Annotated in this window: 47 protein-coding genes and 1 pseudogene (1 of these 48 running past the window's edge); 17 read left to right on the top strand and 31 right to left on the bottom strand. The window is 41.0% G+C overall.

What is annotated here, in order from left to right:
- Positions 1 to 655: the 3' portion of a methionine adenosyltransferase gene (gene metK / locus SANK73390_RS08810; RefSeq protein ID WP_462765512.1), read on the top strand. The gene continues 497 nt to the left of window position 1, outside the view; the window shows 655 of its 1,152 coding nt (coding positions 498-1,152); the start codon falls outside the window, past its left edge; it ends in the stop codon at positions 653 to 655.
- A 55-nt stretch (positions 656 to 710) separates the two neighbouring features.
- On the opposite strand, the gene SANK73390_RS08805 is transcribed toward metK, so the two are convergent.
- A complete protein-coding gene (locus SANK73390_RS08805) occupies positions 711 to 1,664 on the bottom strand; it encodes an AraC family transcriptional regulator (protein WP_462765510.1) in 954 nt (317 codons plus the stop codon).
- 475 nt (positions 1,665 to 2,139) lie between these two features.
- Here SANK73390_RS08805 and SANK73390_RS08800 point away from each other — a divergent pair, with 475 nt between their 5' ends.
- Positions 2,140 to 2,958 (top strand): sterol desaturase family protein, encoded by an 819-nt coding sequence (locus SANK73390_RS08800; protein ID WP_462765508.1) that lies wholly within the window; start codon positions 2,140 to 2,142, stop codon positions 2,956 to 2,958.
- Between the two features lie 35 nt (positions 2,959 to 2,993).
- Here SANK73390_RS08800 and SANK73390_RS08795 read toward each other — a convergent pair whose 3' ends face one another.
- From SANK73390_RS08795 to SANK73390_RS08780, 4 genes are all read right to left on the bottom strand, one after another.
- Positions 2,994 to 4,832 carry an FAD-binding oxidoreductase gene (locus SANK73390_RS08795; protein WP_462765506.1) on the bottom strand — a complete coding sequence of 613 codons (1,839 nt, stop codon included), beginning with the start codon at positions 4,830 to 4,832 and terminating at the stop codon, positions 2,994 to 2,996.
- Between the two features lie 112 nt (positions 4,833 to 4,944).
- Positions 4,945 to 5,859, bottom strand: a complete 915-nt coding sequence (locus SANK73390_RS08790) for a DMT family transporter (protein ID WP_462765504.1) — start codon at positions 5,857 to 5,859, stop codon at positions 4,945 to 4,947.
- A 125-nt stretch (positions 5,860 to 5,984) separates the two neighbouring features.
- A complete protein-coding gene (locus tag SANK73390_RS08785; protein ID WP_462765502.1) occupies positions 5,985 to 6,650 on the bottom strand; it encodes an START domain-containing protein in 666 nt (221 codons plus the stop codon).
- Complete coding sequence (locus SANK73390_RS08780; RefSeq protein ID WP_462765500.1) at positions 6,641 to 8,161, bottom strand: CYTH and CHAD domain-containing protein; 1,521 nt, start codon at positions 8,159 to 8,161, stop codon at positions 6,641 to 6,643. Before SANK73390_RS08780 ends, SANK73390_RS08785 begins: the two co-directional genes overlap by 10 nt.
- Positions 8,162 to 8,328: 167 nt before the next feature.
- On the opposite strand from SANK73390_RS08780, the gene SANK73390_RS08775 reads away from it, so the two are divergent.
- A complete protein-coding gene (locus tag SANK73390_RS08775) occupies positions 8,329 to 8,955 on the top strand; it encodes a TIGR04211 family SH3 domain-containing protein (protein ID WP_462765498.1) in 627 nt (208 codons plus the stop codon).
- A 39-nt stretch (positions 8,956 to 8,994) separates the two neighbouring features.
- Here the strand turns inward: SANK73390_RS08775 and SANK73390_RS08770 are convergent, their stop codons facing one another.
- Complete coding sequence (locus SANK73390_RS08770) at positions 8,995 to 9,480, bottom strand: winged helix-turn-helix transcriptional regulator (protein WP_261594411.1); 486 nt, start codon at positions 9,478 to 9,480, stop codon at positions 8,995 to 8,997.
- A 278-nt stretch (positions 9,481 to 9,758) separates the two neighbouring features.
- On the opposite strand from SANK73390_RS08770, the gene putA reads away from it, so the two are divergent.
- Positions 9,759 to 13,562 carry a bifunctional proline dehydrogenase/L-glutamate gamma-semialdehyde dehydrogenase PutA gene (gene putA / locus SANK73390_RS08765; RefSeq protein ID WP_462765496.1) on the top strand — a complete coding sequence of 1,268 codons (3,804 nt, stop codon included), beginning with the start codon at positions 9,759 to 9,761 and terminating at the stop codon, positions 13,560 to 13,562.
- A 196-nt stretch (positions 13,563 to 13,758) separates the two neighbouring features.
- On the top strand, positions 13,759 to 15,000 hold the full coding sequence (locus SANK73390_RS08760; protein WP_462765494.1) for an HD-GYP domain-containing protein: 1,242 nt from the start codon (positions 13,759 to 13,761) through the stop codon (positions 14,998 to 15,000).
- 3 nt (positions 15,001 to 15,003) lie between these two features.
- On the opposite strand, the gene SANK73390_RS08755 is transcribed toward SANK73390_RS08760, so the two are convergent.
- Positions 15,004 to 16,020 carry a general secretion pathway protein GspB gene (locus SANK73390_RS08755; RefSeq protein WP_462765492.1) on the bottom strand — a complete coding sequence of 339 codons (1,017 nt, stop codon included), beginning with the start codon at positions 16,018 to 16,020 and terminating at the stop codon, positions 15,004 to 15,006.
- Positions 16,021 to 16,029: 9 nt separating this feature from the next.
- A complete protein-coding gene (locus SANK73390_RS08750; protein ID WP_261594415.1) occupies positions 16,030 to 16,941 on the bottom strand; it encodes an ExeA family protein in 912 nt (303 codons plus the stop codon).
- A gap of 103 nt (positions 16,942 to 17,044) precedes the next feature.
- Between SANK73390_RS08750 and SANK73390_RS08745 the strand changes: the two genes are divergently transcribed.
- A complete protein-coding gene (locus SANK73390_RS08745; protein ID WP_462765489.1) occupies positions 17,045 to 18,151 on the top strand; it encodes a tRNA nucleotidyltransferase in 1,107 nt (368 codons plus the stop codon).
- 246 nt (positions 18,152 to 18,397) lie between these two features.
- Here SANK73390_RS08745 and SANK73390_RS08740 read toward each other — a convergent pair whose 3' ends face one another.
- Genes SANK73390_RS08740 through folB form a run of 3 tightly spaced genes read right to left on the bottom strand, consistent with a single transcriptional unit; the run spans position 18,398 to position 20,042 of the window.
- Positions 18,398 to 19,201, bottom strand: coding sequence for an undecaprenyl-diphosphate phosphatase (locus SANK73390_RS08740; protein WP_261595198.1), 804 nt, complete (start codon positions 19,199 to 19,201; stop codon positions 18,398 to 18,400).
- A complete protein-coding gene (gene folK / locus SANK73390_RS08735) occupies positions 19,198 to 19,686 on the bottom strand; it encodes a 2-amino-4-hydroxy-6-hydroxymethyldihydropteridine diphosphokinase (protein WP_261595199.1) in 489 nt (162 codons plus the stop codon). The genes SANK73390_RS08740 and folK overlap by 4 nt, the downstream gene beginning before the upstream one ends.
- A gap of 2 nt (positions 19,687 to 19,688) precedes the next feature.
- The gene (gene folB, locus SANK73390_RS08730; RefSeq protein ID WP_462765486.1) at positions 19,689 to 20,042 is read right to left on the bottom strand and encodes a dihydroneopterin aldolase; all 354 of its coding nucleotides are present in this window, start codon (positions 20,040 to 20,042) and stop codon (positions 19,689 to 19,691) included.
- A gap of 114 nt (positions 20,043 to 20,156) precedes the next feature.
- Here folB and plsY point away from each other — a divergent pair, with 114 nt between their 5' ends.
- The gene (plsY, locus tag SANK73390_RS08725) at positions 20,157 to 20,744 is read left to right on the top strand and encodes a glycerol-3-phosphate 1-O-acyltransferase PlsY (RefSeq protein WP_462765484.1); all 588 of its coding nucleotides are present in this window, start codon (positions 20,157 to 20,159) and stop codon (positions 20,742 to 20,744) included.
- On the opposite strand, the gene tsaD is transcribed toward plsY, so the two are convergent.
- The 3 genes from tsaD to SANK73390_RS08710 form a co-directional block, all read right to left on the bottom strand.
- The gene (gene tsaD / locus SANK73390_RS08720; protein WP_462765483.1) at positions 20,741 to 21,754 is read right to left on the bottom strand and encodes a tRNA (adenosine(37)-N6)-threonylcarbamoyltransferase complex transferase subunit TsaD; all 1,014 of its coding nucleotides are present in this window, start codon (positions 21,752 to 21,754) and stop codon (positions 20,741 to 20,743) included. The genes plsY and tsaD overlap by 4 nt on opposite strands.
- A gap of 89 nt (positions 21,755 to 21,843) precedes the next feature.
- Positions 21,844 to 22,434 carry a YjaG family protein gene (locus SANK73390_RS08715; protein WP_462765481.1) on the bottom strand — a complete coding sequence of 197 codons (591 nt, stop codon included), beginning with the start codon at positions 22,432 to 22,434 and terminating at the stop codon, positions 21,844 to 21,846.
- Complete coding sequence (locus SANK73390_RS08710) at positions 22,418 to 22,750, bottom strand: putative signal transducing protein (protein ID WP_462765480.1); 333 nt, start codon at positions 22,748 to 22,750, stop codon at positions 22,418 to 22,420. The genes SANK73390_RS08715 and SANK73390_RS08710 overlap by 17 nt, the downstream gene beginning before the upstream one ends.
- 38 nt (positions 22,751 to 22,788) lie before the next feature.
- Here SANK73390_RS08710 and SANK73390_RS08705 point away from each other — a divergent pair, with 38 nt between their 5' ends.
- From SANK73390_RS08705 to SANK73390_RS08695, 3 genes are all read left to right on the top strand, one after another.
- Positions 22,789 to 23,184 carry a DUF2721 domain-containing protein gene (locus SANK73390_RS08705; protein ID WP_462765478.1) on the top strand — a complete coding sequence of 132 codons (396 nt, stop codon included), beginning with the start codon at positions 22,789 to 22,791 and terminating at the stop codon, positions 23,182 to 23,184.
- A gap of 63 nt (positions 23,185 to 23,247) precedes the next feature.
- Positions 23,248 to 24,774: a DUF3369 domain-containing protein gene (locus SANK73390_RS08700; protein WP_261595206.1), complete on the top strand. Its 1,527-nt coding sequence runs from the start codon at positions 23,248 to 23,250 to the stop codon at positions 24,772 to 24,774.
- A 109-nt stretch (positions 24,775 to 24,883) separates the two neighbouring features.
- Entirely contained in the window at positions 24,884 to 25,783 is a 900-nt protein-coding gene (locus tag SANK73390_RS08695) for a LysR family transcriptional regulator (RefSeq protein WP_462765476.1), read from the top strand.
- A 94-nt stretch (positions 25,784 to 25,877) separates the two neighbouring features.
- Here the strand turns inward: SANK73390_RS08695 and ubiA are convergent, their stop codons facing one another.
- Together ubiA and SANK73390_RS08685 are read right to left on the bottom strand one after the other, a co-directional pair.
- On the bottom strand, positions 25,878 to 26,750 hold the full coding sequence (gene ubiA / locus SANK73390_RS08690) for a 4-hydroxybenzoate octaprenyltransferase (protein ID WP_462765474.1): 873 nt from the start codon (positions 26,748 to 26,750) through the stop codon (positions 25,878 to 25,880).
- On the bottom strand, positions 26,728 to 27,276 hold the full coding sequence (locus SANK73390_RS08685) for a chorismate--pyruvate lyase family protein (protein ID WP_462765472.1): 549 nt from the start codon (positions 27,274 to 27,276) through the stop codon (positions 26,728 to 26,730). The genes ubiA and SANK73390_RS08685 overlap by 23 nt, the downstream gene beginning before the upstream one ends.
- Before the next feature lie 174 nt (positions 27,277 to 27,450).
- Between SANK73390_RS08685 and SANK73390_RS08680 the strand changes: the two genes are divergently transcribed.
- Entirely contained in the window at positions 27,451 to 27,846 is a 396-nt protein-coding gene (locus tag SANK73390_RS08680; protein WP_261595210.1) for a flagellar basal body-associated protein FliL, read from the top strand.
- Here SANK73390_RS08680 and SANK73390_RS08675 read toward each other — a convergent pair.
- The 6 genes from SANK73390_RS08675 to SANK73390_RS08650 all read right to left on the bottom strand — a co-directional run bounded on the left by SANK73390_RS08675 (position 27,827) and on the right by SANK73390_RS08650 (position 33,078).
- Positions 27,827 to 28,654, bottom strand: coding sequence for a rhomboid family intramembrane serine protease (locus tag SANK73390_RS08675; RefSeq protein ID WP_462765470.1), 828 nt, complete (start codon positions 28,652 to 28,654; stop codon positions 27,827 to 27,829). The genes SANK73390_RS08680 and SANK73390_RS08675 overlap by 20 nt on opposite strands.
- A complete protein-coding gene (gene glpE / locus SANK73390_RS08670; RefSeq protein WP_462765468.1) occupies positions 28,651 to 28,968 on the bottom strand; it encodes a thiosulfate sulfurtransferase GlpE in 318 nt (105 codons plus the stop codon). The genes SANK73390_RS08675 and glpE overlap by 4 nt, the downstream gene beginning before the upstream one ends.
- 64 nt (positions 28,969 to 29,032) lie before the next feature.
- A complete protein-coding gene (gene tdh / locus SANK73390_RS08665) occupies positions 29,033 to 30,058 on the bottom strand; it encodes an L-threonine 3-dehydrogenase (protein ID WP_462765466.1) in 1,026 nt (341 codons plus the stop codon).
- 42 nt (positions 30,059 to 30,100) lie between these two features.
- Positions 30,101 to 31,297 carry a glycine C-acetyltransferase gene (locus tag SANK73390_RS08660; RefSeq protein WP_462765464.1) on the bottom strand — a complete coding sequence of 399 codons (1,197 nt, stop codon included), beginning with the start codon at positions 31,295 to 31,297 and terminating at the stop codon, positions 30,101 to 30,103.
- 183 nt (positions 31,298 to 31,480) lie between these two features.
- A complete protein-coding gene (gene gmhB, locus SANK73390_RS08655; RefSeq protein ID WP_462765462.1) occupies positions 31,481 to 32,035 on the bottom strand; it encodes a D-glycero-beta-D-manno-heptose 1,7-bisphosphate 7-phosphatase in 555 nt (184 codons plus the stop codon).
- Positions 32,032 to 33,078 carry a glycosyltransferase family 9 protein gene (locus SANK73390_RS08650; RefSeq protein WP_462765460.1) on the bottom strand — a complete coding sequence of 349 codons (1,047 nt, stop codon included), beginning with the start codon at positions 33,076 to 33,078 and terminating at the stop codon, positions 32,032 to 32,034. Before SANK73390_RS08650 ends, gmhB begins: the two co-directional genes overlap by 4 nt.
- Positions 33,079 to 33,201: 123 nt before the next feature.
- On the opposite strand from SANK73390_RS08650, the gene SANK73390_RS08645 reads away from it, so the two are divergent.
- Positions 33,202 to 33,930, top strand: coding sequence for a 3-deoxy-D-manno-octulosonic acid kinase (locus tag SANK73390_RS08645; protein WP_462765458.1), 729 nt, complete (start codon positions 33,202 to 33,204; stop codon positions 33,928 to 33,930).
- Here the strand turns inward: SANK73390_RS08645 and hldE are convergent.
- The 3 genes from hldE to SANK73390_RS08630 are packed head-to-tail and all read right to left on the bottom strand — an operon-like array spanning position 33,920 to position 37,473.
- Positions 33,920 to 35,377, bottom strand: coding sequence for a bifunctional D-glycero-beta-D-manno-heptose-7-phosphate kinase/D-glycero-beta-D-manno-heptose 1-phosphate adenylyltransferase HldE (gene hldE / locus SANK73390_RS08640; RefSeq protein WP_462765456.1), 1,458 nt, complete (start codon positions 35,375 to 35,377; stop codon positions 33,920 to 33,922). The two genes, SANK73390_RS08645 and hldE, sit on opposite strands and share 11 nt — an antisense overlap.
- Complete coding sequence (locus tag SANK73390_RS08635; RefSeq protein ID WP_261595219.1) at positions 35,377 to 35,967, bottom strand: SIS domain-containing protein; 591 nt, start codon at positions 35,965 to 35,967, stop codon at positions 35,377 to 35,379. Before SANK73390_RS08635 ends, hldE begins: the two co-directional genes overlap by 1 nt.
- Before the next feature lie 54 nt (positions 35,968 to 36,021).
- Positions 36,022 to 37,473, bottom strand: coding sequence for a capsule assembly Wzi family protein (locus tag SANK73390_RS08630; protein WP_462765454.1), 1,452 nt, complete (start codon positions 37,471 to 37,473; stop codon positions 36,022 to 36,024).
- A 187-nt stretch (positions 37,474 to 37,660) separates the two neighbouring features.
- Here SANK73390_RS08630 and waaA point away from each other — a divergent pair, with 187 nt between their 5' ends.
- Positions 37,661 to 38,935, top strand: coding sequence for a lipid IV(A) 3-deoxy-D-manno-octulosonic acid transferase (waaA, locus tag SANK73390_RS08625; protein ID WP_462765452.1), 1,275 nt, complete (start codon positions 37,661 to 37,663; stop codon positions 38,933 to 38,935).
- Positions 38,932 to 39,492 (top strand): DUF1415 domain-containing protein, encoded by a 561-nt coding sequence (locus SANK73390_RS08620; protein WP_462765450.1) that lies wholly within the window; start codon positions 38,932 to 38,934, stop codon positions 39,490 to 39,492. The genes waaA and SANK73390_RS08620 overlap by 4 nt, the downstream gene beginning before the upstream one ends.
- 73 nt (positions 39,493 to 39,565) lie before the next feature.
- Here SANK73390_RS08620 and SANK73390_RS08615 read toward each other — a convergent pair whose 3' ends face one another.
- The 3 genes from SANK73390_RS08615 to SANK73390_RS08605 are packed head-to-tail and all read right to left on the bottom strand — an operon-like array spanning position 39,566 to position 42,614.
- Positions 39,566 to 39,886, bottom strand: coding sequence for a YdbL family probable chaperone protein (locus SANK73390_RS08615; RefSeq protein WP_462765448.1), 321 nt, complete (start codon positions 39,884 to 39,886; stop codon positions 39,566 to 39,568).
- An 11-nt stretch (positions 39,887 to 39,897) separates the two neighbouring features.
- A complete protein-coding gene (locus SANK73390_RS08610) occupies positions 39,898 to 40,077 on the bottom strand; it encodes a YnbE family lipoprotein (RefSeq protein WP_261595224.1) in 180 nt (59 codons plus the stop codon).
- A complete protein-coding gene (locus SANK73390_RS08605) occupies positions 40,074 to 42,614 on the bottom strand; it encodes an intermembrane phospholipid transport YdbH family protein (RefSeq protein ID WP_462765446.1) in 2,541 nt (846 codons plus the stop codon). Before SANK73390_RS08605 ends, SANK73390_RS08610 begins: the two co-directional genes overlap by 4 nt.
- Before the next feature lie 226 nt (positions 42,615 to 42,840).
- On the opposite strand from SANK73390_RS08605, the gene SANK73390_RS08600 reads away from it, so the two are divergent.
- Complete coding sequence (locus tag SANK73390_RS08600; RefSeq protein WP_261595226.1) at positions 42,841 to 43,512, top strand: hypothetical protein; 672 nt, start codon at positions 42,841 to 42,843, stop codon at positions 43,510 to 43,512.
- 124 nt (positions 43,513 to 43,636) lie between these two features.
- On the opposite strand, the gene purL is transcribed toward SANK73390_RS08600, so the two are convergent.
- Positions 43,637 to 47,521: a phosphoribosylformylglycinamidine synthase gene (gene purL, locus SANK73390_RS08595; RefSeq protein WP_462765444.1), complete on the bottom strand. Its 3,885-nt coding sequence runs from the start codon at positions 47,519 to 47,521 to the stop codon at positions 43,637 to 43,639.
- A 228-nt stretch (positions 47,522 to 47,749) separates the two neighbouring features.
- On the opposite strand from purL, the gene mltF reads away from it, so the two are divergent.
- Positions 47,750 to 49,117 (top strand): membrane-bound lytic murein transglycosylase MltF, encoded by a 1,368-nt coding sequence (mltF, locus tag SANK73390_RS08590; protein WP_462765442.1) that lies wholly within the window; start codon positions 47,750 to 47,752, stop codon positions 49,115 to 49,117.
- A gap of 264 nt (positions 49,118 to 49,381) precedes the next feature.
- Here the strand turns inward: mltF and tadA are convergent.
- Positions 49,382 to 49,861 (bottom strand): annotated as a pseudogene (gene tadA, locus SANK73390_RS08585) (tRNA adenosine(34) deaminase TadA); the annotation flags it as partial.
- Positions 49,862 to 50,135: 274 nt separating this feature from the next.
- Here tadA and SANK73390_RS08580 point away from each other — a divergent pair.
- The gene (locus tag SANK73390_RS08580; protein WP_462765440.1) at positions 50,136 to 51,440 is read left to right on the top strand and encodes an inosine/guanosine kinase; all 1,305 of its coding nucleotides are present in this window, start codon (positions 50,136 to 50,138) and stop codon (positions 51,438 to 51,440) included.
- A gap of 188 nt (positions 51,441 to 51,628) precedes the next feature.
- Here SANK73390_RS08580 and SANK73390_RS08575 read toward each other — a convergent pair.
- The coding region (locus SANK73390_RS08575; protein ID WP_462765438.1) for an Ig-like domain-containing protein at positions 51,629 to 57,671 on the bottom strand (6,043 nt) is incomplete at its 5' end.

Below are 57,671 nucleotides of genomic sequence, written 5' to 3'. Positions count from 1 at the left end.
ATCGCAGGTAACTTTTGCCTACGAAAATGGTAAAGCGGTGGGTATCGATGCTGTTGTATTATCAACTCAACACTGTGATTCAATTTCTCAAGATGATTTGGTTGAAGCAGTAATGGAAACCATTATCAAGCCGGTTCTTCCTGCTGAGCTTATCACTCAAGCAACCAAGTTTTTCATTAACCCGACTGGCCGCTTTGTTATCGGTGGTCCAATGGGTGACTGTGGCCTAACTGGCCGTAAAATTATTGTTGACACCTACGGTGGCATGGCTCGACACGGTGGTGGGGCATTCTCTGGTAAAGATCCATCTAAAGTAGACCGTTCAGCGGCATATGCAGCACGTTATGTTGCTAAAAATATCGTTGCAGCTGGGCTTGCAGATAAGTGTGAAATACAAGTTTCTTATGCAATCGGTGTTGCTGAGCCAACATCTATCAGCGTTGAAACATTTGGCACAGGTAAATTAGAGGAAGCACGCTTAATTGAAATCATCCGTGAGCACTTTGACTTACGCCCATATGGCATTTTAACTATGCTTGACCTTGAGCGTCCTATTTATCAACCAACGGCTGCATACGGCCACTTTGGTCGCGATGAATTCCCATGGGAAAAAACAGACAAAGCTGACGCATTAAAAGCATCTGCTGGCTTGTAAACGTCAAGCTCTGAAATAAAACAGGTGCATTAAGCGCCTTTTTTATTTCCTATTATTACTGACTGTTTGTTGTTCTAACATATTCACTTGGCGACATACCATACCAACGTTTTACAGCCCGGTTAAGTGATGCCTGCTCTGCATAACCCAATCTTTCACTTAGAGCTTGTTTGCTTAGTACATGGCAAAATTGCGTAAAGCGCCTTTTGCGCTCTTGCTCTATTAATTGCGAAAAACTTAAATTATGAGATTTTAATTGTCGTTGCAATGTACGGGGTGACGTTGCTAAGACTTTAGCTAGGCGCAATAAAGACATATCATGCAAATCGCAACTATGTAATATGGGTTGTAATTGCCCTAACCAGTTCGAGGGGCTCTCATACGTACGCTGAAGATCTTGAATCGCGGGATATAAGTTAGCACTTACAAATTCATTTTTCGTTAATATAGGATGATTTAGCAACTCAGCGTCAAAGTAAATCCCATTACCAGTTGCTTTACCTTTTACCTCACAACTAAACCATGTTGTTAATCGCTGTAGTTCAGGCTCGCTGACATTCACATTAAGCTCGATACAGTCCGCACAAAGCGGTTTACCAGTAATATGCCTAACCATAGCAATCCACGCCGTCATATTACGTAAAATAGCATGCTGGTTATTTTCATAAGGTTGCCAAGTAATACAAGCGATATTGTTCGCGATACTAAATTGACAACCCCCAATATCAGCCACTGTTTTGTCAAAAGCCAGTAAAGCGTCTAATGCTTCTTGCAAAGTACTTGAAGATTCAACTAAATATCCAAGCAGACCATATTGAGCACTGGTGATTTGCTTACCCAGCTCGAACCCCCAAAGAGGGTCTTTTTTTGCTTCTGCACCACGTTCAAGAGCAGAAAAGTATTGCTGCATCGGGATCCGGGTTAAGTGTAAACACTCTGATGGCAAATAATCGGCCAACACTTGGCAATACTGACGACAAACATCAAACATAATGGCGTGAAAAGACAAAAATATGACTCATAAAGTCAAGTATGCCTCGCTATACAACGATATGCTAGCACTACTATTTACTCATTAGCATTGTTTATGCGCTTACTTGATATCCTAATTTTACTGCCAAAATCGAGTCATTTTACCTTAGAGGCTCTCACCGACTGCTCAGTACTAACGCGCATATTTAAGGGGGAATTTACTCCGCTGCCTGCAGAAAATGGCTTACCACGAAGGCATGTCACCCTACACGGTCACAACTTTGTTGAAGTGATTACACATCAAAGTCCTCAGCGTTTATGCTATCAAATACAAGGCCAAGGGCCCGTTAAACAACACCATGGTGAAATTTCACTTATTTACACCTGCGCAAATTTACAGATCAGATATCAAATTTTTGGTTTCAGTAACACTTGGCTGCCAACTTGGCTGCTTAAATTAGTCATATTTGTCGACTTCAACCTTGCAGCCAGACGACTAAGGAAGCTGTACCATGAATGCTGAGTTTATCTTACTCGCATTAAGTCCATTATTTGCTGTCGCTATCTTGATTGAATATCGCAAAGCCAAAGACCGCTATACGTTTAAAGAGTTTGTACTTAATGCTGGCCTAGCGTTCTCGCATCAAACAACTGATTTACTCGCGTTATTACTACTATTGCCCTTATTTGAGTGGCTATATAATAATTACGCGATATTTAACTTTGAGTTAAACGTATGGAGCATCATTTTAGCGTTTATTCTTCAAGACTTTTTATACTATTGGTTTCATCGTGCCAGCCATTACTGTAATTGGCTTTGGTGTGCACATATCGTGCATCACAGTTCGTTAAATATGAACTTCTCTACGGCTATGCGACAAAGCTTATTTTACCCTTTAGTGGGCATGTGGCTATTTTGGCTACCTTTAGTGGTTTTAGGCTACCCACCCAAACTGGTATTTACGATTGTTGCACTTAACCTTGCTTATCAATTTTTTGTTCATACAGAGCTAGCACCACAGCTTAAATACTTTGGTATGCTATTTAACACGCCTGAACACCATTGTTTACACCATGCTACAAACGAGCCCTACATTGATAAGAATTTTGCTGGCATACTCATTATTTGGGATAAACTCTTTGGCACCTTCGCTGAACCGGTGCCATCGGAGCAGCCAATATATGGTGTTACCGAGCGAACTTATACCATCTCGTTTTATGACGTATTGATCACACCATGGGAAGTTTTGTATAAAAACTTAAAAGCGCAGCCTACATGGTATAAAAAGCTAACAATACTACTCGGTAAACCAACTAAACTGAAACAATAATAGCCGCATAATTTTTACTATGCGGCCATGACAATTTAGATAATGGTTTTTCTGGTACGAAGATGATTATAATCATCCTTGATATAGGTTTTTTTTATCTTAACCAATCGATTATAGCTTTGCTGGAAATAAACAGGAGTCGGAATCGAGGCATCTTTAAAGCTAATAAATGCGCCATATGCCCCTTGTATTTCAGCACTTCGACTAGCCGATATCCAATCCATCGCTCGGTTAGTATCTACATACACTGGATTATTTTGTAACTCTAACTTATTTTTTATCTCTTCATTCCACCAAGTTTGATATTGAATGGTATACAGACTCTTCTGATAAGGAAATGAGACACCCAACGCGGTTTCACTTTCTTTTAAGTTATGGTAATAATCACCAACAATAGCGCCTAAGGTCACATAGCTAAACAGTCCTAAACTCGCACTTTCTTGTTGAATAAGAGGAGATGTTAAGGTATCTAACAATTGCTCATAACCGGCCTCGCTTAAGCCATCTTCTTCAACTAACTTAGAAGTGATTTTATGTGGTGCGGGTGCATCATAGTCAGGCTTAAATGCCTGTTTTTGCATCTGTAAAAGGGAGTGTAATGGCACATTTTGATCTGCAATGCTTTCTCTTGCCCAATTACTGAGTAAAGCGTGGTCATAATGATATTTTTGGCCTGACGCCATGCCTGCTGCTTGCTTAACCTTTCCACCCACTTTTGTGCAGGTAATTGTTGGCTTAGGGGTATTTTTACCGATATTACCAAACGTATCATCAATGTACTGCTTCATGCCTTTTTCAGTACCTTGCCAATACCCATACATTGTGCAGGGGTGATATAATTTTTGGTAATCCTCTTTAGTATTTTTATCTTCTTTAGCAATCGCATTAACTTTCAAGTTTGTACCCAACAAATCGGCAGTACATTTTGACTCTATCGATGCCTCCCACGCCTTTAACACTTCAATCGTTGGACGTTGCTTTTGCGGCACATATTCATCTGAGGCATTTTTTTCTAATTGATTCCAACTTACTTCAAAACGGTGTATTTCATCAGGCAGTTCAAACGTTTTTACTCTTAATTCAGTAATAATCCCCCAACTCATACCGCCGCCACCTCTAAGCGCCCATAAAATTTCACTTTCGGGTGTCTCTTTACCATTATTTTCACTGCGATTATCGTATACTTCAAGCACTTCGCCATTACCAAGCACCACAGTAGCACCAACCAAGTATTCACAACACATTCCGTATTTACGAGTCCATGGTCCCCAACCACCGCCTTGAATAAACCCAGTGAGTCCCACGGTTGCACAAGTACCATGCGCTATCATACGACCTTGTTCAGCAAGTTTTGGCGTAAGCTGGTAAAAGCGATATCCGGCACCAATGCAGGCGACCTCTGAAGAGTCATCGTAACTAAAATGCTTAATACGGCTGGTATCAATTAAAATAGTATGGTTACCGCTGCACTCCCCTTCATGATCATGGCCACCAGAGCGCACCCGAATAGGCAAATTATATTTTATGGCAAGTTTATAAATTAACTGTACTTCTAACGTTGACTCGCATAATGCAATGGTAAACGGCTGCTGACCAAATCGCGTATTAAATATCATCGCTTCAGTTTGATAATTATTGAGCCCCGGAACATCGCTTAAACCATTACTCGTTTGGCTCAATAATCGTGCTTTGCAAAAACCACTTTCTAATGCGGCTTGATAGAACAATTTAAAATTATTGAATGTATCTGCAAATACAGCCTGCACTTCTCGGCGTTGATTATGCGGGTCTGGCGTATTCTGTGAAGCTCTTTGAGTCAATTGTTCTGTTAAACCAACGACCACATCACTTATTTGTGCTTGTTCACTTTGCATACTTATGTTTCCTTATATGATATCTATAATTGCATGTAAGCTTCCTAAGTATTATCGCTTTTCACTAAATATCATATTACAAAGCGTTACAACGCTTGGCTAACAAAAGTCATTACACTCGCTTGCTATTGATTAAGTACACAGCAGCAAGAGCAAGTAGTCCACCAAAACCAACAGGCAAAGAGAGGGGTTCAGAAAAGTACCATGCTGATAAGCCCATAGCCGATGCTGGTACCACAAAAATGAATGAGCTTGAACGACTAGCGCCTAGTTGCTGATTAGCCAAAAAGTACACACTGGTAGCAACACTCACCACCACCACAGATAAAAATAACATATGCTGCCAGTAAAAGGCTGAATACTGGCTCATCGTACTCAAAGGCGAGTGCTCATAGGCAATTCCATAGCTCACTACACTTGCACAGGCATACATCAAAGTGCTAAATAGCAAAAAATCTGCAAATCGCGTACCCTGCTGACTGACTAGCGCTAAAAATGCCCACGTCAACGCCGCCATAATAAAAAATGCATTACCTGTTGCTAGCAATTGATCATAATCAAAACGCCAAACTTCAATCATGAACAAGCCACCCGTTAAACCTAGAGCAAGGCCCACGGCTTGCAAAAATGCTATTTTTTGCCTAAAAATCAACGTGGTCAATAAAAATGTAAACACTGGGTTGGTAGTTGTGACCAACATGCCGCCTTTTCCAGGCAAACCATCATGCAAACCTAAAAAAAACAGCTGATTGTAAAGCGCTAAAAGAATGCCTGCAGGTATTGACCACAATAAAGCCTTACGAGAAAAGCGCAGCTTAACGAGCTTAAAGCGATGGACTAACCAAAGAATTGGCAGCATGCCAATCGTTGCGATTGCTAATCGATAAAATACAGTAACAGACGCAGGGGCCAAATCGGCAATCAGTTTGCCCGAAATCCAACTCGCCCCCCAAAGCAGCATAGCTAAAATAAGCATAAGAATTAATGGAGATTCATTGGTACTTTCGGCTTGGGCATAGGTGGTCATAACGGTCCTTGATTATCACAACGAATAGACACCATTAGTAATGGTGTGGCGCGGTTAAGCGTAAAAGAGAGCTGCAATATAACCAAATTATTGCAGCTAGACAAATTGTTTTACCTCATTTCATATTAACTAAAATCACCACAATCCCCAGCGATAAAATAGCTCGCAGAATCATGATATTTTGGGTTTTGAAGCACAGCTTTTAGCGCTTTAAAGCTGCTACGAATATTTTTCAAGGCAGTACTATTAACTAACCAATGAGGTAGTGAGCCATTTGGGTTTGCATAAATTTGGTGTTTCACCTTCAGCTCCGTTGGCGTTTGCATTAGCAACCAAAAACCCTTAACTGGAGATATACGTAACGCGTTACTTTTTGGAACGTGGTATCTTTGTGTACTCACAATATCTAACCGATATTGCATTTCACTCAGTTGCGATAAGCAAGAATGGGTGAGCATATCTCTATCACGAACAGGCCAAGGTGAATCAAAATAAGTGTAAACTATTGCTTGTGCCGATGTAGGGCGGGCAATAGCTTCGACAGAGCGACTACGACTAAGCCATTTTGGCGCATTATCGGTATCATCCAGAACATTAAGCAATGCATTCACGGTTACTCCGTGAAAGCGTGCATTTACTTCTATATAGTTAATACCACTTTCATGCGTTAAAAACGAAATCTCTAAATCAGAAGTTTTGTGCCATGTTTGCCACTGTGATGCAAAACATGGCGATAAACTTAGTGCTGTTAGCGCAATAACAAAAAACCTGAACGCAACATTTAACGCCAATAGGGGAAGCCTTTAAAAGAAACGCTACGACTTTGCTCCATCGCGCCAACTAAAAAGTCAGCTTTTTTCTCAAGCCACCTTTGAATCTCAGCCAAAGCCTCGGTATTTTGTCCTTGGCATAATTGCGTCAAATAAGAAAGCGTACCTAGTTCATAAATACCATAAACAATATCAACCCAGGGTGTTCTAAACTCTTGTCTTGACTCTTTATCGTAAAGCTCACCAAGACAGTTACCGTTTAGTAAGGTATTTTCAAGTCTAGATCGTAAATGCAAGTAATGTTCTTTTGTGAGTACTTTGCCTTCGGGTAATAACTCGTGTAGCTCCTCCCAATCTCTATCAAACATAGAACGAGCAACATCACTCAAAGGCATTTGAGCAGCATTTAATGACCCTTGATCCCAATTTTGTCGCCAGCCTTTATCAACCAACCAGCGTGTTAATGCCAAAATAAGTCGGTTATAACGAGCACAATGGAACAAATCTTCTATATCGGTTGATGTAGGCTGAACATCTTTCAAATCATCTATGACATGCGCAAGTTCAGGTGCATTATTTATTTTTTTATAATAAGCGTGGCGTTTTGAGGTATATGTTTTCAAATGAATAGCATTTTCAACCCACTCTAACTCACTCAGTAACCACTTTAATTCACCACGTAAATGCTCAGTTGAAGATTTATCAACTATCCCAGAAAATAATCTGAAGCTATGACGAATAAGAGTGATACCATCAATAACGCGTTTAAGTGTTTTCAAGCTAGGCTTATCAAAATAGCATTGCTCGTGTTTTTGTACGAATTGGATACCATAATTGATGGCCGCGGCAAAAGCTTGCTCTTGTGTCACGTCTGATTGTAATGGCACAAAACCAATAACTTTATTCGGTTTTAGCGGTTTGTCATCTGCAAGTCGGTACCCTCTTGCGGCCTTAGAATATAAGCCTAAGCGCATACCTGACAAATTGATAAGATGATCGGCTAACAAAAACAAATCACTGCGCTGCCCTTCTACCAGCTCAATCTCTAATTCAGAAATCGCTTCAACTTGGCCCTGTGCAACAACTTCGCCTTTATCTAAAACGACTTCAATTTTACTACCTTGCTCTGTTTCAATTAACCAAGTACGGCGAATGAAATTGGTACTGAAGATCGGGAATAGGTTGTCGTTAATTGCATCTACTTGCATGCCATGAGGCCAAATGCTTGGGTCAAATGCTAATAAGTTCGGCCGACCTGACTCAAGTGGTAGATTAAATTCTGGACGTTGATGCAGCCCACCAACAACCTCTCCCGCTAACTTTATAGTTTGTTCGCATATATCGTCACAGCACCTTGTACGCAAACCAATATCTAGTGCACGGAGTTCTCGACTGGGAGTATCAAAATAGGCATTTTTTAGGTTTTTAGCAGGTTTATTAATGACTGTTTTTGCAAACTGCGTAATGAGTCCTGGGATCAGAGGAAATTCATTGTCTGAAAGTAAAAACTTCAGTTCTATTTCAGTGTCCATTTGGGTAAGTTATTACCTATATAGTTATCGAACGCTCAAAATATACAATGATAAGTCGCTTTGCAAATTTTTTACTATTAAGAGCAGCTAAGTTTCACCACCGACTTGCTATTGTGATGTTAAATCCATACTATTTCTACAAACTATCAAAAACTTGGGTCACCCTAATGTTAAACAGAATTGTTTTGCCAACCCTGCTTGTTTTATGCTCACATTTTAGTGTTGCACAAACAGATGATGAACAGGTTTTAGCGCAAGCAGCCGCGTCAACTGAACAATCCGCCAATATAGGCTATATTGTTGATAATCTTTTCATCTATATGCATTCTGGCCCAGGTAAAAACTATCGAATTTTAGGCTCAGTGGATGCTGGAACCCCAGTAACAATCACCTCTGAAATACAAGAAGAGTTCATTCAAATCCTTGATGACAAAGGCAGAGAAACATGGGTAGAAGCCAAATTTGTATCTACTCAACCGGGTCTAAAACAACAACTTCAACAAGCGAATGAAACACTAAAAAACAGCCAAATTGAAGTCGATACACTGCGTGATGAACTCCCATTACTACAACAAGCAAACAATGATTTACTCGCGGACAATCAACGCTTGCAACAAAGCATTGATGAATTACAAACGAGTCTCAATGAACAACGTCAAGCCAGCACGACCAAAAAACAAAAAGAGCAACATCTTATGCTCACCTACGGTGGTGCTATTGCACTTGCTGGGTTATTGTTTGGAGTAATACTGACATTATTGCTGTCACGTCGTAAGCGTTATGATGGTTGGTAATATTACGAGTAAAAAAGGTCGCAAATGCGGCCTTTTTTACTAGAGGTTTAACACCTCAACTCCCATATCTGATTTAATATGCTCTATTACCATATAAGTATGATTTGTACCAACACCGGGGATCTCAACAATCTGCCCTAACACCTCCCGATACTGACGCATATCTTGCACGCGAATTTTCAATAAATAATCAAACCCCCCTGCGACCATATCGCATGACACCACATTTGGCAGCGACAAAATATGTTGCTTAAAAGTATCAAATACCGACTCTGTAGAGCTTTTCAGGGTGATTTCAATATGAGCTACAAGGTGTTGACCAAGTTTCATAGGATTAAGGCGCGCAGTATAGCCCTCAATGTATCCTTCAGATTCTAACTTTTTGACTCTGTCTAAGCAGGGACTAGGACTTAAATTTACCGCTTTAGCTAAATTTACATTCGAGATCCGGCCTTGCTTTTGTAAGACATCCAAAATAGCTAAATCAATGCGATCAAGTACGCGTGTTTTGATTGAAGTAGTCATTCAGCATTTTATTCTGTGAGAATTAATAATCTCCCGCTAATTTACCGTAATCAGAAAAAATAAGACAGCATATACTGGTGTAATTTGGATAGAATGCTCGCGAAAATTGATAAAAAACGCGATGCGTGATGATGGTATTTTGTACACCTAAATCATTGTGATATGGTGGGCTCAACACGCAGTATTAAACTTGTCGTAATTAAATCTCTGCATTAAATGCTATAGGTGCGGGCACTAATTACATGTACTTTTGACTCTACTTTACTTGAAGGTTGCTTATGCTTTATAACGGCGATTTGACAACTAACTGTCCTATCAGACAAAAAATCCGTGACTTCTACCGAATTGATGAAAATGAAGTTATCGATCATATTTTGCCGCTTGCTGAGGTAGGCGTTACAGCTCGAAGTCGGGCATGGGAACGTGCGCGTCAATTGGTTTTAAATATTCGTAAAGACCAAGACAGCCAAAATGGCGTAGACGCCTTATTAAACGAGTTCTCGCTTTCCACAGAAGAAGGCGTTGTACTGATGTGCTTGGCCGAAGCATTATTACGTGTGCCAGATAAAGCAACACAAGACAATCTAATCCGCGATAAGTTAGCCAACGGTGACTGGAGCTCGCATTTGGGCAGCAGTGATTCATTATTCGTTAATGCCTCTAGTTGGGGTTTGTTAGTTACCGGTAAAATGGTGAACTACACAGATAAAAATAAAGACCAACAATTTGGGGTTTTGAAAAAAACCATTGGTCGTTTAGGCGAGCCGGTGATCCGCAAGTCTGTCAATTTTGCAATGAAGATCATGGGTAAACAATTCGTGATGGGCCAAAATATTGATGAGGCTATCGAGCGTGCAGCCGACAAAGAACAAAAAGGCTATGTATATTCGTATGACATGCTAGGTGAAGGCGCTCGGACCATGGCCGATGCAGAGCGTTATTATAATAGTTATATGACTGCTATCCATGCGATAGGTAAAGCAGCTAATGGTCGTGGCCCGATTAAAAGCCCTGGCATTTCAGTTAAATTATCTGCAATTCACCCACGCTACGAATTTAGCCACAGTGAACGCGTGATGGAAGAAATTGTTCCTAAGCTCAAAGAACTCGCTTTGGCGGCTAAAAAATACGACATCGGTTTCACAGTTGATGCTGAGGAGGCCGACCGTTTAGATATCTCTTTGGATGTGATTGAAGCAGTATTCTCTGATGAAGAGTTTGGTGATTGGCAAGGTTTTGGTTTAGCAGTTCAAGCTTATCAAAAACGCGCTATTTTTGTTGTTGAGTGGGTCGCGGATCTTGCCCGTCGCGTTGGCCGTCGTTTAATGGTGCGTCTAGTTAAAGGCGCTTACTGGGATACAGAAATTAAAACCACACAACAAGATGGTTTAAACCACTTCCCTGTATTTACTCGCAAAGCAACCACAGACGTGTCTTATAAAGCCTGTGCAATTAAGCTACTTGAAGCGCGAGATGTACTCTTCCCACAGTTTGCAACACACAACGCCTATACAGCAGCGACTATTTTAGAAGTCGCAAAAGGTGATAACAAAGGTTTTGAATTTCAACGTTTACACGGCATGGGAGAAACCCTGTTTGATCAAATTGTTGAAAACAATAAAGTACAATGCCGTGTATATGCGCCTGTTGGCCAACACGAAGACCTACTTGCTTATTTAGTTCGTCGCTTATTAGAAAACGGTGCCAATTCTTCATTTGTTAACGCTATTGTTGATACCTCAAAACCTGTTGAGTCACTATTACCCGACCCAGTTGAAACGCTGCAAGGGTTACGTAACAAGTTTAATAAACAAATTAAATTACCAATTGAGCTATACGGTGACGAGCGCCATAACTCTAAAGGGATGGACTTAACCGATATTAACGTGCTAACACCATTTAAAGAGAACTTAGACTCGTGGTTTGATGAACACTTAATTGCACAAAGCGCAGTACAAGAAGGTCACCTTGCAGTGCGCAACCCCGCCAATCACAAAGAAGTGATAGGCCAAGTACGTATCCATCAAAGTGATGAAATGCAGGCGATGCTTGCTAACGCAGACCAAGCGTTTGAGAGCTGGTCGCAAACCCCTGTTACTGACAGAGCTAATTTACTGCGTCGTATTGCAGATATACTTGAGCGACATCACGATGAACTCGTCGCTATTTGTATTAAAGAAGCAGGTAAAGTAGCACAAGATGGCATTGATGAAGTACGTGAAGCCGTCGACTTTTGTCGCTACTACGCAGCACGTGCCGAAGAGCTTTCTCAAGATGAGCGCTTTGAAGCTCGTGGTGTGATTTTATGTATCAGTCCATGGAACTTCCCTTTGGCTATCTTCTTAGGTCAAGTTGCTGCAGCTATCGTAACGGGTAATACTGTTATTGCCAAACCAGCAGAACAAACTAGCTACATTGCATTGCGTTGTATTGAGTTAATGCATACAGTTGGTTTGCCAAAAAATGTAGTACAACCTGTTATAGCCCGTGGTAGTGAAGTTGGTCAGCATATTGTACCTGATGAGCGTATCCAAGCAGTTATGTTCACAGGCTCTACTGAAACAGGTACTCTTATTTCACAAGTTTTAGCAGAACGTAACGACATTCAAGTACCATTGATTGCTGAAACCGGTGGTCAAAATTGCATGATAGTAGACTCAACAGCATTGCCTGAACAGGTTGTGGACGACGTTATTTCTTCAGGCTTCCAAAGTGCTGGGCAACGATGCTCAGCAATGCGAGTATTATTCTTACAAGATGATGTAGCTGATGGCATTATTCAGATGCTTAAAGGCGCATTACAAGAGCTACATGTTGGCGACCCTGCTTTACTCTCCACAGACGTTGGCCCTGTTATTGACGAAAAAGCTCTTAATACGCTCAATGCACACGTTGAGTATATGAAAAGCAATGGTAAGTTATTGTTTGAATCAAAAATACCTGACAATAACAAAAATGGTGCCTACTTCTTTGCTCCACGTTTATATGAAATTGCAGACTTATCAGTGCTTAAACGTGAAGTCTTTGGCCCAATCGTGCATATCGTACGTTATAAAGCCAGTGACTTAGATAACGTCATTGATCAAATCAACTGCACAGGTTATGGCCTAACGATGGGTGTTCATTCTCGTATTGAAGAGCGCTGCCATTACGTCTCTAAAATGTCTAGAGCAGGTAATGTTTACGTTAACCGCAACATGATTGGCGCAATTGTAGGTGTTCAGCCTTTTGGTGGTCGTGGCTTATCAGGGACTGGTCCAAAAGCAGGTGGTCCAAACTACCTGTATCGTTTGGTGAAAGAAAAAGCATCACCTGAAAACGTACAAATGACTAACCTAACGTCAGATCAGCTAGAAACTCATGATTTTCCAGGTGCTGCAGAGCAAGTTGATTTGTTAATGAGTAACTCTATGCGTGATGAAAAAATTTGGCGCAATACGCTGCTTAATGACCGAGTGTCGGCAGTACGTCAATTGCTAGCCAAAATAGCGACGGTTGAGATCATTGACGAGCTTGCAGATGACTTAGCAAAAACATTGGCTGATGCCCGTGCGCAGTTAAATAGACTAGAAAAACGTATGCGTACCTTCACAACGCTTCCAGGCCCAACAGGTGAGTCTAATACACTGCACTTAGAACCACGAGGCTGTGTCGTATGTTATGCCGACAAGACTACGTCATTTAACTTCTGGGCTATTTCTATTATTACTGCGCTCGCAGCAGGCAATACGGTGATCACTGTCGCATCAGAGCTATTCTATGAAGAAGCTCAAGCGTTTAGAAATAAGTTTATCTCTACCGGCATTGCTGAGGGGGTTTTCCAAGTAGCTAAACCAAATCAATTACAAGCCATATTGGCCCACCCTCACTTATCAGGTGCGGTTGTCGCAGCACGCTCATCACGCCTAGGCTATTTTAGCCAACAGCTTGCAGCACGCTCTGGCGCAATTTTACCTGTTATAAGTGCTGAGTATTACGATACTTTGATAAATCGACTGATAACTGAAAAAACCATCAGTATTGATACAACTGCATCAGGTGGTAATACATCGTTAATGACACTAGTAGAAGATGAAGATTAAAAACCTCTAAATAAGTCATAAACCTATTGAAAAGCCAGCAAAATGCTGGCTTTTTTATTTGCATTAAATAAATGACTAGATATTACGATAGATAAATGGCTTATACGCACTGATACCATTATTTATTACACACTTTCTTTTATTTAAACAGTTCTTTGCTAATCTTAAATTTACCCATCATCACGAAGAAAGCACTTTGGAAACCATAGATATCAGTGAACTAAAACCCGGAATGTTTGTCGTTGGCGTCACTAAGCAAACTGGCCATATTAAAATCAAAAATCAAGGCTGGGTGAAAACACAAGGTAGCATCCAAAACTTGAGAAATTCAGGTGTAAGAGCAGTAGAAATCGATCCGGATAAAACCTTAAAAGCAAGCTCAGAAGATAAACAACCCGATGAGACAAAACCTGCTGCCAACACGCAAGTCACTGATGAGTCTCAAGCTGATATTAATATACAGAACCCAAAACCTGACCCTTGGCATAAATCTACCTCAATCGAAAATGAGTTAGATAAAGCCAACGCGCTATACCAGCAAGCTAAAACTTTACAGCAAAAAACATTCTTCGATTTAAAGGCAGGAAAGCAGCTTGATTTAACCCCATTTCAAGACACTGCGAGCGCTTTAATTGACTCAATATTTAGAAACCAAGATGCGCTTGCCTGTATCGCACAAATAAAAGAAAAAGACGCATATTTACTCGAGCATTCAATTAATGTCGCCATCATAAGTAGTATTTTTGCCAAACATTTATCACTAGAAAGAGAAATTATTGAGCAAATAACCACAGGGGCATTACTTCATGATATTGGTAAAATTCAAATCCCTGATAAAATTTTACATAAACCAAGTGCGCTAACGCCCGATGAATATGAACAAATTAAACAACATGCTCGCTACAGCCATGACATAGTCAAAAATGCGAAACTCGGGAAAATTGCCTGCGAAATAGCAGCTTTTCATCACGAACGTTTAGATGGCAGTGGCTATCCATTTGGCAAAGTAGCCGCTGAACTACCTCAATATGTGCGTATGGTTGCCATCGTAGACAGCTATGATGCAATAACCGCCGACAGAGTCTATAAAGTTGGAAAGACACCCGTTGCAGCATTTAAAATTTTGCGTGAACAGGTCCCCGATAAGTATGATGAATCATTGCTCAATGCATTTATCCATTGCTTAGGGGTTTACCCTGTAGGTACATTAGTTAAGTTAAAAAGCCAACGAGTTGGGGTTATCAGCCAAAGCAACCCCGACAACCCACTCAAGCCCGTGGTAAAAATATTTTACCACGCTAAAAATATGCTCAACACCGAAGTAAAAGATATTGATTTATCTAGTAAACGTATTGATGACGAAATTGAAGCCGCCATCAAACCTGAAGAGTTTAATCTTCACTTACTGAAATTTTTTAAACACTCCATGCTGCCATAGTGTTTATGGCAGCCAATCTTGCATGGCTTTCATGCTAAATTCATAACCATCGTAGTTAAAAAGGGCTTGTTCTGGCGTGATCTCAAGCAGTTCTAATACGCCAATACTGTCTCCTTCATATAATTCTCGATTATTTAGCTTTATCCAGCGCTTGTCTGAGTCAGTGGCATAAATATGCGCTTGATAGCGTAATGACGGCAAACTGCTTTGCAGCCCTTTGGGCAAAAGCTCAATCGGAGTCGCCCGTGCAGAGTTACGGCTGCTCGCAGTAACATGGTGAGGTTGTTGAACTTCAGTCTCTGCTACAGCTTGTGCAAAAGCTTCTTTAAGTTCTTTCGACACGCCTGCCAATTCAGAATCTTGCGCCTGCTCCACAGGTTTAGGCAAAGGTTTGCCAAGTACTCTATATTGCGTTAAATCTTCGCTTGCTGGTTGCTGCACATTACGCACAATTGGCGCACTCGGTTGAGCAACCACTTGCTGAGGGATTATTGCAGGTAGCACATTCATCATTTGTTGGTTTACTACTGGTACTAACTGTTGACGATATAATGGTTGGCCATTTGCATCAAGCCCAGCTTGAACAGACATCCACTGATACTGCACAGGGTTCATCATATTGCTGGTATTAACCAAGGGTTGTCCTATCACCATATTTGCTGGTTGTTGCACAGTTTGTGCTATTACTGGCCTTGATTGCTCTGCGATTGGTGTAGTCTCTTTACTCTCTGGTTGTTCAATATTGCCATTAGATTGCGGCTTTACTGCTTGGTCCGACGCATACTCTTGCGCATTATTCTGTGTTTGGCTGAGTACTTGTTTTTGAGTAATTGATGATTGCAAATAATGACCACTTAGATAACCTACAAAAGTAAACCCTCCAACTAATACAACCCCTGATAAACTAAAAATCAAAGTACGGTAAAGCTTCAGTTGTTTCTCATGTTGATAAGCAAAGTGATCCTGCTCACTATGTGCTGTTTGTTGCGATTGTTTTAATGCATTAACTAAATACGACATAACCCACCACTAAAAAACAAATGAAAGTGCAAAACCAAGTACAAAACTACTAAAAGCAGCTGATGAAACCCACCATGTTTTTGATTTTTGCCGCGTTGTTTGCATTGGCACCAAGTCTAAAGGCAGCGCCTCTTTGGCCGCTTGCGTAGCAATCTTTTTATCAACCAGTTGCTGTTGTGCAGAGTAAGCACCAAGTAAACACCTGTCTGCTAACAAATTTAACAATCGAGGGATACCAGCTGTAACTTTATGCATATACGCGATGGCATCGTGATTAAACAGCATACTTTCACAACCGGCTTTTTTTAAACGATGCTGAATGTAGGCGTACACTTGAGATTGCGTCAATGGTAACAAGTGATACCGTGCAGTTATACGCTGCGCAAGCTGGCGCAGTTCATTGCGCTGCAAAAGGTGTTGTAGCTCTGGTTGACCTACTAATACTATTTGTAACAGCTTTTTATGATCGGTTTCTAAATTAGTGAGTAAACGCAACTGCTCTAACACTTCTGCCGCTAAATGCTGTGCTTCATCAATAATTAGCATTGTATGACCACCAGCGGCATGATTATCAAGCAACCGAGTTTTAATTAAGTCTGTTAATACTTTTAAGCTAGCTTGTTCGTTGTAATCAATATTGAGTTCATCACAAATACTGGCGAGTAGCTCAATTTCGGACAAGGCAGGATTAAGTATAAAGGCCACCTGAGTAGACTCTGGTAATTGTGCCAACATACTACGAGTTACTGTAGTTTTACCCGTACCCACTTCCCCTGTTAACAATACAAAGCCTCCAGCATCTCCTAACCCGTATGTTAGATGTGCCAAAGCTTCTTTATGCCTATCACTTAAAAATAGATACTCTGGGTTAGGGGCAATGGAAAACGGTTTTTCGCTTAGTCCAAAATAGCGTAAATACACGATACGTCTCTTTATTGTTATGATGGTGCCTATAATGGCAAAAAAACACGGTAAGTTAAAACCTTGTTTCTAGTTTTATGCAAATTGTTTTATAGAGGCAACCATGCAGATATATTTAGTTGGGGGAGCGGTAAGAGATGAGTTACTCAGTCGCCCCATTATTGATAGGGATTATGTCGTCGTAGGCGCAAGTGTTGAGCAAATGCTCAGCCTTGGATACACGCAAGTAGGTAAAGACTTTCCGGTATTTTTACACCCAGACAGCAAAGCAGAATATGCACTTGCCAGAATGGAGAGAAAGCAAGGTCAAGGCTATGGAGGTTTCATTTGTGACTTTTCACCCGACATTACACTAGAGCAAGATTTATATCGTCGAGATTTAACGATTAACGCAATTGCCAAAGATGAAAATGGCACGCTGGTTGACCCTTACCATGGCCTACAAGATATAGCACAGCGTCGACTTAAACATGTAAGCCCTGCTTTTAGTGAGGACCCACTGCGTGTACTGCGTGTTGCTCGTTTTGCCGCTCGCTATGATTACCTTGGTTTTACTATCGCAAAAGAAACACAACAACTGATGGCTGATATGGTCGCTAACGGGGAACTAGCAACACTCACTAAAGAGCGAATATGGTTAGAAATTGATAAAAGCCTCAGTGATGGATGTGTGGCTATTTTTAGTGATGTGTTACACAAACTAGGCGCACTGCCAATAGTATTACCAATGTTAAAACACTGGAGCATTGAACATGCAGTCGAACTGACAAAAAATATCGCCGCGATATCAAAACAAAGAGACAACTTTAAACTTATCTCTTTTAGCTTATGGCTTAGCACATGTAGTTTGTCATCGTTAGATAATATCGAGCAAACCCTAAAAGTTCCGAACAAATACGCACAAAGCGCGCGCGATTTCTGCCAACATAAAGCGCTGCTATCTGACTCAAACCTCAATGCACAATCAGTACTAGATATGTTAAATAAACTAGACATTTGGCGACGCCCAGAACGATTTGCTATATTTTGCCAAACCGCATCAGCAGCACAAATCAACCCTGTTTGTATAACCCAAATACAACAGGCAACACTTCATGCTTGTGCAATTAAACCTCAAGGTATTATTTCACAAGGCTTTAAAGGCTCAGACATTAAACACCAACTAAACTTGGCAAGATTTAAAGCCCTTGAACAAAGTTTGGAGGCTTGAAAGAAAAGGTCCGCATCAAGTACGAGCTTAGTTAACCTCAGGTTTAGATAAGGGGTTTTGAAATAAAAAACGCTGTAACTAGGACTTATATAACTGCTATCCAAAGATGACACTTTACTCAATATCAAGGTACTTTCACTTGTAACAGCTGGCTATTACCAGTGAAAGTACCGAAGATAAAGGATAAAATGGCTGAATTTATCAAGTCTATTTATCCAAAGCTGAGGTGTATTAGGCTAAAAATATCTACCAAAGTAAAAAAGCGAATAAACCTGCACCAAGTAACAATCGGTATATCACAAATGGCATCATGCCCATGCGCTCAATCACTTTTAAGAAAAAGTGAATACACACATAAGCCGCTAAAAACGACAATACAGCCCCTAAAATGATGGCCTGCCACTGAAATGCCTCATCCCCTGAGCTGAGCTTATAAACATAATATGAACCTGCTGCAGCTATCACAGGAATAGACATCAAAAATGAGAATCTTGCCGCACTTTGTTTATTCAGACCTAACAATAACCCAACAGTCATGGTGATCCCTGAACGAGAAGTCCCAGGAAATATCATTGCTACCACCTGAGAAAGACCGATTAACAAAGCACTTAGCCAATTTATTTGGTAGATGGTTTTTATTTGCTTGGCTTTTGCATCGGCATACCAAAGCAATAAACCAAAAACGACAGTGGTAGTCGCTATTACCCAAGCATTACGTGAGTAAACCTCTACATAGTCTTTAACCAAATAGCCGATAATTAATGACGGAAGAGTGGCAATAATTATCCACCAGCCTAATTGGCTGTCATCCGTTCTTCCTTGCTGACCAAACGATTTAAACCAAGCACTTAAAATATCTCCAACTTCTTTACGAAAATATATAATCACAGCGAGCAAAGTGCCAACATGTACTGCCACATCAAAGGCGGTGCCTTGATCAACCCAGCCCAATACTTGAGACGGTAAAATAAGATGTGCCGAGCTAGAAATAGGCAAAAACTCAGTTAACCCCTGCACTAAGGCTAAAACAATAACTTCAATAATACTCATGGTAAAGAAAACTCCACTTTCCATAGTTTTTGGTTTGAATTGTCATACTCTTGCCAAATACAGGCAATACTTTTTTTGTAAACGGGGTGTATGTGTGTTGGCGCAATCTCAAACAAAGGCAATAATACAAAAGCATTTTTGGTTATTTCATCACGAGGTAACTGAGCTGGTTGCTCACAAATGACGTCATCATAAAATAATAAGTCTAAGTCCAGTGTGCGAGGGCTAAACTTTTTATCCGTACGAGTACGGCCGTTTTTCAATTCTATTTCTTTGAGTAATTCACAAACTTGAGAGAGTGGCATCTCGGTCTTTGCCCCAAGGACAGAATTGTAAAAATTACTACCATTGAATCCAACCGCTTCACTCTCATACACACTTGAATGCAGATAATTTGGAAAATACTTGATAAGTGCAGCCCAACCAGCGGTGAAGTTTTGCTCGCGATTAACGTTTGAGCCCAGGCTAATGTAAATTTGCGCCATAATTAACTTTTCACTCGTGTGATTTCGACACCCACCGTTTGCGCTGCTTCTACCGCTGCGGGCTTACTCACTCTAATTGTGACTTGCTCTACATTAAACTCAGCTAAAATAAGAGTCGCTAATTGCTCCAACAAAGTCTCTAATAACTCGACTGGTTTAGCTATCGAATGTGCAATAACTCGTTCACTTACTTTGGCATAATCTACAGCTAAAGTGATATCATCCGCTTTTGCCGCAGCCGAAATATCGGTCAACATATCAATATCAAAGTATAAGCTTTGTTTACTTTCCTTTTCAAAGTCGTAAACTCCTATTATAGTTTCGACATGTAGTTGTGAGATGTACACCTTATCCATTGATACTCCACTGGTTACCTAGAATCGCTCTATAACTGCAACTTATGCTAGTTACAGTCGGCATTTATACGTCGATCATAGCCGAAAACGCCACAAGACAAAATAAGGAAACACGTGTTAGTTAGTTTAATCTGTGTCTTTGCTTACATTATTGGTTCTATCTCGTCAGCTGTTTTAGTCTGTCGAGTCTTTGCCCTGCCCGATCCTCGTTTCTCAGGCTCACAAAATCCAGGTGCAACCAACGTATTGCGTTTAGGTGGTAAGTTCCCTGCAATCTTGGTGTTAATCTTTGATATTTTAAAAGGTACAATCCCAGTATGGGGCGCTTACTTTTTGCAAATTGAACCAATTTGGCTTGGAGCGGTTGCGGTCGCAGCCTGTTTAGGACATATTTATCCCGTTTTTTTTCATTTTAATGGCGGTAAGGCCGTAGCCACTGCATTTGGTGCATTATTACCAATTGGCTTACCACTAGGCGGGTTATTAATAAGCACTTGGCTATTAGTACTTTGGCTAACACGATACTCATCACTGGCTGCAATTACAGCTGTTACGCTGGCACCCTTATATACTTGGTGGATAAAACCTATTTATACATTGCCGGTTAGTTTTTTAACTGTATTAATTATATTAAGGCACAGAGGGAATATTAAAAGGCTCCTTACTGGGAAAGAGCCAAAAGTAGGCAGTAAAAAAAGTTAAAGTGGTTTTAAGCTATCCAGTGGCCAACGAGGTTGAGTTTTCATATCAAGCGGTGCGAATTGCTTTGCTTTTAAGCGTTGCATACCGGCAAAAGCTATCATTGCACCATTGTCAGTACAAAACTCCGTACGCGGATAATACACCTTACCTTGCATACCTTGCATAACACGCTCAAGTTTATTGCGTAGTTGTGTATTTGCGCTCACACCACCGGCAATCACTAGACGTTTAATCTTAGTTTGCTTAAGCGCCCTTTTACATTTGATAGCGAGTGTATCAATAACTGCAACTTCAAATGCATGCGCAATGTCTGCTTTAGTTTGTGCGTCATTACCACTGGTACGAATAGTATTAGCCGCCGCTGTTTTTAAACCACTAAAGCTAAAATCAAGCCCGGGTTTGTCCGTCATCGGTCTTGGAAAAACAAAGCGCTCAGCCACACCTTGTTCCGCCATTTTGGCAAGCAATGGGCCGCCGGGGTAATCTAGTCCCAGCAGTTTGGCCGTTTTATCAAATGCTTCACCTGCAGCGTCATCGACTGACTCACCCAGCACTTCATACTCACCAATGCCTTCAACTTTTACCATCATAGTGTGACCACCTGATACAAGCAGCGCAATAAAAGGAAAGTCAGGACGCTCATCTTCAAGCATGGGGGCCAATAAATGCCCTTCCATATGATGAACCGCCACTGCTGGAAGGTGCCAGCCAAATGCAAGCGCGCGCCCAATCGATGTTCCCACTAACAACGCACCAACAAGCCCTGGACCTGCCGTGTAAGCAACACCATCTAATGACTCAGGACCACATCCAGCTTCTAAAAATGCTGCTTCTATTAGTGGAATAGTTTTACGAACATGATCACGTGACGCCAGCTCTGGCACTACGCCACCATAATCCGCATGCACTTTAACTTGACTGTAAAGCTGATGTGCCAGAAGACCTTGCTCATCGTCATAAATTGCAATGCCAGTTTCATCACACGACGATTCTATGCCTAAAATTCGCACTCATTTACTCCCGAGGAAAATGATATAAAAGACGTATATTTTACCTGCTGGAGGTTTTATTGAGCAAGCAAAAGGACCTTACTGTTTCGTTAAATTGCCAAACCTATATTAGTTTGACCATCCGCAAGCGCATGCTGCTTGAGCGATTTAGTATTATCTGCCGTGATCCGACCCATATTTTCAACAAAATCGATGAGCTCAGATAACACTTCTATCTCATATTGCATTAAAGGATGCTCTCGAACTGATTTGTTATCAGCATCTATATCATCACTCTCTAATGCAAACTCAACGTAACGAGCAACCGTCGCTTGAGATATCTTTGCAATGCTTACAAACTCTTGTTCGTCTTTTGTCATTAAACCATGCATTAGGCCTAACAAAGCCGTTGCTGCATCAATTGCGGGATACGTTCCGAACATATCAAACTGCGCAAGTTCAGGTACATTAGGCTCTACTTTTTCAATTTGCTTTTCAAAGCTAATCTTACTTTTTGGTAACAGGATTTTCTCCCAACATACATTAAGAGCATTCCTTAAAACTGACTCATCACCAAACTGAGTGGCTTCACTAAATAGCCCATAATTAGGTAGCATTCGTTCAATAATAGCTGCAGCTAACACAGCTTGCTGAAGGTAGTTTAGCTCTCTAATACGTTGGAAATTATTCGCTTTGGTCATTATTTGTTCCACATTGCCAGCAAAATTGAAATGCTGGTCCATTGATTTCTGTGCAATGATTGCAACGCCAGTCAGAGCTAGGTTGCTTTTGCGAGTAGTTTAACAATATTTTTTGTGCTGCGGGCACTTTTATATCGTAAACTAGTAAACTAAGTTTAGCTTGCTCAGCTGGTATTTCTCCTATAGCACCTGCTAAAGGCTCACCGTTAATCCGAGTTTCTATTTTAGCTTGATACAACAAGCCTTGCACAATGTGCACTTCAAGTACGTTATCGGTGGTAAATACACATCGCCATTTAAAGTTATTATCTGTCATACTTATAATTATTCCATACTTATTGAAAGAGGCAAAAAATGACACTGACCACTCCTGGGCTTTTATTTCCTGCTATTTCTTTATTATTGCTTGCCTATACCAATCGATTTCTAGTGCTAGCGCAACTAATAAGAGAGCTCAATGCCCGCGAAGGCGAGAGTATTCGCCCTCTAGTGCGCGCACAAATCAAGAACCTAAGAAAACGCATTAAATTAATACGATTTATGCAAGTATGGGGCGTTGTTGCGTTTTTATTGTGCACATTCTCTATGTTTGCCTTATTTATTGATTTTGCATTAACTGGAGTCATTCTTTTTGGTGCCAGCTTGTGCTGCCTAATACTCTCTCTATTTATCTCTTTATATGAAATACATATTTCCTGTCATGCCATCGAAATAGAATTACAAAATATTGAAAAAAAGCCAACTGCCTGATTAAGCAGGCAGTCACTTTAATGACTATACTAACTAAGTAAATAGTCATTAAAGGGGCAGCGAGTGAGCAGTTATCTTTTCTCTGATGAGTTAATAGAAGAGCCAAATAACCCACACCTTGCATCTGAGCATTGGGATATTCTCATTGTGGATGATGAAGAAGACATTCATCAAGTAACAAAATTAGTGCTATCGGGTTTCGAATTTGAACAAAAGTCGCTGCGATTTCATCATGCATATTCTGCCCAGCAAGCAAAAGAAATTCTTGCCAAAGAGCAGCTAATCTCTGTTGGCTTAGTCGACGTTGTAATGGAAACAAACCATGCAGGCTTAGACCTTATCAAATATATTAGAAATGATTTAGCAAATCATGATGTACGTTTAATTTTACGCACGGGGCAACCAGGCGAAGCGCCAGAAGAATCTGTGATCAGAGACTATGATATTAATGATTACAAAAATAAAACAGAGTTAACAGCCGTTAAATTAAAAACATTACTTTACTCTGCATTGCGTGCCCATAGAGATATTCAAACCATTGAACGTCATAAACGAGGCCTCGAGCAAATCATTAATGCATCATCTTCATTTTTACAATGCAACAGTGTCCGTGAGTTTGCATCAACAATTTTAACGCATGTCTCCAATGTAATGGGTTTAAATGACAATGATATTTATTGTGCTGCAGCTATTAACCATTCAAAAGAGTCAGGTGCAAAGTTCAAGCTTTTGGCCGCTTCAGGCGAGGGTATAGAACCAAAAACGTCGACTATTCCAGAGCATGTTAGAGAGTTATTCATTGAATCTCATAATATTAAAGCCTCTCGTTCTACCGAAACAGAGTATGTTGGCTATTTTCCTTCAGCAGGTGGAGGGGAGACCATGCTCTATGTTGGTAAAGATTCACACATGAAAAGTACCGACCGACAGTTACTTGAGTTTTTTGCAAACAATATTGCACTCGCTTATGACAATATTAAACTTAGAGAAACAGTGAAAGATTCACAAAAAGAGCTATCTTACATCCTCGGTGAAGCCGTTGAACGCCGTTCTAAAGAAACGGGCTCTCATGTTAAACGGGTTGCTCATTACAGCATGTTATTAGCGCAGCTCTATGGAGTTTCAGACTATCATGCTGAAATTATTAAACTTGCTTCTCCTTTACATGACATTGGGAAAATTAGTATTCCAGATAATATTTTGAATAAACCCGATAGGCTTACACCAAGTGAATGGCAGATTATGATGACCCACGCACAGACTGGTTACGAAATCTTACAACATTCTTCTAACGAAATTTTACAATGTGGCGCTACAATAGCGCATCAGCATCATGAAAAATGGGATGGTACGGGGTATCCGAGAGGCTTAAAAGGTGAGAAAATAGATATAGTTGGACGAATAACAGCTCTAGCTGATGTATTTGATGCCTTAGGAAGTGACAGATGTTACAAACCAGCCTGGCCTCTAGAGAAGGTACTCACACTAATAGAATCTGAAAAAGGGAAGCAATTTGACCCTAAACTCGTTGATTTATTTATAAACAATTTAAATCAGTTTATCGCAATTAGAGATAGTTACCCCGATTAACTTTGTAAGCAAAATGTAAAATTTTCACTTTCAATTTTCTTTTACATGTATTAGTATTAGGAAAACACATTAACAGTATGTGATAAGTAGAAATTAAAAGGAATTTCGAATGAGATTTGAACAACTAGAACAGTTTGTAGCTTTAGGCAATTTGCGCCATTTCAGACAAGCAGCGGAACAAACCAAAATAAGTACTTCAGCCTTAACTAGAAGTATTCAGACATTGGAAGATGAGATAGGCTGTCAGCTTGTTAAACGCTCAACACGCTCAGTAAGACTTACCGAGCAGGGTGAAATGTTTTTGAGTTATTGCAAAACAACGCTGTCAGAGCTTGAGTTAACTAAGAAAACAATCAAACAGAGTTTGTTTGGTAGAGATCAACAAAAGCTTGTTATTGGTTACACCAGTGAAGCCAGCTCTATAGTACCTATGTCATGTGGTCAATTTCTTGCTGATTACCCAAACATTAAAATCGAGATGCAGTTACAAGATGAGCATGAGCTAACACGTAAATTACAGCTTGGTGAAATTGATATTAGCGTGTATTTGCAAAGTGCAAGTAATGTCGTTAGTAATATTTACCTGCCAGATCAGCTTATACTTTTCGTTGCAAAACATCACCCACTTGCAAGTAAAGACTCATTACGCAAGGAAGAGCTATATGATTTTCCCATGTATGGATGTTTCTCACAATCAAAGCAAGTTCAATCTATGCTCAATGAAGCCGTTGAAGGGCTCAATAAAAGCAGCAGTATGAAAATTGGCAATATAGATCAAGTAATGGAAGGTCTAAAACAGTCAAATCATTTTGCTATTGCGAGTATTGAGCACGCCAATACCATTGCTCAAGACCCTAATTTAGTTATCTTAAGAACTAACAAAGATATTAATCATGAGCAATTAGTTGTTCAGACTAATCATCATGTTAGTCGTGATAGCCATATCACGCATTTATTAGGTCTTATAGAGACGTCAGCAAAATCTAAAGCCTGCGCTTCGAATATGTAGGCTTACAAAGATAAATGACTTAAAAGAGGTGCAAATGCACTTCTTTTTTCATTCTTGATCACTAAAAATAACAAGAATGAGTCATATAATCAAACTAGACCAAATAGCTCACTGCTATAGCGATAAAAATAGTAAAGCCAACCCGATTATTATTTAAAAAAGCCTTAAAGCAGCTATCTCGCTCACGCTTATGAATCTCTCGCTGTAACCACATAAGTAATAAACTTGAAATACTTAACCCTAAAAAGTAGGGCCACTGTAGTGACTGAATAATGCCTATAAAAGATAAAATTGCCAAAAACATAACATTAAAAGCTGCAATCCAATGCCTGTCATAACGCCCGAATAATATAGCGGTAGACTTTACACCAATCTTTAAATCATCATCTCTATCAACCATTGCATACATTGTGTCATAGGCTATAGTCCAAAGCACATTCGCAGTAAAAAGTAACCAAGCATAATTAGGCACTTCCTCTATACTTGCCATAAACGCCATCGGAATAGAAAAACTATACGCCATTCCCAATACCACTTGCGGTAAATGTGTATAACGTTTCATAAATGGATAGCATGCTGCAAGCATTAAGGCTCCAACTGACAAGTAAATAGTTTGCCAATTAAGCATTAACACCAATGCAAATGCACAAACAATAAGCAAGATGAATAAGCTTAATGCTTCACCAGGCTTTACTTCCCCTGTTGCCAGCGGACGTTGCGACGTTCGTTTGACTGCACCATCCACTTTCCTATCGGCAAAATCATTAATTACGCACCCAGCACTGCGCATGATAAAGACACCGCAACTAAAAATAACTAACAGCCCTAGAGACGGTACACCTGAGTTTGCTAACCATAATGCCCAATAAGTAGGCCACAACAGCAACAAGGTACCTATCGGCCTATCCGTACGCATTAAGCGTAAATAAGCAGAAATATGCGATTTATGAAGCGAATTGAGTTGCATAGTGAACCTTAGGTAAAAACACTTCGCAGACCATGATTTTGGCATCTTGGTATGAAAACACCCTGCGCCGTGCAAACATATTCTTGTACGGTAAATGTAAATCTTTAAGCAAGGATTCATATCCTTGTTGATAGTTAATCTGCGCAATTTCAATTGGTGAGCGTTGCCAAGCAGCATCTTGAAATAAAACCTCTCCAAGCGGCTTATTGCCCAACTTCCGAACTCCCAAATCTGAAGCTTGTGTGCTGATCCAGCTTTGCGCATACACTCTAGCCACATCATCACATACAAGTAACACTTCTCGACATTGTAACTGCTTGCATTGTTGACCTAAAACTTTCTTATGTTGTACTTCGCAAGCTAACCACTGCTCCCGTAACACATCAACTCTAAATTGTTCAAAGTGCTGTTTTAGCAGTGCGGTTAATGACCCACTGTCTAATATAATATTTGCATCATCATTTGGTAAATGAGCGGACTCTGAGGCTAATTGCCATGCAAAGTCAATGGAAAAAGGCGTTCTCAACACAACTCTATCTGTTCTTCTAAAAACTCATCACATCATAGCACCACCAAGCCTTACACAAAAGTTTGCTGATATTTTAATAAGATATCCACTACAAATATGTAAAATACTTGCATTTAAGTATACACTTAACAGTGCCAATTCGCAGTTGAACTAATGGGATTTCAAATTGTTATGAACAAACCTTATTACTTACTCGTAGTTTTTACACTCGTCATCACTTGTTTTGGCGTTCGTGCGAACTCTAACGTAGGCTATTTTGGTTTTGAACCAGACATAATCACAAACTATATTGGCCAATCAAATAAGAAGCTTGGTTACGTACGAGTAACCGTTGACTTGATGTTAGATGATGTAGGTAATATCAGTGTTGTAGAACACCATACACCATTACTTAGAGATGCCATCGTTCAAATTTTAAGCAAGGAACCAGAAGAAACCATAAAGTCTCTTACTGGCCGAGAAGAGATAAGACAGCGCTGTGCAGATAAATTAAAGAGCCTACTTAAAGAAGAGACGGGCAGTGAGATAATTAGAGACGTATTGTTTACTAAGTATCTCTATCACTAGTACGCTTTGTCGGCTGTAAAAAAGCAACCAGAATACCACTGAGTAACCCAAACAAATGAGCCCAATTAGCCATGCTAATAAAAAATAACTCGGTGAAGCCAAACACCATCCAAAGTAGCATAAATCCAACCACCGGTTTGCTGACTAATGCAGGCTCAGATTGATGCCTTGCGCTGTATACCCAAGCGAAGCCCAACAAAGCATAAACAACACCACTGAGACCACCAAAGCGGCTATCTACCATTAGATACTGAGCCCAATTACTGGCTATCGAGCTAACAAAAAATAGTAAAAACAAGTAGCGTGGGCTTGTTCGCTCTACTATCTGTTGTCCAAGATGAAGCCACCAACTTAAATTAAAAACTAAGTGTAATGCACCAAAGTGCAGCAGTGCCGGTGTTACCCAACTAATTGGGCTATCAGGCTTAAATTGCAAATAATTAAAGGTTGTGTTCGCATCAAGAATATAGAAACTACCAAATACAATTAAACTAAGCCCAAACACTACTTTTAAAAACCAATGTAGCGCGTTAAAGCGTTGCAATAAGTTCAGTTCGCTACCACCGTAATTTAGTGGAGAGTTCGCTTCGCCACTAAGCCAAGATGCACTTAAATATTTGTCTTGATAAGGGTCATTCAAAAAGTCTTGCCACAATATAGCGCCTTGCTCACGGTGCTCATCTGCAACCCAAGCCTCAACGCTCATACCATCTTTTGAGCGAAGACTCACAAGTACGCCTTGCGTTTTAAAGTAATCGGCAGCGCCCTGAACAGCGCGTGGATTATTGAATGTGCCCAGCAAAATCATTTATTAATGCAATCAGGCAGCTGTGAAGCCCACTGAGTAAAACCACCATCCATGCTATAAACATCTTCAAAGCCCTGCTCTATTAAATAACTTGCAGCACCTTGAGAACTTATACCATGATAACAAACAACAATGATCGGTTGATCAAACTCTTTTTCTTGCATAAAGTGACCAATATTAGCGTTAGATAAATGCTCTGAGCCAGGAATATGGCCTTGTGCAAAGCTATTTTCATCGCGGATATCAGCAATTATTACATTATCTTGCTCAAGTAACGCTTTGGTTTGGGTTACTGATATATGTTTCATCGTCATAAGTTACTACTCAAAAATATAAAAGGCGACCAATTGCCGCCTCTTATGTGTTAAATAATGGGCGTTAACCCCAGTTTAAGATCACTTTACCAGATTGACCAGATATCATAGTGTCAAAACCTGTTTGGAACTCATCTATTTGGAACTGGTGTGTAATGATAGGCTCTAGATTTAGCCCAGATTGAATTAAACTGGCCATTTTATACCACGTTTCAAACATTTCTCGGCCATAAATACCTTTAATCACTAACCCTTTAAAAATCACTTGATTCCAATCAACAGCCATATCCGAAGGCGGAATACCAAGCATCGCTATTTTTCCACCATGGTTCATATTATTTAGCATGCTATTGAACGCAACAGGCACACCTGACATTTCTAAACCAATGTCAAACCCTTCAGTCATGCCAAGCTCTGTCATGGTATCTTCAAGCTTTTCATTGACCACATTAACTGCACGAGTTGCGCCCATTTTACGCGCTAAATCTAAGCGATATTCATTGACATCGGTGATCACTACGTGACGAGCACCAACATGTTTAGCAACCGCGGCAGCCATTATGCCAATGGGACCAGCACCTGTTATAAGTACATCTTCGCCCACTAAATCAAATGACAAGGCGGTATGCACTGCATTACCGAACGGGTCAAATATTGATGCCAAATCATCAGATATGTTATCTGGAATTTTAAATGCATTGAATGCAGGTATCACTAAGTACTCAGCAAAAGCACCTTCGCGATTAACACCTACACCTGTAGTGTTACGGCATAAATGAACACGCCCAGCGCGACAGTTCCGGCAATGCCCACATGTGATATGACCTTCACCTGACACTCGGTCACCGACGTCAAAGCCACGAACCTCCTGTCCCATATCAACCACTTCACCTACGTACTCATGACCCACAACCATTGGGGTAGGAATCGTACTCTGTGCCCACTCATCCCATTTATAAATGTGTACGTCTGTTCCACAAATAGCCGTTTTACGAATTTTAATTAACAGATCGTTATGCCCTACTTCCGGTTTGGGCGCATCTGTCATCCAAATACCTGGTTCGGCTTTTAACTTAGATAAAGCTTTCATAATTGTTACTCAAACAAGGGAAGCCGAAGCTTCACTTTAAAATTAAATAATACCCAGCTCTTTACCAATACGTGTAAAGGCATCAATGGCTTTGTCCAACTGCTCACGTGTGTGTGCTGCTGAAATCTGAGTACGGATCCTAGCCTGCCCTTTTGGTACAACAGGGAACGAAAAACCTGTTACATAAATACCCTCAGCCAATAGCTTGTCAGCCATTTGGGCCGCAACTTTTGCATCACCTAACATCACCGGAATGATTGCGTGATCCTTACCTGCACAAGTAAAGCCTACCGCCTCCATTTTTTCACGGAAATAGGCTGCATTGGTCCATAAAGTATCTCTTAACGCTTTACCGTCTTTGAGCATATCTAATACAGCGATAGAAGCAGTAACAATAGAAGGAGCCAGTGAGTTTGAGAATAAATATGGGCGTGAACGCTGACGTAACCACTCAACGGTTTCTTTCTTAGCGGATGTATAACCACCCGAAGCACCGCCAAGTGCTTTACCCAAAGTACCAGTGATAATGTCAACTCGATCCATAACACCACAATACTCGGGCGTACCACGGCCATTTTCACCAACAAAGCCAACAGCATGAGAGTCATCAACCATCACTAATGCATCATACTTATCTGCCAAATCACATACTGCTTCTAAATTACACAGCACGCCATCCATCGAGAACACACCATCTGTGGCAATTAATTTAGTTTTTGCACCTGCTTCTGTAGCCGCAATTAACTGCTGTTCTAAATCAGCCATATCATTATTAGCATAGCGGAAACGTTTAGCTTTACACAAACGAACACCATCAATGATTGAAGCATGATTTAGTGCATCTGAAATAATTGCATCGTCAGGGCCTAAAATAGTTTCAAATAAGCCTGCGTTCGCATCAAAGCACGAAGAATACAAAATGGTATCTTCCATTTGTAAAAATTCGCTAATTTTAGCTTCAAGTGTTTTGTGAATATCTTGTGTGCCACAAATAAAGCGCACAGATGCTACGCCAAAGCCATGTGCGTCTAACCCTTGCTTTGCTGCAGCGATTAGGCTTGGGTTATTGGCAAGCCCCAAGTAATTATTCGCACAAAAGTTAATTACCGATTCACCACTTTCAACCGCTATTTGCGCTTGTTGAGAAGAAGTGATCACACGTTCACTTTTGTATAAACCTTCAGCTTTAACATCTTCAAGCTGTTGTTGTAGCTGGCTGTAAAAGGCCGATGCTCTCATTTGGAGTCTCCATTATTTGCACGGGTCCCAATGTACGCGCCACTATTATCATTAAGTGAGAGTGTCAAAACGCATACAGGGTAAATCAAAAAACTGGGCTGCTATTGTAAAAGGTTAAAGCCCCAATTGCACGGGTTGTGATTATCGTGTGATAACACGTCAAGTAAACACTTTTGAGATAAGTTACAGCAATGCAGGCACCTGCTGTAGTGATGCACAAACATAGTCAGCGTGGCCTTTAGCCTCATCACTAAACGAGTACCCTGATCCCACCAAAATTGCTGTTTCTATGCCTGCGGCTCTTGCCGCCTTAATATCTGATAACTTATCGCCCACCATAACACTACTACTAACATTAATATTAAACTCTTCGATGGCCTCATTTAGCATACCCGGGTTTGGTTTACGGCAATCACAGTCAAGCTTAAAAGGCGCAATTGCTTTGTCAGGGTGATGTGGGCAATAATACACTTTACTTATTGGAATTTGGTGCTTTGCAAACTCATTACACATCCAATCACTTAGTGTGGCAAACTGCTGTTCATTATAATAACCACGGCCAATACCAGATTGATTGGTAACAACCACTATGATGTAACCCATAGCCACAAATTGCTGACATGCTCCAAAAACGCCATCAATAAAATGAAAGTCTTCAATTTTGTGTACGTAAGCATGGTCAACATTTATTACGCCATCTCGGTCTAAGAATATTGCTTTGTTTTGTTTCTTAATCATAACTTTTCAGCTTCCACTACACGGTCAAACATTTCCACTACTTGCTTTACTGTAATTTGCTGCATTAAGTTGCTCCCTTTTACACGCACACCCCAAGGCAATTGCTGTGCTGTTTTACCTCTTTGTTCTAGTAAATTTTTATGGTAAACCTCCACAACATAATCTTGATACAAATAGGGGCCAGTACGTTTAGGGTTAGAATGAGCATAAAGACCTATCACCGGTGTATTCACAGTTACTGCCATGTGCGCTGGACCTGTATCAGGTGCTAGTACTAAGGAAGCTTGTTTGAGCACACCCAACAACACTTTTAACTGTGTTTTACCGACCAGATTGATAATATTGCATTGTGCATACGCTATAATTTGCTTTGCCAAGTCTTCTTCCATGGCTGTAGGACCACCCGTTATAACAACAGAGAAACCACACGCAGCTGCGTGTTCTGCAAGTTGGGCATAACGCTGAGCCAACCAATTTCGCTCGGCTTTACTGGCCGCGGGTGAAATAACAAACACTCTATCATTACAATCTGCTAATAGCATTTGTGCCTGCTGCTCATGTTGCACCGTTATAGGCATTTGCCAGCTCGGTGTGTCACATTGAACACCAATGGCACGTGCAAAATTTTGAAACCCCTCTAGTACATGTGGTTCGGTTTGCGCCCTAATACGTTGCTTAACAAATAACGAATGGAGTTCTTTACTACGCCCTTTATCGAAGCCTATTTTTATCTTGGCAGGAATACAACGTGCAGCCCAGTTGGCACGAAATGCCACTTGCATGTGCAGCAACACATCAAACTTTCGGCTTTTAAAAGTTTTTTTAAGACTTTGATAAGCTACTTTACCCTGTTTTTTGTCAAAAATAACAAATTCAACACCGGGCAAGTCGGCCAGCAACATCGCTTCAACCTTGCCAATCACCCACGTGATTGACGCCTCTGGATATTGCGATTGAATTGCTTGTACGACCGCAACTGCATGACAGACGTCGCCAATTGCCGATAGCCTTAAAATACAAATAGAACGAGGAGCTTGAGACACACATTTCCTGCTTATCAAAAATCTTTGGCCCAGATCTTAAATTAATCAATCTGCTTTGCAAGTTTATGGCCAACAAAAAAAACGTTACACTTGGCGTAATTGTTCATAAGCACACTTTTTTGCATGAAAACAACTATCATTGATAATCATTATTTACTTACACCTGAGTCGGTTAGCTACCCAATTACATTAAATTGGTTTGATGCCCAATATTGGCAACAAAAAAATGCGATAGTTGCGACTAAACAAGGCCGTGCGACCGCTTGGTTTTTTAAAAATGATGGACAAGTGAATGTGCTAAAGCACTATTGGCGCGGTGGCATAATTGGTAAATTTTTGTCTGATCAATACTTTTTTAGCGGTTTTAAAAACACCCGCGTATATCAAGAATTTACCCTTTTATGTCAACTTGACGCTCTAGGCTTGCCTATTTCAAAGCCTATTGCAGCAAAAGTAACGCGCTGCGGTATAATTTATCGCGGTGACTTAATTACACATGCAATTAGTGGCGCTAAAAGTCTATGTGAAGTGTTACAAGCACGTAGTACAAGCAAAGAGGAGCTTATATTAGTGGCTCAAACGCTTGCCAACTTTCACAACGCTGGTGTTTTTCATGCCGATTTAAATATAAATAATATATTATTTAGTGACGACGGTCAGGTATATCTGATTGACTTTGACCGAGGCCAACTACGCTCACCGAAATCTAGCTGGCAAAAAGAAAACATTAGCCGCTTACAACGCTCATTTAATAAAGAAGCCGGCAAATGGCCGGCCTTTAATTTCTGCAAAGACGATTGGCAATTACTGCACCAATCTTACTTAAACTCATTGAAAACAGTTAAAGTTTAAGTTTTTTACCCAGTTTGGCTTTTGCTATGATGCCCGACGTAGAGCAACCGTCTAAAAATGCCAATACTTCAACCTGACCACCTTGACTCAGCACAAAGTCAGCTCCCGCGATATCTTCAACTTTATAATCCCCCCCTTTTACTAAGGTATCAGGGCTTATTTGCTCAATTAACTTAGCTGGCGTGTCATTTTCAGCTTCACTACCAAAGGGAATAACCCAATCAACCGAAGCCAAAGCACTCAATACCATGGCGCGTTCATGTAATGAATTAATCGGCCGCTCAGGCCCTTTAAGCCTCGTGATTGACTCATCATTATTTAGCCCAACAACTAAACGGTCGCCCATACTTTTTGCTTGTGCCAAATAACGTACGTGCCCTGCATGTAAAATGTCAAAACAACCATTGGTAAAGACGATTCTTTCACCATTTTTCTTGGCAAAAGCAACATGCTTAAACACATCATCAAATGGGGTTTGATAGTGCTCACCTGTTTCTCGTAAGTATTGACCCATTTTACGGCTGAGCTCTTCAGGAGAAACCGTTGCGGCACCGAGCTTACTCACTGCAATACCTGCTGCGATATTCGCTACCTCAACAGCGTCTTTAGGTTGCATACCTGCACCAAGCATCGTGGTGAGCGTAGCTATCACCGTATCACCCGCACCAGTAACATCGCTGACCTCTAGCACTTGAGCTGGAAAGTCATACTTTTCAGTCTGAGAAATGAGTGACATACCTTGTTCCGAACGTGTTAACAACATAGCGCCAATGCCATTGTCTGCAATCAACTTTCGCGCGCTTTGCGTCAATATGTCTTCACTATCTAGCAGGCCACCTGCAAGCTTAAACTCATTTAAATTTGGAGTAATAAAATCAGCCCCCCGGTACAAAGATAAATCACTAGATTTGGGGTCAATTAATACCGTTTTCCCTGCACTTTTTGCTAGGGCAATCATATCTTTAATCGAGCTAAGTGCACCTTTGTTGTAATCTGAAAAGAGCACAAAATCATAGCTATCAATAACTTGCTCAAGTCGCTTTAGAAGCAAACGGCTATGTTGTTCGGTAAATGGTTCTTCTAAGTCTAAGCGAACAACCTGTTGATGACGACTAATTACACGCATTTTAGCAATGGTTGGTAATTCTTCGATACTAACCAACTGAGACGCAATTTTTTCATTCTCTAGAATACGCGTCAAAGACTGCCCATTGTCATCTTCACCGATTAGTCCTAGCAAACCAACATGGCCATCTAAATGAGCAATATTTTTAGCTACGTTTGCTGCACCACCCGCTTTGTCTTCTAAACTATTTACCTTAACAACAGGCACTGGCGCTTCTGGAGAAATTCGCGCAGTATCACCTAACCAGTATCGGTCAAGCATCACATCACCCACAACCAAAATGCGAGCCTGATTTAAGTTCTGTAAGCGAGAAAAATCCATTACAGCTGCTCCGCAACCAACATATCAACGGCTTCACATAACCAATGCCCAATAAACATGTGCGCTTCTTGAATACGTGCAGTTTCATCATTTTTAATGATAATTGGTAATTTTGCGATGTTTTTTACATCTCCCCCATCACGACCTGTTAACGCGACCGTGTTGGCACCAATCTCATTAGCTGCCGCTAATGCTAAATTAATATTGTTACTCGTGCCTGAGGTAGTTAAACCAATGACTAAATCTTCTGGTTTACATAAAGCTTGCACTTGGCGCTCAAAAACAGTATCAAAATGATAGTCGTTACTATGTGCAGTAAGAATCGATGTATCAGTCGTTAAAGCAATTGATGCCAACGGGCCTCGTTCTAACTTATAGCGCACCACAAACTCCGCAGCTAAATGTTGCGCGTCAGCAGCGCTACCACCATTACCAAACCAAATCACTTTCCCACCCTTAGCTAATGTACTATGACATGCTTCTAGCAGTCTGATACATTCTTGGTGATAGTTTGCCATTGTTTCAAATAACAATTGGTGGCGTTCAAGGCTCGCTAAGTAACTTTGTTCAATTTGCTCATTTTGCGACATATCTGTTCCTAAATTACCACTTTCGGGTATAAACTTTATTAATATCGTACAAGGTTACCAGTATACATTGAGCGAAAGCCAAGTATAATTTTCACCAAACACATCCGTGCCAAAGCTCAAGGTAGTTTCTACCTGACGACCATCTATTCTTTGACTATTACTTAGTTCAACGGCTCTGGCTTGCTCATACTTAGCGCCTACTTGGTTGAACTCATTAATATAGTTACTCTCATTATTTATTTGTGTATATTTCACTCGCCACATTGAGTTGCTATCACTATTGTAAGTCGCTTCAATTGTATGAATTTGACTTGGCGCTGCATCACCAAACACTCGATGATCAGCAGCAAAGTGCCCCACTACTGCACCTTTGATGGTATTGCCACTTTTCGGATAAATCTCATTTACATACCAAAGACTGTGCATATTGGTATATTCATAGCGCAGTGTTGTGGTATTTGTTAGTTGTGGCAAATAGAAGCCAATACTGTTGGTCGTATTACCAAATTGATAGTTTTTATGGCCTTTAGTATCTTCACCACCATATTCAAAATACCACTCAATTGGCGTATAAAAGTCAGTTCTTATGGTACTAGTGATAGTCGCCCATTGGTCGCCTAGTTCATCATCTTGACTCAATTCAGCCGTTTTATTGTCATTACCAGCTGGGTCAAAATATGCTTTGATAATATCACTTGTGCCAACCTCTCTTGGCCCACCACCAAATTGCATCATACGATTGATGCCTATCTTCCAGCCTGCTATAGGTTCAAAACTAAAATGCGTACCAGCAAGCTTGGGTGATCCGCTGTGCAGCTTGCCTTGATATACAATGCCATTTTCTACCGATTCTAATTCTGAATAAAACAATTCAAAGTCAAAATTCCACCAGTTTTGTAATGGCGCAATTAAACCTAAAGATATTGACGGAGAAGGCTTCGCATTATTTGAGTAAACTTGTGCAAAGCTTTTAAAAGGCGAAAACCAATGTTCTTTATAGCCCAAATTTAATTGAAAAGTATCACCGCCTAATGCATAGAAAGTATTGTAAGGCACCAAATCACCTTGGCGCACACGATAGTCCATTCCTAACTGCAGCAAGGAACTTTCACTCCCTCGCCATACGCCTTCGAGTGACACCTCTGCGTACTCATTAGATGAATTACTTCTATCATTGGCAAGTTTTACAGTTTCACCAGAGTCATAACGAAGTTTAACTCCCTGACGTGTTACATCATCCTTACTAAAATACATTTTTAAACGCTTACGAATTGAGCTGTATAAAGGTTTATCAATACGCTGTAAGTGGCGCAAAGCTATGTTAATTTCGCTAATACGATAAGGTTTAGCCATTGGCGTACCATCAGTAAGCGCGAACATGCGGTCAATTTGGTACTCTAATAATGTATCCTTACCAATCGGCAAATATGCAGTAGGCGCACTAAAACTGTAGCTCGAAAAAAATAGTGCCAGCGCAACCAAATATGAAGAGAGTTTTAACGACATAGTGAATTATAATTATGAGTAGATAAAAGTGCTGGCATAATAACAAATAACCGCTTTAGGAGCACGACCCCAAATGTGTAATTTTGTTATAGTGTTTCACTAAAGCTGTCGAACACGTTAAAATAGTATCTAAAATTAATACCAGACGTTGTAAAATAACCTTGCATGATCACAGGCCCCAGCCTCTATGACTCAACTACTTTATTCACTTTCATTGGCGTTACTAAGCCCGCTTATTTTATTGTATTTGTATGCAATTCGTGGCAAGAAACAAAGCGCCTATCGGCAACACTTTTTAGAGCGTTTGGGTATCTATCGTACTGAAATACCTAAACATGCAGTGGTGTTTCACTGTGCTTCTGTTGGAGAAGTACTCGCAGCCACCCCATTAATAAAAACATTTATTCAACAAAACCCACTAGAGAACATATTAGTGACATGTAACTCACCAACAGGTAGAGTGCAAATAGAGCAGAATCTAGGTAATACAGTCACTGTGTGTTACTTACCCATTGATTTTTATTTTTCTAGTAAACGTTTTATTCGTCATGTACAACCCAAACTCCTGGTGATGTTAGAAACCGAGCTTTGGCCAAACCTATTTGCGCACGCAAGGCAACTGCACTGCCCTGTCAATATCATCAATGCTCGGTTATCTGAAAAGTCATTTCAAGGCTATCAAAAAATCGCCCCTTTGAGCCGGTTTATTATGCAGCACATAAATACCTTAGCCAGTCACAATGACGAAGATGCACAACGTTTTATTCGCTTAGGGTTAGAGCCGCACAAAGTCATGGTCACAGGCTCTATTAAGTTTGATATACAGCTTACAAAACATGACAAAAATACTGCCAACCAGCTAAAACAAACGTTCTCTAAACGACCTATATGGGTTGCAGGTTCAACTCATCCGGGTGAGCATGAGCAAATTTTGGCTGCACACCAAATATTATTAAATACCCACCCCAATGCACTATTAATTATTGCACCACGCCACCCAGAGCAGTTTAATAAAGTAGCTACGTTACTCACACAATCTCCTTTGCAATATTGCCGACGTAGTTCACCTTTTGACCCAAAATCACAAGTATTACTAGCTGACACTCTCGGTGAATTAAAAATGTTATTTGGATGTGCTGATATAGCATACATTGGTGGAAGTTTAATTGCGCGCGGTGGCCATAACCCGTTAGAAGCGGCTGCATTTTCATTACCAATTTTGACCGGCCCTCATGTGTATAATTTTGCTCATATCTATCCATTACTATTTGAATTAAATGCAGCAACTAAAGTGAGTAACAGCCAAGAGCTCGCAAGCCTTTTAAATACTTTACTCAATGATGAGCCACAAAGAAAAACACAAGGCAAGCAAGCCTTGGCATGTTTAGAGCGCAATCAAGGCGCAATAACAAAAACCCTCAACTTATTGCAATCTCAATTAAAAACCACGGAACAGCCATGACAAACAATCCTTCACTCACGCCACAAAAAGTCATGCAAAACTGGGTTAGCTCAGTGATTGTTAAATACAACTTCTGTCCATTTGCTCGTCAAGAAGTAGAACAAAATACAATTTATTATCGAGTATCCACAGCCATAAACCATGATGATGCTGTTATGGATATGCTGGATGAATGCACCACATTAGACAATGAGCCAAATCGAGAAACATCACTGCTTATTTTTAAAAATGGTTTTTGTGACTTCGGCGACTTCCTAGACTTGGTTGACTTAGCCAATGCCATGCTCAGCGTGCAAGGCTATGAAGGAAAATATCAACTCGCAAATTTCCACCCTGATTATGTGTTTGCCGATAGTGACGAGCAAGACGCGGCAAATTATACCAACCGCGCCCCCTTCCCTACCTTGCACTTAATTCGCGAACAAAGTATGGCTCAAGCACTGCAAAGCTACGATGATCCTCAAAGCATTCCTGACAATAACATTCGCTTAGCCAGAAGAAAAGGCGAAGCATTTTGGCAACAGCTACTAAAAGGCTGTCACAAAAAAGGCGGGTGATAGCACTGTATCACCTGCTTACTATCTGGCCTCAGGTTTAGATAAGGGTTTTGAAATAGGAAATACTGTATAGCTATTTCTTAACCCAACGGCCATTTACTTGCACATAGTGACCTTTTGATGTTTTTTCTATCGCTTTTTTGCCCGCGAGTGCTTCCACTTGTGACAAACTGATCCCATTCTTTTTCGCTAACTGTTGATACTTAGCTTTGCGCTTAGTATTTACCTCAGAAATGAGTTGCTGCGTTTGCGAATTGCTAGACACTGCTGCCAAATAACCACTCGCTGTTTCTCCCACTAAACCTTGATTTTTTGCACTATCTAAGGTTAATGCCCAAGCTGAAAATGCCATACCAACAGCTGCAATTGCCACAATTAACTTATTCGCTTTCATTTTTCTCTCCCTTAGAATAATTCACTGTCATCGCTAAATAGGTCATCGAGTTCTTTATCAACTTTCACCCGAATTTCATGGTCTACTTTAACGTTTAAATTGATCGTAATTGGCTCTTTGGTTTCGACTTGTACTTTATGCGTACAAGCACTGAGCCATATTAGGCTTACCAGTATTAGAGTCCATTTCATGGGCTTTGCTCCTGTTTAGTTAATGCATCTTCTACTTTTTGGGTTATCTCGTCGCTCAACCGCAGCGCTCTAAAAAGCGTAAATATGTTCTCTTGGTGCGTGTAATTAAAATTTACAGGCTGTGACTGAGGTTTATTCTCTCCTTCAATTTGCACCGCTAATGTCAGCCAACCGTCTTCAGTTAGTGCCACATCACTGCTTAAATTATCAATGGTTAAATCATCGAGCACACCAATCACAGACTTTAAGCTAGGCTGCTGCGCTTTCAATGCTTCTATTGAGGCATTCTTAGCCACTTTTAACTTACCAGTATCCGCGTTAAACAGTTTACCTTGCTCAACCGTGACTTTTTTATCTTTAATAGTGACAGGAAAAGTGCCAGATATTCGCCCCATGAGCTCTACACCCGCGTCTCGTCCAGCTTGGGCGAGTAGTGCAAGGTCAAGCGAGTGTGCATTAAGCTGTAAATGTTGTTGTTCAGCAGATAAATTAAATCTTGGAATACTCACCTGACCATCGAATACTTGAGCATTAATATCGCTTAAAAATGCTTGGTTATCTTTAACGCCTAACGTAGCTGATGCATTTGAAAGCACCACACCAGATCGCACCTGAGCAACATTAAGCTTAGAAGGCGCGACATTAATCATTCCTGAACTGTACTGACCATCAATAATCGTATTGATGTCATCAATATAATGTGCACCGTATAGAGCCGAAACATTATGTAACTGCGCAATAAAATCAGCTGTTTGCAGATTAAGGTCACCAGTCACTTCAATAGATGCTTCACCTTGGGCTAATTTTAGTTCTGGCACAAAATTATCCACAATGCTCTGTAAATCAATGATTGGCTTTGCGGTTACTAATAATTGATAGGGATGTGCCAAAGGTGAATACTGGTGTTTAAATACTCCCTCAACGCCCACCCCTTTAATAAAGTGTGTAAACATAACACCCCGACTTTGCTGGCCTGAACTTTCAATAGTGATATTTTTTAATGTCAGGTCTGATGTTTGCACTGCAGCGAGTTGAGTTTCCCCTTCAATCTGAGTGAATATTTCGCCGGCCCCAATACCTCCTGCCAAAGAGAACTGTGTTTTAATACCTTTTACCTTAATCGAATTGTTCTCTATCAAATCGCTCGACAATAAACCTTTTAGTTGTAACATGTGGTTTTTATCAATACTCAAATCAAGCTGCAGCTGATTGTTTTTGATATTCAAAGTCTGATTTTTAAGTTCAGTTGCAGTCAAAGTAAGTTGAGTATTCGTAACTAAATACTTTGAAAACTCAATATTACTGTCGATTATCATACGACTTTGCTGTGCACTAAAACCTTCAAAGTCAACATTATCAAGCGCCCCTATTGCATCGAGCTTTAATCGTGTGAGACCTGCCTGAAAGTTTACTTTAACATTACCATCAAGTTGTATATCCTGCCCTTGAAAAGGCACTAAAGGCAAAATATCACTGTGATAACTAAAACTGCCATTGCCATTAATTTGTTTATCAAAAATAGCGATTGAACCATTAAACGAGAGCATACCGAGATTTGTGCTTTGATGTATCAACTCAAAATCTGCATTGGCCTTATTAGCTGCCAAATCAGCTTTTAGCATCTTAATGTTAAATTGACTGCTTCTGTCTTCACTTACTAAAGTCACATGCTCTGTCAGCATTTTCATACTCTTAATTTTAGCAACACTTGGGAATTGCAATTGCCAAGGCTGTATCAATAAAGGGCGTAATTGTTCAGCGTAACTATGGGGTATCAAAGAGTCGCAGTCATCAATTTCTAATATATTGTTTAGACTTGATAAATCTGCTTTTACCTGCTGGGTATTCAAATCAATATTAAATTTACCAACACCATTACTATATAACTGCACTAAGCAAGATTTATGTTCAGCGCTGCCTAATAGTTGGTGTTTAAGGACAATATTGATGGCATTGCCATCATAAGAAATTTCGGCTCGCCCTGACACATCTTTTATTAATTCTGGAACATAGCTGCGTATCACAGGGCTCATTAGATCGACATCCGCATCAATGACGGTAGGTGCAAGTTGCAGTGTACCTTGCACGTCTCCTTGAACGTCAAAGCGGTTAAGCTCATGCTCATTTATCGACATTTTAATGGCCGGTATAAAGTCATTACCAACAACCTGTAAACTCGCAATATTAAGTAAAGGTCTATTGGGTAAGTCTAAAGATAACGGCACATACTCAGCAGCAACCCGCGATTGGGTTTGGGTTTGCTTTACACTTATAGACACTTTTTTGATAGCTGCACGGGTGTCATTTAAGTTAACACCTTCAGCCTCAATAACAAATGCTTCATGTTTTAAGCATAATGTCTGTATTTGTACAGAGCGCCAGCTATTGATAGACCAATCTAGGCATCCAAGCTGTATTTTTTGTGTGGCTAAATAGTAATTTGCAAGGGCAGTGACCAGCGGCTTACGCGCGATGTAAAGGCTGATAAGCAAGCTGCATAAAATGATGCCAATCCACTTTAATCGGCCAAAGGTCATATAATTAGCCTTTTTATATAGTTAGCTTTATTAGCTCCAATGATAAAGTAAAATTATACTGCTGTGACAAACTAATTGTAATAAGTTGTAGTGTTGAACAATAAATAAATACTTTATTGTACTATGGCTAACATAAATGAATAATGCTTTATACTCTATTCTAATGTGCTCATTGTCGCTGCCGCACGCTAAGTAGCGTTAAAAACACCAATACAGGTTACCTGATATGACAATTAAAACCGCTCTATTTTTCACTCTACTTATATTAACAAGCCTTGCTACCACAGCTGAAGAAAAGCCTGAGCCTCCCCCTTTGAACCCTGCTTATCATGGTGAGCACCCTATGGTATTACTTAACCAAGGCGCAAGTATTTATGCTGCGAACTTGCCAACTTACGACTTTCCAAATAATGTCCAAGTGGTATATAAAATTGAAAACCCAGGCATTGCATTTTTGAGCTTAGTCCGCGATGCTGATTTGGTCAGCATAAAGCCAAAAGCATTTAACATCGAACGCTTAATGCGCGGCGAAGAAGTAGAGGTAACCGCTGATGTGTACAGTGGCCATTATGGCAAAGGTGGCAGTAAACTACTAAGTAATGCTCCTATTGTGTTTAGCAAAAAGCTTTATTCTCGAACTCTAAATGATTTAACCCCGTCATCTCAGTGGCAAGAGTACGATATGATCCCAGTTTCATCAGATGGTCGAATATATATCCATAAGATTCAACAACCGCCAAGCTTTAATCACCTCATCTTTGTCGATCTTAGTAGTGCGTGTATGCAAAAATTTCGCACTTCCAAGCGCGTCCCTCCTCACAATGAATTAACTATAAAATTTGTTAATTGCGGGTCACTAAAGCCACTCTATTATGATACGCAAAATCTAGACAAGTGACATTGTCTAATTGCACTTAGCCACTTCAGTGCTTCACTCAGTACAGTTTTTGAAAGCATAACAAACAAAAAGACCGTTGTGTCGAGTATACACAACGGCCTTTTTATTTCATCTCGATATCAATCTAGCCAACGTTTTTACGCGCGTTGCGGAACATACGCATCCATGGGCTATCTTCTAACCATTCGTCTGGATGCCAAGAGTTCGCTACTGCACGAAATACACGCTCAGGGTGAGGCATCATGACAGTTGCCCGACCATCGGTTGAGGTCATACTGCTGATCCCCTCTGGTGAACCATTTGGGTTATTCGGATATTGCATTGTTGGATTACCGTAGTTATCAACAAATTTAAGTGCAACCGTTCCAGAGTCCAGTGCTGCGTTTACTGCACCTGAGTTTGCAAACTCAGCATGACCTTCACCGTGTGATACCGCAATCGGCATACGAGAGCCCGCCATACCATCAAAGAATACTGATGGGCTATCTTGTACTTCAATTAAACTAAAGCGTGCTTCAAAACGTTCTGACTTGTTAGTGACAAAGCGTGGCCAATGCTCAGAGCCTGGGATCAACTCTTTAAGCGTAGACATCATCTGACAACCGTTACACACACCCAAACTGAATGTGTCCTCACGATGGAAGAAGCTTTTAAACTGCTCACGTGCCATATCATTAAATAGGATTGATTTTGCCCAACCTTCACCAGCACCTAATACGTCACCGTACGAGAAACCACCACATGCAACTAAACCTTTGAATTGGTCAAGTGTTAAACGACCTTCAAGAATGTCACTCATGTGTACATCTACGGCAGCAAAACCAGCACGATTAAATGCTGCAGCCATTTCTAAATGTGAGTTAACACCCTGCTCGCGTAAAATCGCCATCTTAGGTTTGGCGCCAGTGGCGATATAAGGCGCTGCAATATCTTCATTGATATCAAAGCTTAGCTTTACATTAAGACCAGGATCTTTGGCGTCAAACTTCGCGTCAAATTCTTGCTTAGCACATTCTGGGTTGTCGCGTAGTGCCTGCATTTGATAAGTAGTTTCTGCCCAGATAGTACGTAACTCAGTGCGAGTATTACCTAATAGCGTGTTACCTGAACGATTAAATACTATAGTGTCATCATTATTTAACGTACCAATTTCATGACAAACCGACGATAAGCCATGCTGTGCTAGCACTGCATTAACTGCACTTAAGTCATCATTACGAACCTGAATAACAGCACCCAGCTCTTCGTTGTAAAGTACTTCAATATCACCTCCAACTAGGCTATCTAGAGTCACAGTTACACCTGTGTGGCCCGCAAATGCCATTTCAGTCACAGCACTGAACAAACCACCGTCCGAGCGGTCATGATAAGCAAGTAATTTTTCATCAGCGACCAGCATTTGCATCGCATTGTAGAAGCCTTTTAATAATTCTGGACTGTCTACATCTGGTGTATTATCACCTAACTGTTTGTAAACTTGCGCTAAGCTTGAGGCACCCATACGGTTTTTACCCGCGCCTAAATCAAGCAAAATAAGTGAACTGTCGCCTTTATCTGTACGTAATTGTGGTGTGACTGTTTTACGAATATCTTCAACACGACCAAATGCTGTAATAATCAATGAAAGAGGCGCTGTTACTGACTTTTCTTCGCCATTATCATCCCACTTGGTTTTCATCGACATGGAGTCTTTGCCCACAGGAATAGTCAAGCCTAGTGCCGGGCATAGTTCCTCGCCGACTGCTTTAACCGCCTCGTAAAGGCCGGCATCTTCACCCGGGTGACCTGCCGCGGCCATCCAGTTAGCTGATAATTTGATATTTTCTAAGCTACCTATGTTTGCACAAGCAATGTTAGTCAATGACTCAGCAACTGCTAAACGTGCTGAAGCACCATAGTTAAGTAGTGCCACTGGGGTACGTTCACCCATCGACATTGCTTCACCGTGATAAGTATCAAAAGAAGCTGCTGTTACTGCACAGTTCGCAACTGGCACCTGCCAAGGGCCTACCATTTGATCGCGTGCTACTAAACCCGTAACAGTTCGATCGCCAATGGTGATTAAAAATGTTTTCTCTGCAATTGCAGGTAAGCGTAATAAACGCGTTGCCGCTTCAGACACATCAATGTTTTGCGTATCTAGCGCCTTACCCTGTACTTGTTGTGATTTAACGTCACGGTGCATTTTTGGTGCTTTACCCAATAATACGTCAAGCGGTAAATCAACTGGATTATTATCAAAGTGGCTATCTGCAACCGTTAAGTGACGCGCTTCAGTAGCTTCACCAATTACCGCATACTGAGCTCGTTCGCGCTTACAGATTGCTTCAAAGCGCTCAAAATCTTCAACTGCCACAGCCATGACATAGCGCTCTTGTGATTCATTACACCAGATCTCGTGTGGTGCCATACCGGGCTCATCGTTTGGTATATTACGCAGTTGGAATTTACCACCACGGCCACCATCATCCACAAGCTCAGGGAAGGCATTTGATAAGCCACCAGCACCCACATCATGAATAAACGCAATCGGGTTTTTATCACCCAACTGCCAACATTTGTCGATAACTTCCTGACAGCGACGCTCCATCTCAGGGTTTTCACGCTGTACTGATGCAAAGTCTAAATCTTCATTTGATTGACCAGATGCCATTGAAGAAGCAGCCCCACCGCCTAGACCAATGTTCATGGCAGGTCCACCTAATGCCACTAATTTGGCACCAACTGGGATATCGCCTTTTTGCACATGGTCTGTGCGGATATTCCCTAAACCACCCGCCAACATAATTGGTTTGTGGTAACCACGCACTTCTTCACCATTGTGACTATTCACTTTTTCTTCGTAAGTACGGAAATAACCCAATAAATTTGGACGTCCAAACTCATTATTAAATGCCGCGCCACCTAGTGGCCCTTCCGTCATGATATTAAGTGCATTAACAATACGTCCAGGCTTACCAAAGTCGCTTTCCCAAGGTTGTTCAAAACCTGGAATACGCAAGTTCGATACAGTGAAACCGACCAACCCTGCTTTTGGTTTAGAACCACGACCTGTTGCACCTTCATCACGAATTTCGCCACCAGAGCCTGTCGACGCGCCTGAGAATGGTGCAATCGCTGTAGGGTGGTTGTGGGTTTCTACTTTCATCAAGATTTCAATACTCTCTTGATGATAAGCATATTCACCGTCTAAATTTGGGAAGAAACGACCTGCCGTTGACCCTTTCATCACAGCCGCATTGTCTTTATATGCAGACAACACATTTTCAGGATGTGTTTCAAAGGTATTTTTAATCATTTTAAACAGTGATTTAGGCTGTGCTTCACCGTCGATAGTCCAATCTGCATTGAAAATTTTATGACGACAGTGCTCAGAGTTTGCTTGTGCAAACATAAATAATTCGATGTCGTTCGGGTTACGTCCTAATTTTTGGAAGTTTTCTACCAAGTAATCAATTTCGTCGTCAGCTAATGCAAAACCTTGCTCTACGTTTGCTGTTACAAGTGCTTCGCGACCACCACCCAAAATATCCACTGAAGACATTGGGCGCGGCTCATCCACTTTAAATAACTGTGCTGCATCTTCAAGCTGAGTATGTGTCGACTCTGTCATACGATCATGTAGCAAAGTACCAACTTGTAAGAGTTGCTCTGGAGTTAAATCACCCTCAACGTAATAAGCAATTCCTCGTTCAACACGGTGTACTTGGCTCAAGCCACAATTATTCACAATGTTAGTTGCTTTAGAGGCCCAAGGTGAAATAGTACCAGGGCGAGGTGTCACTAAAATTAACTGACCTTGCGGCTGGTGTTCCGCAATCGTCGGACCATACTCTAACAACTTATTAAGTTTAACCAGTTCAGCCTCACTAAGCTCTGCAGTTAAATCAGCAAAGTGCATAAACTCTGCATAAACACCTGTTACAGGTAAATTTGCAGCTGTGCAGTTTGTAAGGACTTTTTGAACTCTAAAATCAGACAGTGCAGGCGCACCACGTAGGATCAACATAGGTATTTTCATCCGGGGTTAGGGATTGAACGATATTTAGGGCCGCTATTATAGTAGAAATGTCGCTTGGGTTTAATACTAATAATGCCGAAACTCGCAAAAATACCACTTTTTAATTTAAAACCAACCCGTTATGACCCATTAAAAATAACACAAAGTTTTAATTTTGCGTTCGCTGGAAAATTTAGCTAACGTGAAGAATACGCTTACACCACGCGAGGAGAGGACATGCATAGGGGAAAGTGGACATTCATAGCTGTCGTTTTATGTATCTTAGTTGGTTGTGAGCAGGCTTCAAACAACCAACTCGAGAACATCAAACATAAGCAAGTGATTAGAGTCGGTACGCTTGCAGGCCCCGGTAATTACTTTCAAGCTCGTCATGGTGAGCAAGGCTTTGAATACGATCTAAGTACGGAGTTTGCTGATTTTCTCGGTGTTCAACTACAAATGGTGCCCTTTTTCAGCTTGTCTGAATTGTTTGCACGATTAGATAATGGCGATTTAGATATGATTGCCTCAGGAATAAGCTATCACCCACAACGCACCAAATACTATCGCTTTGGCCCCAGTTACCGAACAATCAGCCAAAAGCTCGTTTATAAGCAAGGAAGAACAAGACCTAGAAGCATGGAAGATATAGAAAAGCCTATTACTGTTTTAGCAAATTCTAGCCATGTATTGACCTTACAACAACTAGAGCAAAAATACCCTGCACTTAAATGGCAAACTGTGAGTGATATGGACGAAGAGGAACTCTTGCTTGGTATTATTGACGAGCAAATTGATTACACCATTGCTGATTCTCATACTCTAGCATTGTTCCGTCGTTATCATCCAACGGTTAGTATCGGGTTTTCTGTAACACGAGGCGATCCTATCTCTTGGGTATTACGTAATAACGGTGATGACTCACTGTATGCGCTGCTGTTACCTTTTTTTGCTGAACTTAAACAAACAGATGTACTCTATACATTAGAGGAAAAATATTATGGTCATGTTGCGTCTTTCAATTACGTTAATGCGTTAGCATTTGTTGAAGCCGCACATGAAGTATTACCTAACTACCTAACTTGGTTTAAAGAACACGCTAAAAGCATAGATTGGCGATTATTGGCAGCCTTGAGCTACCAAGAATCTATGTGGGACCCTAGCGCTAAATCACCAACCGGTGTGCGTGGTATAATGATGTTAACACGACCAACTGCAAAACAAGTGGGGGTCACCAACCGGTTAGAGCCAGAACAAAACATTAGAGGCGGCGCGCAATATTTGGCAAAGTTACTAAAACGTATACCCAAGCGTATACCGCAGCCTGACAGAACTTGGTTTGCGTTAGCTTCATACAATGTAGGATGGGGGCATGTTAATGATGCTCGGATAATTACCCAACGCCAAGGGGCTGATCCGGACAATTGGGCAGACGTTAAAAAACGACTACCGCTACTTATAAAAAAACGCTACTATCGAAACACTAAATATGGATATGCACGCGGAGATGTTGCCGTTCAGTATGTAGATAACATTCGTCGTTATTATGATGCACTGGTCTGGTTAGATGAAAATGATGCACTCAGTGCACACTCTAGCAAGTAGCTTGTTTGTAAAGGCAACCTGTCATTAACTTGCAATAAAGACCTGTAAAGCTGTTACGCGTGCTTTTCTCTCACACATATAAGGAGGTTCAGATGCTTAAAAGACGTCGAACTCATCAATTCAAACGTAATACACGACACACGACACCAAATAGACGTCGTGTTATGTTAAAAAACGCACACAAAAAAGTGCTACTACGAAGAAAGTTATTTGCCCTGTTGCAAATGGAAGAAATGGCGGCTCAACCTTGAGCTGCTTTTTTAGTTTTTTTGCTGCCTTAATTTCTTGACGCCGCGTTTTAAAAAATGCAGATATTTTTTCACTACATAATTGAGCTAATACACCTTCAGTAACTTCTAATTGATGGTTGAGCTTAGGCTCCCTAACTAAATTCATAATAGAACCTACAGCGCCTGTTTTCGCATCTTTTGCACCAAATACCACTCGCTTTATACGACTATGAACCAATAACCCAGCACACATCGGGCAAGGCTCTAGCGTGACGTATAAAGTACAATCAACCAAGCGATAATTTTCAAGCACTTGACCTGCTTTTCGAACAGCCTGCATCTCTGCATGCGCTGATGGGTCATGGTTGCATATTGACTGATTCCAGCCAGCTGCAATTATTTGATTATCTTTTACAATTACCGCTCCCACAGGGATTTCGTCTTGCTGCTGTGCTTTGTCGGCATACTCTAACGCTTGCGACATCCAATATTGATCTTGTTCTAGCTCGCTCATGGGGGTTTTAACTTCACAATTGCCTAAGTACTCACTGACTAGTATACCGTGAACCAGTAAAGCGATAAACATGACTCTTGGTGGCTTTTTTTATGAAACCTGTGACAATCTTTTAAAGGCATAACAATAAGTAAAATTGTAAAAAACTGATTATTTTCTTCATTTTAGTGTAATCATCCTAGAAAATCGTAAAATCACATGGCTCTAATGGCTACACTTAGGCTATAATTCGCCGCTTTTTTTATTTCTTGAGCTCAACACGCACGGGTAAAACATGAAATTTCCGGGACGCCGCAGGCATAAACATTATTTTCCAGTGGAAGATAAAGACCCTATAATCAAACAGTTAGGTAATGATAATGGGTTAAAGCACAGCTATATCTGTGGTATTGATCAAATCGTTGTTGATATTGAAGCTAAAGTTGATCAGGCTTTTTTAGATGAATTTGGCTTACAACTAGGCATGTCGCAAGTCATCGCGAGTGACATCACCAATGCACTTTACGAGCGCCTTAAACGCGATAACATGATTGATTACGAATTTGCTGGCGGAACCATAGGTAATACCATGCACAATCATTCGGTGTTGGCAGATGACCGCTCTGTCTTACTTGGCGTTATGAGTGAAAACATCACTGTGGGTAGTTATGCCTACAAGTTTTTGTGTAACACATCCAGTCGCGTGGACTTAAATCATCTACAGCCCGTAGATGGTCCAATTGGTCGATGTTTTACATTAATCGATGCCTCTGGTGAGCGTACGTTTGCGATCAGCGCAGGACTAATGAACTATTTACGTCCTGAGTCTATTTCTCAATCTTTAATTGAAAACGCCTCAGCACTGGTGATCAGCGCCTACCTTATGCGTACAACTGGTGATGAAACAATGACTCAAGCAACAATGCAAGCGGTTCATTATGCAAACCAAGCAGGTGTACCTGTGGTACTAACACTTGGGACTAAATTCTTAATTGAACAAGACCCAACTTGGTGGGCAGAATTTGTTGATAAACACGTTGATATTCTTGCTATGAATGAAGAAGAAGGCGAAGCGATAACTGGATTTAATGACCCTCTTTTAGCGGCTGATAAGGCACTCGATTGGGTAGACCTTGTTATTTGTACTGCCGGCCCGAAAGGGTTATTCATGGCAGGTTATGTTGATGAGCATTACAAACGTGAAACCGAGTACCCACTATTACCGGGTGCAATCGCTGAGTTTAACCGCTATGAATTTTCACGAGGTATGCGCAAAGCTGATTGTGAAACACCAATTAGAGCATATACACATACGGCACCTTACATGGGTGGTCCTGACACGATAAAAAACACCAACGGTGCTGGTGATTGTGCTCTGGCAGCTGTATTACATGATTTATCGGCGAATGAGTATCACAAACTTAACGTGCCAAACTCAGCCAAACATGAACAACAAGCCATTACTTATTCTTCGCTGGCACAAATTAGTAAATATGCAAATAGAGCCAGCTACGAAGTTTTAGTGCAACACTCGCCTCGCCTATCAAAAGGTTTACCTGAGCGTGAAGACTCGCTAGAGCAATCTTACTGGGATAAATAAACCCGTTCACTTAATGGTATACCAGTTGCATTAAATGGCTTAGTAACAAGACAAGAATTTCGGTATGCGGTTATTCTACGTAAGTCATTTAGATTAAGTTTTATAGAAGTTGCAAAGCACAAAGTTATAATAATAAATAGCCTCTCTAAAAAGAGAGGCTATTTATTTCAAAACACGAGTCACTCGCGCTAGAAGCGGTACTGTAACCCTAGCGCTATTTCAGATATATCATTTTTTGATACAAAATAGTGACTATAATCAAGGCCAATAGTTAGGTCATTAGAAACCTCATAATATACGCCTCCTCCCAAATAGCCGCTAGTACCGTTATCTTCAAAACGATATGATGTGCCGCTATCACTAGCACTGTCTATTTTATATTTCCAATTAAAGGCCCCAAAGAACACTTTACCTTGAAACTTACCCGTGAGGTTTTTAGAGTAATCGACCTGCATGGATACCCCTTCAGGCAGCACTGGTGCAACTTTTCGCACAACGTTGTGTGCATCATTTGACTCGACTACTGAGCCTGAGAAATCAATACGACCTTCCCCAAGGTTTATGTAACGTAACCCAACGTCCCAATTAGGCGCAACTTGATAAAACGCACCTATAGACCAGCTAATATCACTATCATCAACATTTGAAACAATGAGTGGTGATTGCCCTACCTCAGTATCAGCGGTTGCTTGGCCCACCGAACTTGTCACCTTCCAATCGGCAGGACTGGCATTTGCACTCATAGCACACATACTACTCACAACTGCAAATGCGGGTAATAACGCTTTCCTTCTTCGTATAAATAATGCTGACACGATTAGCACAAGTATGCCTCCCATTGAACCTGATGAACTATTACTAATAGTTGTACTGGTGTTTTGTTGAATACTCACAGTGACACTGACTATACCTTCTGCAGTCGCACCAAACTCATCACGTACCACATAAGTAATGGTATCAGACCCCGTAAAGCCAGATTGTGGTGTATAGCTTAAAGTATTATCGATATTAACCACTACGCTGCCGTGCGTGGCTGATGCAGATACCAAGCTCAACGCAGTACCTTCCGGATCACTGTCATTGGCTAGTACGTCTATTACTAATGCTGAACCATCCGATGTGACACTATCATTTACAACGTTTGGCGCTTGGTTGGTGACAATAGAAACTGCTGCCGTGCTATTTGCAGTACCTCCTTGACCATCCGTTACGCTGTATTGAATCATTGCTTCACCAATAAACATAGCAGGTGGCGTATAATGCAGTTGGTTATTTTCAACCACCACATTACCAAAGTCGACGGTAGCACCTGAAACGGTTAATGCGTCTCCATCTGCATCGGTATCATTTTCAATAACATCAATAATAATTGTTTGCCCAGCAACAATAGTTACTGAATCTGCATTGGCTATAGGAAGCGAGTTATCACTCAATAGTACTGCAATACCACCTGGGTCAACAATGGTGCTATTTGCAATACCATCATCATCATTCGGCCCACCATCTACAATACGCAATTGCACACACCAACTTCCCTCAGCTAAGCCATCTATCCATAAATCCTCACCTGGAGGTGGACAAAAGCCTGGTTCGCCCACAGCAGAGAGTACTTGGTTTCCATCGCCAATAACAAAGTCTTGCCATTGGCCATTACTCAACTTGCGATACACCGCACCACCCGGTATGGGGCTACGCTGAGGTAAGACAATGCTATAAACCTCTCCTGGTTTTGGCAGACCTGTGGCAATATAATCAAACAGACCGCCAATATTTTGTGCAGAAGGATCATTAGGTAACTCTGCTTCTAATAACTGAACACCGCCAGTTTGGTTCTGTGCAACCGTAACACCTTTGCGCAAACAAACACCGGGATCACCTTCAACTAAAAATTGGCTCGACTCCAGAGCTTGCTCCTGCATCACATTACAATCAGAAATTGCATCCATATAATCTGGAATGCCATCACCATCAGAATCAGCATATCCCTCTTCATCATCAGGGATAAGGTCGCCATCAGAATCATTTCCTGCAAGCGGGTCTAAGGCCGCAATTATCTCAATATATACATCCTTATTAGTCGCTAGGCTTGGCGTTGCACTATCTTCTGCCTTTGCTGCGATTTTATAGATACCTGTAGCAATACCTTGCGGATTAAATACAAATTGCAAAGGATCTGATGATGTATTAGTAAGTGCTGAGTCTGATTGCCAAGTGACCGTTACTTGATCATTTGGATTTGGATCTGATACGGAAGCCGTTATTGTTACATTGCTATCAGATGCAGTAACAAGTGAGCGCTCTTCCCCTTCTTGACTGACTGAAGTAGTAATTGCTGGTGCCACATTCTGCTCAACAATCGTAACTGTAGATGATGATTTAGCCCCCAGATTTAAACTACTATCTAAATTAATAACAATAGTTTCATTACCTTCAGTTAAGGTATCAGCAAAAATATTAAAGTTAATACTTGCTTGAGTACCTGAACTAATAACGACTTCACCGGATTGTAAGTCATGATCACTGCTATCAGCACTGCCTGATACCGTATAAGGAATCGTCACAGGATAACTGGGTGCCACCCCATTGAGGTAAACGCCCACCGAGTGGCTTTTATCCTCTGCTACTTGGCTATTTTTCTGTAATGAAACTAAAGGATTCACGTTAACGTTCTGACTTGCTGTAGCCTGTAAACCTTGACTATCTTGCGTTTGCCAGTAAGCGACATGCTGCCCAGGAGCAAATATAGGCACATTGCGAGTCAGAGATACTGGTAGGGGGTTACCCTGACTATCTGTCGCGATTGCAGTACCCAAGTCCACTTTTGTAAACAACCCAGTGGCATTAACCGTCACTCCACTTGGTGCTTGAATAGTCGGCGCTCCTGCACCTCCTGCTGTATTATTTATAGTGATAGTCGCATTTGCAACAGCTCTAGCTTTATCAGTATCTTCTATCACATAGGTAACCGCAAATGGCCCCTGAGCGTTAGCAACCCCTTGATAAATTAAAGTGTTATCTGAAACACTAACACTTCCAAGTGACACTCTCGCACCCAGCAAGCGCAACACACCACCATCTGGGTCTAGGTCATTGTCTAATACTGGCAAGCTATACTGATTAGATGACACCGCATCAAACGTAAACGTATCATCAATGGCAATAGGTGCATCATTCACTGGCACAACAGAAATATTCACCAGCGCTACATCTGATTGCAGCTGACCATCAGATGCAACAAAGCTAAATTCATCATTACCGTTAAAATTAGGTAGCGGCGTATAGCTTATTGTTGTTCCCTGAACAACTGCTTGGCCATTTTGCGGCTGACTTTGTAGCTCGATGGTGAGAGCATCACCATCAGCATCTGTCGCATCCGCCACAAAGCTAGTTGTACCGTCCTCATTCACACTCCTTTGCATATTACTAGCAACGGGGGCTGCATTAACTGGTTCAACTGTGATATTAAAAGCTGGTAGGCTTGCCTGAAGCGCTCCGTCTCCAACCGAAATTACAATATTGCCATAATCGCCAACATTATCACCTGTTGGTGTACCTGAAAGGCCCCCCGTTGCATTATCAAAACTAGCCCAACTCGGTAAATTGGTAATTGAGAAAGTAAGCGTATTAGAATCTACATCAGATGCCTGAGGTGTGAAGCTATATGGTTCATCTTGTAATACGGTAGTCGCTGGCGTTCCGCTTATAGTAGGGGCATCATTAACGGCATTAACCGTTATGGAGAAGGCCGCAAGCGACACACTTTCTTGCCCATCACTGACTGAGATCACAATATTGTCGTAATTGCCATCCTGCCCTTCTATAGGCGTGCCCAATAGTGCCCCCGTTGAGTCATCAAAGCTCGCCCATACGGGTAGGCCTGTTATGCTAAAGGTCAGCGTATCTTGGTCATTGTCACTGGCACTTGGTGTAAAGCTATAACTTTCGTCTTCATTCACTGACGTTGTTGGTGTACCAGAGATAACAGGAGCATCATTAACCGATGACACTGTAATATTCACTGTGGCCGCATTAGATGTAAGACCCTCGGTATCTTGCACAGTATATGCAAAGCTATCAGTACCGAAGAAGTTAGCTGATGGTGTATACAATACCGCACCTGAGGCTAGTACTTGTGCACTGCCCCCTTGAGGTGCACTAGTAATAGTAACACTTGATGTATTTAACTGACTGTCTACATCCGTATCATTACCTAATACGTTAATTTCAATATTGCCATCTTCTAGTATTTGAGCTGTATTACCTACAGCAACTGGCGCATCATTAACAGCTGTAATTGTCACGGTTACCGTGGCCGGGTCTGAGCGCAAACCATCGCTGTCTTCAACCGTATAGGTAAAAGTGAGCGTGCCATTTTGATCTTGTTTAGGTGTAATAGCCAATACACCATCAGTGCCAACCGTTACCGTAGCAAGGTCGTAATTACCTGCACCATCGCCCTTATCCTCTAAGACAATATCTGTGCCGTCGAACCCTTGGTCTTCTACATCTGAGTCATTTGCCAAAACGGTAAGGGTTGTTGCTGTATCCTCATTTGTGGTAACAGCATCATTGCCTGCTACCGGTCTATCATTTACAGCACCTATGTTCACCGAGATAGTTGCAATATTAGATTTACCACCATCACTATCTAAAATCGAGTAGGTAAAACTATCACTACCTGTTTCATTAGCATTTGGTGTATAAGTAATGGTGCCATTGTTCAAATCTACTGCAGCTTGACCTTTACTTGGTTGCGATTCTAACGTGATATTACCCGTAGGGTTTGTATCTTCAACATCTGTTGCACTAGCTCGAACTGATAATGCTGAGGTTGGTGTATCCTCATCAATATTCGGTGTAAAATTAGCCGCTACAGGTAAGTCATTTACTGCGGTAATCGTCACACTAACCGTAGCTTCATTTGATTCAGCCTGAGTAGAGTCTTTGACTGTATAAGTAAAAGAGTCTGCGCCATTTTCATTTGCTGTTGGAGTAAAAGTGACCACGCCATTACTAACACTTACTTGGCCTTTGGTTGGCTGAGTTTTAATAACTACCGATGACGCTACCATATTATTTTCAGGGTCACTATCATTAGCCAGCACATTAATTGTATTTGAAGCATCTTCCAAGGTAGTTAGGGTATCGTTAACAGCCGTCGGTGCATCTTCTACTGCGTTCATATTAATTGTTACAGTATAAACTGGTGAGCTGGTATTAGCGTTATCTTCAACGTGGTATGTAAAACTATCAGTGTGGTTTTCACTACCACCATGAACATAACTAAAGCTACCATTCGTGTTTAACGTTAATGTGCCATATTGAGTGTCAGTGTCTTTAACAATTGTTAGGCTATCATTTGAATCTAAATCATCATCACTGGCTAATGTTAATAGGCCATTGTTAAAGTCTCTGGAGAGTGTTGCCCCCTCATTGATAGTGTAACTGGTATTTTGACCCGTCGGCGCATCATTGGTATTGACGACTTCAATGTTAAAAGCAGTTAAATTACCAGTATCTGTTCCGTCATTGACAGAAATTTGAATGTTGGCTGTGGTACCAACATGAGAATCATCAGGCGTGCCAGTTAATGCGCCAGTTTGCGTATCAAAACTCGCCCATGTTGGTTTATTTGTAATACTGTAAGTATGTGTATCTGCCGTATCTGAATCTGCAAGTGTTGGTGTAAAACTATAAGCACTGTCTTCATTAATGCTCGTTGCAGGTGTCCCCGTCAATACAGGAGCCACGTTATATTGCTTAGTCACTGTGTCTGTAAAGCCAGTGCCTTGGTTGCCAGCTGAATCTGTTACCGTCACGGTCAAAGTTAACGTCCCTTCAGCCAGCGTGCTCACATTTACTGAGGTTACTTGTTGGCTTACACCTGTAATAGTGATTGCCCCTGAACTACTTACCGAATTGGTTCCGTCTGATATTTGATATGTAAAGCTCCCCGAACCTTCTAAACCACTGAGTGTAAAACTCAAAGCAGACTCATTACTGGCATTAATGATTGTCTGATCAATTGCAGCGGTCGCACCTGCTGGTACCGCATTATCAAGTGTAATGGTTTGCGTGGCCGCATTTGAGGTATTCCCTGCAGTATCTTGCTGTGTCGCCGACACCGTTAAGCTGCCATTATTTAAGCCACTTACATCCAGCTCTTGACCACTTATCGTCCAGTTACCCGAGCCATCTGCCGTTACCGTTCGTGATACCGTCGAATTAGAA

This window comes from Pseudoalteromonas sp. SANK 73390 (assembly GCF_054966645.1).
Note: the sequence above shows the minus strand (reverse complement) of the source record. Positions and strands in the feature narration are given on the sequence as shown.

What these genes read in the sequence shown, in the direction of transcription:
- SANK73390_RS08800 (WP_462765508.1), top strand. Translation starts at nt 2,140, where the DNA reads ATGAATGCTGAGTTTATCTTACTCGCATTAAGTCCATTATTTGCTGTC.
- SANK73390_RS08795 (WP_462765506.1), bottom strand. Translation starts at nt 4,832, where the DNA reads ATGCAAAGTGAACAAGCACAAATAAGTGATGTGGTCGTTGGTTTAACA.
- SANK73390_RS08790 (WP_462765504.1), bottom strand. Translation starts at nt 5,859, where the DNA reads ATGACCACCTATGCCCAAGCCGAAAGTACCAATGAATCTCCATTAATT.
- SANK73390_RS08780 (WP_462765500.1), bottom strand. Translation starts at nt 8,161, where the DNA reads ATGGACACTGAAATAGAACTGAAGTTTTTACTTTCAGACAATGAATTT.
- SANK73390_RS08775 (WP_462765498.1), top strand. Translation starts at nt 8,329, where the DNA reads ATGTTAAACAGAATTGTTTTGCCAACCCTGCTTGTTTTATGCTCACAT.
- SANK73390_RS08770 (WP_261594411.1), bottom strand. Translation starts at nt 9,480, where the DNA reads ATGACTACTTCAATCAAAACACGCGTACTTGATCGCATTGATTTAGCT.
- putA (WP_462765496.1), top strand. Translation starts at nt 9,759, where the DNA reads ATGCTTTATAACGGCGATTTGACAACTAACTGTCCTATCAGACAAAAA.
- SANK73390_RS08755 (WP_462765492.1), bottom strand. Translation starts at nt 16,020, where the DNA reads ATGTCGTATTTAGTTAATGCATTAAAACAATCGCAACAAACAGCACAT.
- SANK73390_RS08745 (WP_462765489.1), top strand. Translation starts at nt 17,045, where the DNA reads ATGCAGATATATTTAGTTGGGGGAGCGGTAAGAGATGAGTTACTCAGT.
- SANK73390_RS08740 (WP_261595198.1), bottom strand. Translation starts at nt 19,201, where the DNA reads ATGAGTATTATTGAAGTTATTGTTTTAGCCTTAGTGCAGGGGTTAACT.
- folK (WP_261595199.1), bottom strand. Translation starts at nt 19,686, where the DNA reads ATGGCGCAAATTTACATTAGCCTGGGCTCAAACGTTAATCGCGAGCAA.
- folB (WP_462765486.1), bottom strand. Translation starts at nt 20,042, where the DNA reads ATGGATAAGGTGTACATCTCACAACTACATGTCGAAACTATAATAGGA.
- SANK73390_RS08715 (WP_462765481.1), bottom strand. Translation starts at nt 22,434, where the DNA reads ATGACCAAAGCGAATAATTTCCAACGTATTAGAGAGCTAAACTACCTT.
- SANK73390_RS08710 (WP_462765480.1), bottom strand. Translation starts at nt 22,750, where the DNA reads ATGACAGATAATAACTTTAAATGGCGATGTGTATTTACCACCGATAAC.
- SANK73390_RS08705 (WP_462765478.1), top strand. Translation starts at nt 22,789, where the DNA reads ATGACACTGACCACTCCTGGGCTTTTATTTCCTGCTATTTCTTTATTA.
- SANK73390_RS08695 (WP_462765476.1), top strand. Translation starts at nt 24,884, where the DNA reads ATGAGATTTGAACAACTAGAACAGTTTGTAGCTTTAGGCAATTTGCGC.
- ubiA (WP_462765474.1), bottom strand. Translation starts at nt 26,750, where the DNA reads ATGCAACTCAATTCGCTTCATAAATCGCATATTTCTGCTTATTTACGC.
- SANK73390_RS08680 (WP_261595210.1), top strand. Translation starts at nt 27,451, where the DNA reads ATGAACAAACCTTATTACTTACTCGTAGTTTTTACACTCGTCATCACT.
- SANK73390_RS08675 (WP_462765470.1), bottom strand. Translation starts at nt 28,654, where the DNA reads ATGATTTTGCTGGGCACATTCAATAATCCACGCGCTGTTCAGGGCGCT.
- glpE (WP_462765468.1), bottom strand. Translation starts at nt 28,968, where the DNA reads ATGACGATGAAACATATATCAGTAACCCAAACCAAAGCGTTACTTGAG.
- tdh (WP_462765466.1), bottom strand. Translation starts at nt 30,058, where the DNA reads ATGAAAGCTTTATCTAAGTTAAAAGCCGAACCAGGTATTTGGATGACA.
- SANK73390_RS08660 (WP_462765464.1), bottom strand. Translation starts at nt 31,297, where the DNA reads ATGAGAGCATCGGCCTTTTACAGCCAGCTACAACAACAGCTTGAAGAT.
- gmhB (WP_462765462.1), bottom strand. Translation starts at nt 32,035, where the DNA reads ATGATTAAGAAACAAAACAAAGCAATATTCTTAGACCGAGATGGCGTA.
- SANK73390_RS08645 (WP_462765458.1), top strand. Translation starts at nt 33,202, where the DNA reads ATGAAAACAACTATCATTGATAATCATTATTTACTTACACCTGAGTCG.
- hldE (WP_462765456.1), bottom strand. Translation starts at nt 35,377, where the DNA reads ATGGATTTTTCTCGCTTACAGAACTTAAATCAGGCTCGCATTTTGGTT.
- SANK73390_RS08635 (WP_261595219.1), bottom strand. Translation starts at nt 35,967, where the DNA reads ATGTCGCAAAATGAGCAAATTGAACAAAGTTACTTAGCGAGCCTTGAA.
- SANK73390_RS08630 (WP_462765454.1), bottom strand. Translation starts at nt 37,473, where the DNA reads ATGTCGTTAAAACTCTCTTCATATTTGGTTGCGCTGGCACTATTTTTT.
- waaA (WP_462765452.1), top strand. Translation starts at nt 37,661, where the DNA reads ATGACTCAACTACTTTATTCACTTTCATTGGCGTTACTAAGCCCGCTT.
- SANK73390_RS08620 (WP_462765450.1), top strand. Translation starts at nt 38,932, where the DNA reads ATGACAAACAATCCTTCACTCACGCCACAAAAAGTCATGCAAAACTGG.
- SANK73390_RS08615 (WP_462765448.1), bottom strand. Translation starts at nt 39,886, where the DNA reads ATGAAAGCGAATAAGTTAATTGTGGCAATTGCAGCTGTTGGTATGGCA.
- SANK73390_RS08610 (WP_261595224.1), bottom strand. Translation starts at nt 40,077, where the DNA reads ATGAAATGGACTCTAATACTGGTAAGCCTAATATGGCTCAGTGCTTGT.
- SANK73390_RS08605 (WP_462765446.1), bottom strand. Translation starts at nt 42,614, where the DNA reads ATGACCTTTGGCCGATTAAAGTGGATTGGCATCATTTTATGCAGCTTG.
- SANK73390_RS08600 (WP_261595226.1), top strand. Translation starts at nt 42,841, where the DNA reads ATGACAATTAAAACCGCTCTATTTTTCACTCTACTTATATTAACAAGC.
- purL (WP_462765444.1), bottom strand. Translation starts at nt 47,521, where the DNA reads ATGTTGATCCTACGTGGTGCGCCTGCACTGTCTGATTTTAGAGTTCAA.
- mltF (WP_462765442.1), top strand. Translation starts at nt 47,750, where the DNA reads ATGCATAGGGGAAAGTGGACATTCATAGCTGTCGTTTTATGTATCTTA.
- SANK73390_RS08580 (WP_462765440.1), top strand. Translation starts at nt 50,136, where the DNA reads ATGAAATTTCCGGGACGCCGCAGGCATAAACATTATTTTCCAGTGGAA.